Annotated in this window: 53 protein-coding genes and 1 other annotated feature (2 of these 54 only partly in view); of the genes, 14 read left to right on the top strand and 39 right to left on the bottom strand. The window is 60.1% G+C overall.

The window, feature by feature from the left end; genetic code table 11:
• The 4 genes in view from fkpB to ribF are tightly spaced (at most 32 nt apart) and all read right to left on the bottom strand, a layout consistent with a single transcriptional unit that may run on beyond the window.
• Positions 1–60 carry the 5' portion of an FKBP-type peptidyl-prolyl cis-trans isomerase gene (gene fkpB, locus ACMGGW_RS01895; protein WP_197832144.1) on the bottom strand. Its footprint begins 411 nt before the window's first position, so the window shows 60 of its 471 coding nt (coding positions 1–60); its start codon is at positions 58–60; its stop codon lies off the left edge, out of view.
• A 1-nt stretch (position 61) separates the two neighbouring features.
• Positions 62–571 carry a signal peptidase II gene (gene lspA / locus ACMGGW_RS01890; protein ID WP_025301524.1) on the bottom strand — a complete coding sequence of 170 codons (510 nt, stop codon included), beginning with the start codon at positions 569–571 and terminating at the stop codon, positions 62–64.
• Positions 572–584: 13 nt separating this feature from the next.
• Positions 585–3,401: an isoleucine--tRNA ligase gene (gene ileS, locus ACMGGW_RS01885; protein WP_197833519.1), complete on the bottom strand. Its 2,817-nt coding sequence runs from the start codon at positions 3,399–3,401 to the stop codon at positions 585–587.
• Between the two features lie 32 nt (positions 3,402–3,433).
• A complete protein-coding gene (ribF, locus tag ACMGGW_RS01880; RefSeq protein WP_025301522.1) occupies positions 3,434–4,372 on the bottom strand; it encodes a bifunctional riboflavin kinase/FAD synthetase in 939 nt (312 codons plus the stop codon).
• Positions 4,373–4,762: 390 nt separating this feature from the next.
• Between ribF and rpsT the strand changes: the two genes are divergently transcribed.
• Positions 4,763–5,026 carry a 30S ribosomal protein S20 gene (rpsT, locus tag ACMGGW_RS01875; RefSeq protein WP_004932960.1) on the top strand — a complete coding sequence of 88 codons (264 nt, stop codon included), beginning with the start codon at positions 4,763–4,765 and terminating at the stop codon, positions 5,024–5,026.
• Positions 5,027–5,097: 71 nt separating this feature from the next.
• Here rpsT and nhaR read toward each other — a convergent pair whose 3' ends face one another.
• From nhaR to dnaK, 4 genes are all read right to left on the bottom strand, one after another.
• Entirely contained in the window at positions 5,098–5,997 is a 900-nt protein-coding gene (gene nhaR / locus ACMGGW_RS01870) for a transcriptional activator NhaR (RefSeq protein WP_004932962.1), read from the bottom strand.
• 192 nt (positions 5,998–6,189) lie between these two features.
• Positions 6,190–7,356, bottom strand: coding sequence for a Na+/H+ antiporter NhaA (gene nhaA, locus ACMGGW_RS01865; protein ID WP_025301521.1), 1,167 nt, complete (start codon positions 7,354–7,356; stop codon positions 6,190–6,192).
• 235 nt (positions 7,357–7,591) lie between these two features.
• Positions 7,592–8,716, bottom strand: coding sequence for a molecular chaperone DnaJ (gene dnaJ / locus ACMGGW_RS01860; RefSeq protein WP_004932969.1), 1,125 nt, complete (start codon positions 8,714–8,716; stop codon positions 7,592–7,594).
• A gap of 106 nt (positions 8,717–8,822) precedes the next feature.
• Complete coding sequence (gene dnaK, locus ACMGGW_RS01855) at positions 8,823–10,736, bottom strand: molecular chaperone DnaK (RefSeq protein ID WP_004932972.1); 1,914 nt, start codon at positions 10,734–10,736, stop codon at positions 8,823–8,825.
• Positions 10,737–11,060: 324 nt separating this feature from the next.
• Between dnaK and satP the strand changes: the two genes are divergently transcribed.
• Positions 11,061–11,660, top strand: a complete 600-nt coding sequence (gene satP, locus ACMGGW_RS01850; protein WP_025301520.1) for an acetate uptake transporter — start codon at positions 11,061–11,063, stop codon at positions 11,658–11,660.
• A gap of 44 nt (positions 11,661–11,704) precedes the next feature.
• On the opposite strand, the gene ACMGGW_RS01845 is transcribed toward satP, so the two are convergent.
• The 3 genes from ACMGGW_RS01845 to tal all read right to left on the bottom strand — a co-directional run bounded on the left by ACMGGW_RS01845 (position 11,705) and on the right by tal (position 14,829).
• Positions 11,705–13,012: an MFS transporter gene (locus ACMGGW_RS01845; RefSeq protein WP_049207242.1), complete on the bottom strand. Its 1,308-nt coding sequence runs from the start codon at positions 13,010–13,012 to the stop codon at positions 11,705–11,707.
• Positions 13,013–13,136: 124 nt separating this feature from the next.
• Positions 13,137–13,724 (bottom strand): molybdopterin adenylyltransferase, encoded by a 588-nt coding sequence (gene mog, locus ACMGGW_RS01840; protein ID WP_015376607.1) that lies wholly within the window; start codon positions 13,722–13,724, stop codon positions 13,137–13,139.
• 151 nt (positions 13,725–13,875) lie between these two features.
• Positions 13,876–14,829 (bottom strand): transaldolase, encoded by a 954-nt coding sequence (gene tal / locus ACMGGW_RS01835; protein WP_004932982.1) that lies wholly within the window; start codon positions 14,827–14,829, stop codon positions 13,876–13,878.
• Between the two features lie 383 nt (positions 14,830–15,212).
• Here tal and ACMGGW_RS01830 point away from each other — a divergent pair, with 383 nt between their 5' ends.
• Positions 15,213–16,649: an alanine/glycine:cation symporter family protein gene (locus tag ACMGGW_RS01830; RefSeq protein ID WP_033641226.1), complete on the top strand. Its 1,437-nt coding sequence runs from the start codon at positions 15,213–15,215 to the stop codon at positions 16,647–16,649.
• Positions 16,650–16,755: 106 nt separating this feature from the next.
• Complete coding sequence (gene yaaA, locus ACMGGW_RS01825; protein ID WP_025301517.1) at positions 16,756–17,532, top strand: peroxide stress protein YaaA; 777 nt, start codon at positions 16,756–16,758, stop codon at positions 17,530–17,532.
• Positions 17,533–17,578: 46 nt separating this feature from the next.
• Here the strand turns inward: yaaA and thrC are convergent, their stop codons facing one another.
• The 5 genes from thrC to ACMGGW_RS01800 all read right to left on the bottom strand — a co-directional run bounded on the left by thrC (position 17,579) and on the right by ACMGGW_RS01800 (position 23,310).
• Positions 17,579–18,868, bottom strand: coding sequence for a threonine synthase (gene thrC, locus ACMGGW_RS01820; RefSeq protein WP_043136010.1), 1,290 nt, complete (start codon positions 18,866–18,868; stop codon positions 17,579–17,581).
• A gap of 3 nt (positions 18,869–18,871) precedes the next feature.
• Complete coding sequence (thrB, locus tag ACMGGW_RS01815) at positions 18,872–19,801, bottom strand: homoserine kinase (RefSeq protein ID WP_025301515.1); 930 nt, start codon at positions 19,799–19,801, stop codon at positions 18,872–18,874.
• Position 19,802: 1 nt separating this feature from the next.
• Entirely contained in the window at positions 19,803–22,262 is a 2,460-nt protein-coding gene (gene thrA / locus ACMGGW_RS01810; RefSeq protein ID WP_043136016.1) for a bifunctional aspartate kinase/homoserine dehydrogenase I, read from the bottom strand.
• A gap of 24 nt (positions 22,263–22,286) precedes the next feature.
• Positions 22,287–22,404: a sequence feature (Thr leader region), on the bottom strand.
• A complete protein-coding gene (gene thrL / locus ACMGGW_RS01805) occupies positions 22,343–22,411 on the bottom strand; it encodes a thr operon leader peptide (protein ID WP_086581142.1) in 69 nt (22 codons plus the stop codon). It overlaps the preceding feature by 62 nt.
• A 212-nt stretch (positions 22,412–22,623) precedes the next feature.
• The gene (locus ACMGGW_RS01800) at positions 22,624–23,310 is read right to left on the bottom strand and encodes a tRNA/rRNA methyltransferase (protein ID WP_025305230.1); all 687 of its coding nucleotides are present in this window, start codon (positions 23,308–23,310) and stop codon (positions 22,624–22,626) included.
• Positions 23,311–23,939: 629 nt separating this feature from the next.
• Between ACMGGW_RS01800 and arcA the strand changes: the two genes are divergently transcribed.
• On the top strand, positions 23,940–24,656 hold the full coding sequence (gene arcA, locus ACMGGW_RS01795) for a two-component system response regulator ArcA (RefSeq protein ID WP_025305229.1): 717 nt from the start codon (positions 23,940–23,942) through the stop codon (positions 24,654–24,656).
• 51 nt (positions 24,657–24,707) lie between these two features.
• Here arcA and creA read toward each other — a convergent pair whose 3' ends face one another.
• Complete coding sequence (gene creA, locus ACMGGW_RS01790; protein ID WP_004933005.1) at positions 24,708–25,187, bottom strand: protein CreA; 480 nt, start codon at positions 25,185–25,187, stop codon at positions 24,708–24,710.
• Positions 25,188–25,529: 342 nt separating this feature from the next.
• Between creA and robA the strand changes: the two genes are divergently transcribed.
• Entirely contained in the window at positions 25,530–26,399 is an 870-nt protein-coding gene (gene robA, locus ACMGGW_RS01785) for an MDR efflux pump AcrAB transcriptional activator RobA (protein ID WP_025305228.1), read from the top strand.
• Here the strand turns inward: robA and gpmB are convergent.
• A complete protein-coding gene (gene gpmB / locus ACMGGW_RS01780; RefSeq protein WP_025305227.1) occupies positions 26,396–27,043 on the bottom strand; it encodes a 2,3-diphosphoglycerate-dependent phosphoglycerate mutase GpmB in 648 nt (215 codons plus the stop codon). The two genes, robA and gpmB, sit on opposite strands and share 4 nt — an antisense overlap.
• A gap of 101 nt (positions 27,044–27,144) precedes the next feature.
• Between gpmB and yjjX the strand changes: the two genes are divergently transcribed.
• Positions 27,145–27,663 carry an inosine/xanthosine triphosphatase gene (gene yjjX / locus ACMGGW_RS01775; RefSeq protein ID WP_004933015.1) on the top strand — a complete coding sequence of 173 codons (519 nt, stop codon included), beginning with the start codon at positions 27,145–27,147 and terminating at the stop codon, positions 27,661–27,663.
• An 11-nt stretch (positions 27,664–27,674) separates the two neighbouring features.
• Here yjjX and trpR read toward each other — a convergent pair whose 3' ends face one another.
• Positions 27,675–28,004 (bottom strand): trp operon repressor, encoded by a 330-nt coding sequence (trpR, locus tag ACMGGW_RS01770; protein WP_016929152.1) that lies wholly within the window; start codon positions 28,002–28,004, stop codon positions 27,675–27,677.
• A 54-nt stretch (positions 28,005–28,058) separates the two neighbouring features.
• Positions 28,059–29,987, bottom strand: a complete 1,929-nt coding sequence (gene sltY, locus ACMGGW_RS01765; protein ID WP_038630194.1) for a murein transglycosylase — start codon at positions 29,985–29,987, stop codon at positions 28,059–28,061.
• Between the two features lie 633 nt (positions 29,988–30,620).
• Between sltY and ACMGGW_RS01760 the strand changes: the two genes are divergently transcribed.
• From ACMGGW_RS01760 to ettA, 4 genes are all read left to right on the top strand, one after another.
• The gene (locus ACMGGW_RS01760) at positions 30,621–31,232 is read left to right on the top strand and encodes a YfiR family protein (protein WP_025305224.1); all 612 of its coding nucleotides are present in this window, start codon (positions 30,621–30,623) and stop codon (positions 31,230–31,232) included.
• Positions 31,229–32,476 (top strand): diguanylate cyclase domain-containing protein, encoded by a 1,248-nt coding sequence (locus ACMGGW_RS01755; protein WP_025305223.1) that lies wholly within the window; start codon positions 31,229–31,231, stop codon positions 32,474–32,476. Before ACMGGW_RS01760 ends, ACMGGW_RS01755 begins: the two co-directional genes overlap by 4 nt.
• 38 nt (positions 32,477–32,514) lie before the next feature.
• Positions 32,515–33,012 (top strand): OmpA family protein, encoded by a 498-nt coding sequence (locus ACMGGW_RS01750; protein WP_016929155.1) that lies wholly within the window; start codon positions 32,515–32,517, stop codon positions 33,010–33,012.
• A gap of 142 nt (positions 33,013–33,154) precedes the next feature.
• Entirely contained in the window at positions 33,155–34,822 is a 1,668-nt protein-coding gene (ettA, locus tag ACMGGW_RS01745; RefSeq protein WP_025159620.1) for an energy-dependent translational throttle protein EttA, read from the top strand.
• A 30-nt stretch (positions 34,823–34,852) separates the two neighbouring features.
• Here ettA and ACMGGW_RS01740 read toward each other — a convergent pair whose 3' ends face one another.
• Positions 34,853–35,764 (bottom strand): LysR family transcriptional regulator, encoded by a 912-nt coding sequence (locus ACMGGW_RS01740; protein ID WP_025305222.1) that lies wholly within the window; start codon positions 35,762–35,764, stop codon positions 34,853–34,855.
• A gap of 97 nt (positions 35,765–35,861) precedes the next feature.
• Here ACMGGW_RS01740 and ACMGGW_RS01735 point away from each other — a divergent pair, with 97 nt between their 5' ends.
• Positions 35,862–36,863, top strand: coding sequence for a zinc-binding alcohol dehydrogenase family protein (locus ACMGGW_RS01735; protein ID WP_049205434.1), 1,002 nt, complete (start codon positions 35,862–35,864; stop codon positions 36,861–36,863).
• A gap of 31 nt (positions 36,864–36,894) precedes the next feature.
• Here ACMGGW_RS01735 and ACMGGW_RS01730 read toward each other — a convergent pair whose 3' ends face one another.
• The 4 genes from ACMGGW_RS01730 to serB all read right to left on the bottom strand — a co-directional run bounded on the left by ACMGGW_RS01730 (position 36,895) and on the right by serB (position 42,178).
• Entirely contained in the window at positions 36,895–38,328 is a 1,434-nt protein-coding gene (locus ACMGGW_RS01730; RefSeq protein ID WP_049205436.1) for a glycosyltransferase family 39 protein, read from the bottom strand.
• A gap of 134 nt (positions 38,329–38,462) precedes the next feature.
• A complete protein-coding gene (gene nadR, locus ACMGGW_RS01725) occupies positions 38,463–39,737 on the bottom strand; it encodes a multifunctional transcriptional regulator/nicotinamide-nucleotide adenylyltransferase/ribosylnicotinamide kinase NadR (protein WP_025305219.1) in 1,275 nt (424 codons plus the stop codon).
• Positions 39,738–39,795: 58 nt separating this feature from the next.
• Positions 39,796–41,181 (bottom strand): DNA repair protein RadA, encoded by a 1,386-nt coding sequence (radA, locus tag ACMGGW_RS01720; protein WP_025159617.1) that lies wholly within the window; start codon positions 41,179–41,181, stop codon positions 39,796–39,798.
• Positions 41,182–41,200: 19 nt separating this feature from the next.
• Positions 41,201–42,178, bottom strand: coding sequence for a phosphoserine phosphatase (serB, locus tag ACMGGW_RS01715; protein ID WP_025305218.1), 978 nt, complete (start codon positions 42,176–42,178; stop codon positions 41,201–41,203).
• A gap of 110 nt (positions 42,179–42,288) precedes the next feature.
• Between serB and ACMGGW_RS01710 the strand changes: the two genes are divergently transcribed.
• A complete protein-coding gene (locus ACMGGW_RS01710; protein ID WP_025305217.1) occupies positions 42,289–42,972 on the top strand; it encodes a YtjB family periplasmic protein in 684 nt (227 codons plus the stop codon).
• A gap of 169 nt (positions 42,973–43,141) precedes the next feature.
• Here ACMGGW_RS01710 and deoD read toward each other — a convergent pair whose 3' ends face one another.
• The 13 genes from deoD to ACMGGW_RS01645 all read right to left on the bottom strand — a co-directional run bounded on the left by deoD (position 43,142) and on the right by ACMGGW_RS01645 (position 55,518).
• Positions 43,142–43,873 (bottom strand): purine-nucleoside phosphorylase, encoded by a 732-nt coding sequence (gene deoD / locus ACMGGW_RS01705; protein WP_004933059.1) that lies wholly within the window; start codon positions 43,871–43,873, stop codon positions 43,142–43,144.
• Positions 43,874–44,039: 166 nt separating this feature from the next.
• Positions 44,040–45,263, bottom strand: a complete 1,224-nt coding sequence (gene deoB / locus ACMGGW_RS01700; RefSeq protein ID WP_043136044.1) for a phosphopentomutase — start codon at positions 45,261–45,263, stop codon at positions 44,040–44,042.
• Between the two features lie 70 nt (positions 45,264–45,333).
• The gene (gene deoA, locus ACMGGW_RS01695; RefSeq protein ID WP_043136047.1) at positions 45,334–46,656 is read right to left on the bottom strand and encodes a thymidine phosphorylase; all 1,323 of its coding nucleotides are present in this window, start codon (positions 46,654–46,656) and stop codon (positions 45,334–45,336) included.
• Positions 46,657–46,722: 66 nt separating this feature from the next.
• The gene (gene deoC / locus ACMGGW_RS01690; protein ID WP_025305214.1) at positions 46,723–47,502 is read right to left on the bottom strand and encodes a deoxyribose-phosphate aldolase; all 780 of its coding nucleotides are present in this window, start codon (positions 47,500–47,502) and stop codon (positions 46,723–46,725) included.
• Positions 47,503–47,872: 370 nt separating this feature from the next.
• Positions 47,873–49,150 carry a NupC/NupG family nucleoside CNT transporter gene (locus tag ACMGGW_RS01685; RefSeq protein ID WP_004933076.1) on the bottom strand — a complete coding sequence of 426 codons (1,278 nt, stop codon included), beginning with the start codon at positions 49,148–49,150 and terminating at the stop codon, positions 47,873–47,875.
• 184 nt (positions 49,151–49,334) lie between these two features.
• On the bottom strand, positions 49,335–50,117 hold the full coding sequence (locus ACMGGW_RS01680; RefSeq protein ID WP_072626698.1) for a TatD family hydrolase: 783 nt from the start codon (positions 50,115–50,117) through the stop codon (positions 49,335–49,337).
• Positions 50,114–51,232, bottom strand: a complete 1,119-nt coding sequence (locus ACMGGW_RS01675) for a patatin-like phospholipase family protein (protein WP_033651706.1) — start codon at positions 51,230–51,232, stop codon at positions 50,114–50,116. The genes ACMGGW_RS01680 and ACMGGW_RS01675 overlap by 4 nt, the downstream gene beginning before the upstream one ends.
• Before the next feature lie 10 nt (positions 51,233–51,242).
• The gene (locus ACMGGW_RS01670) at positions 51,243–51,428 is read right to left on the bottom strand and encodes a CsbD family protein (protein WP_025305210.1); all 186 of its coding nucleotides are present in this window, start codon (positions 51,426–51,428) and stop codon (positions 51,243–51,245) included.
• Between the two features lie 68 nt (positions 51,429–51,496).
• On the bottom strand, positions 51,497–51,658 hold the full coding sequence (locus ACMGGW_RS01665) for a DUF1328 domain-containing protein (protein ID WP_004857650.1): 162 nt from the start codon (positions 51,656–51,658) through the stop codon (positions 51,497–51,499).
• Between the two features lie 161 nt (positions 51,659–51,819).
• Complete coding sequence (gene osmY, locus ACMGGW_RS01660; RefSeq protein WP_025305209.1) at positions 51,820–52,434, bottom strand: molecular chaperone OsmY; 615 nt, start codon at positions 52,432–52,434, stop codon at positions 51,820–51,822.
• Positions 52,435–52,951: 517 nt separating this feature from the next.
• Positions 52,952–54,541 carry a peptide chain release factor 3 gene (gene prfC / locus ACMGGW_RS01655; protein ID WP_025305208.1) on the bottom strand — a complete coding sequence of 530 codons (1,590 nt, stop codon included), beginning with the start codon at positions 54,539–54,541 and terminating at the stop codon, positions 52,952–52,954.
• 151 nt (positions 54,542–54,692) lie between these two features.
• Positions 54,693–55,136: a ribosomal protein S18-alanine N-acetyltransferase gene (gene rimI, locus ACMGGW_RS01650; protein WP_049294806.1), complete on the bottom strand. Its 444-nt coding sequence runs from the start codon at positions 55,134–55,136 to the stop codon at positions 54,693–54,695.
• A complete protein-coding gene (locus ACMGGW_RS01645; RefSeq protein WP_060558527.1) occupies positions 55,081–55,518 on the bottom strand; it encodes a DNA polymerase III subunit psi in 438 nt (145 codons plus the stop codon). The genes rimI and ACMGGW_RS01645 overlap by 56 nt, the downstream gene beginning before the upstream one ends.
• A gap of 146 nt (positions 55,519–55,664) precedes the next feature.
• Here ACMGGW_RS01645 and rsmC point away from each other — a divergent pair, with 146 nt between their 5' ends.
• Positions 55,665–56,705: a 16S rRNA (guanine(1207)-N(2))-methyltransferase RsmC gene (gene rsmC / locus ACMGGW_RS01640; protein WP_025305205.1), complete on the top strand. Its 1,041-nt coding sequence runs from the start codon at positions 55,665–55,667 to the stop codon at positions 56,703–56,705.
• 50 nt (positions 56,706–56,755) lie between these two features.
• Here rsmC and ACMGGW_RS01635 read toward each other — a convergent pair whose 3' ends face one another.
• A protein-coding gene (locus ACMGGW_RS01635) for an aldo/keto reductase (RefSeq protein ID WP_197832142.1) crosses the window boundary here: on the bottom strand, positions 56,756–57,092 show its 3' portion. The gene runs 656 nt beyond the window's last position; the window shows 337 of its 993 coding nt (coding positions 657–993); the start codon falls outside the window, past its right edge; its stop codon occupies positions 56,756–56,758.

The following is a 57,092-nucleotide window of genomic DNA, read 5'->3' as shown; positions in this document are numbered from 1 at the left end:
TTCCAGTTTCAGCGTAAAGTGAACCAGCACCGCGCTGTCACTGATAATCTGAGCCGTCATGTTACTCACCTTTACTCTTTGCGCCTTTGTTCGCCGGCGACAGGAAACCTTCCAGCACGATCATCGCCGCACCCACGCAGATAAAGCTGTCCGCCAGATTGAAGGTCGGGTAGTGCCAGTCACCGACGTAGAAGTCGATGAAATCGACTACGAAACCGTGCCACAGGCGATCGAACAGATTGCCCAACGCCCCGCCGATGATGAAGGCGTAGGCGATGTTGTTCAACTTCTGCTGCGCCGCACTGCGGTACATCATCACCAGCAGCACCGCGACGATGGCGATGGCGATGCCGGCGAAGAACCAGCGCTGCCAACCGCCGTGATCGGCCAGGAAGCTGAACGCAGCGCCGTAATTGCGCGCGTAAAACAGGTTGAACGACGGGATCAACGGCTGGGACTGGCCCAGCGTAAAGTTAGCGAGGATCCACTGCTTGCTGCCGAAATCCAGCGCCAGCACCGCCACCACAACCCACAGCCAACGCAGGCCGGTCGAACAAATTGGTTTACTCATCAGGCGCGAATTCTCAGGCAAAGTTACGCTTCTCGCCGTCACCGGCGACGTTGCTTACACAGCGGCCGCAGATGTCTGCATGCTCCGCCACCAGGCCGATATCGGTGGTGTAATGCCAGCAGCGCGGGCACTTCTCACCCGGCGCCGTGCTGAAGGCGATCTTCAGCCCTTTCAGCAGCTCGGAAGCCTGCGCGTCGGCCGGCGCATCCGCCAATGGCGCAACGCTTGCCGCAGAGGTCAGCAGCACGAAGCGCAGCTCATCCTGCAGGCTGTTCAGGCGAGCCGCTAGCTCGCTGTCGGCATACAGCGTCACCGCCGCTTCCAGCGAACCGCCGAGGCGTTTGTCGGCACGCGCCTGCTCCAGCACCTTGTTCACTTCGCCGCGCACTTTCAGCAGCTCAGCCCAGAAAGCGTCGTTCATCGGCTCGCCTTCCGCCAGCCCGAACAGGCCGTCGTACCACTCTTCGGTGAACACGTACTGCGCGCGTTTGCCCGGCATGAAGCCCCAGATCTCGTCTGCGGTGAACGACATGATCGGCGCCATCCAGCGCACCAGCGCTTCCACGATGTGATACAGCGCGGTCTGGCAGCTGCGGCGGGCGACGCTGTCGCTCTTGGCGGTGTACTGACGATCCTTGATGATATCCAGGTAGAAGGAGCCCATCTCGACCGAACAGAACTGCATAAGGCGCTGCACCACTTCGTGGAAATCGTAGTTGGCATAAGCCTGCTCGATATCCTGCTGCGCCGCCAGCGCGCGGCCGACCGCCCAGCGATCCAGCACCACCATGTCTTCAGGCGCCACGCAGTCGGTGCTCGGCTCGAACCCGTTCAGGTTGGCCAGCAGGAAGCGCGCGGTGTTGCGGATGCGGCGGTAAGAGTCGGCGGAACGCTTGAGGATCTCGTCGGATACCGCGATCTCGCCGGTGTAATCGGTCGACGCCACCCACAGACGCAGAATGTCGCCGCCGAGCTTGTTCATCACGTCCTGCGGGCTGACGGTGTTGCCGATCGACTTGGACATCTTGCGGCCCTGGCCGTCGACGGTGAAGCCGTGAGTCAACACTTCCTTGTAAGGCGCCTTGCCCTTCATCGCGGTGGAGATCATCAGCGATGACATGAACCAGCCGCGGTGTTGGTCGGAGCCTTCCAGATACATGTCGGCGCCGTGGCCGTTGAATTCAGGGCGCACATCGACAACAGAGGCGTGGGTAGAACCGGAATCGAACCACACGTCCAGCGTATCCGGCACTTTCACGTAGTCGGCGGCTTCCGCGCCGAGGATGTTGGCCGCGTCCAGATCCCACCAGGCCTGAATGCCGTCTTGCTCGACGCGCTTGGCCACTTCTTCCATCAGCTCAACGGTGCGTGGGTGCAGTTGCTCGGTCTCTTTGTGCACGAACAGCGACATCGGTACGCCCCAGGTGCGCTGACGCGAGATGCACCAGTCAGGGCGGTTGGCGACCATCATTTCGATGCGCGCCTGGCCCCAATCCGGGATCCACTGCACGCCCTTGATCTCTTCCAGCGACTGCTGACGCAGGCCTTTCTGATCCATGCTGATGAACCATTGCGGCGTGGCGCGGAAGATGATTGGCGTCTTGTGGCGCCAACAGCACGGATAGCTGTGCAGGAACTTCTCGACGTGCAGCAACGCGCCTTTGTCACGCAGCAGATCGACGATCAGATCGTTAGCCTTGAAAACAAACTTGCCGTCCAGTAGCGGGTAGGTGCCGGTCAGGTAGCAGCCGTTCGGCCCTACCGGGTTGGCCACTTCCAGGCCGTATTTCTGGCCGATCACGAAGTCGTCCGGGCCGTGGCCTGGCGCGGTGTGCACCGCACCGGTACCGGCGTCCAGCGTCACGTGCTCGCCGAGGATCGCCGGCACGTCGAAGTCCATGAACGGGTGTTTGAAGCGCAGCAGCTCCAGATCGGCGCCTTTGCAGCTGCCCAGCACCGTCCACTCGGTGATGCCGGCGCGTTTCATCACGCTTTCCACCAGTTCGGCCGCCAGGATCAGGCACTGGCCGTCAACCTGCACCAGTTGATAGGTGAAGTCCGGATGCAGCGAGATCGCACGGTTGGCTGGCAGGGTCCACGGGGTGGTGGTCCAGATAACCAGCGAGATGGCGCCGTTGAAGTGGCTCACGCCAAACTTGGCCGCCACGGCAGCCGCGTCGGCCGCGTGGAAGGTCACGTCGATAGACGGCGAAGTCTTGTCGTAGTACTCCACTTCCGCTTCCGCCAGCGATGAGCCGCAGTCGGTGCACCAGTGAACCGGCTTGGCGCCTTTCAGCAGGTGGCCGTTGCTGATGATCTTGCCCAGCGCGCGGATAATGTTGGCTTCGGTTTTGAAATCCATGGTCAGGTAGGGACGATCCCAGTCGCCCAGCACGCCCAGGCGGATGAAGTCCTTCTTCTGACCTTCAACCTGCTCGGCCGCGTACTCGCGGCACTTCTGGCGGAACTCGGCCGCCGTCAGCTTCTCGCCCGGTTTGCCGTACAGCTGTTCCACCTTCAGTTCGATCGGCAGGCCGTGGCAATCCCAACCCGGCACATAAGGCGAGTCGAAGCCGGCCATCCCTTTCGACTTGATGATAATGTCTTTGAGAATCTTGTTAACCGAGTGACCAATGTGAATGCTGCCGTTCGCATACGGAGGGCCGTCATGCAAAATGAAGGTTTTTTTGCCCTTTTTGGCAGTACGAATAATCCCGTACAGATCCTGTTCATACCAACGTTGCAGCATGCCAGGTTCGCGCTTGGCGAGATCGCCGCGCATCGGGAACCCTGTTTCCGGCAAGTTCAGGGTATTCTTGTAGTCACTCATTAGATTCTCGGTTCCGTTTTCGGCTATAGAGATTAAACCGGTGTCTGTAGCCCGAAGAACTTCCGGGCCGTCACCACATCATTGGCGATTTGCTGCTTCAGGGCATCGAGCGAAGCAAACCGTTGTTCATTGCGCAATTTTGCGCGGAGCACCACCTCAATATGGCGCCCGTAAAGATCCATTGTGACATCCAGCAGATGCACTTCCAGCTGCTGGCGCACGCCGGCGACGGTCGGACGCGTGCCGATGTTGGCCACGCCCGGCAGCGGCTGCGGCCCCAGGCCGTACACCTCCACCGCATACACCCCTTTCACCGGCGCCACCAGGCGCTTGAGCGGCAGGTTGGCGGTCGGGAAGCCGATGGTGCGGCCCAGCTCATCGCCGTGCACCACGCGCCCGGAGATGCTGTACGGGTGGCCCAGCAGGGTCTCTGCCAGCGGCAGATCGTCCTCGCTCAGCGCGGTGCGGATCGCGGTGCTGCTGATGCGCCGCTCGCCTTCGCGGAAGGTCGGGGTGCTGACCACGTCGAAGCCGTACTCTTTTCCGGCCTGCTGCAATAGCGGAAAATCGCCCTGACGCCCGGCGCCAAAGCGAAAATCATCCCCCACCATCAGGAATTTGACGCCCAGTTTTTCCACCAGCAGCTCGGCGACGAACGCCTGCGCGGTGTTGGCGGCGAAACGCGGATCGAACTTGACGCACAGCAGGTAATCGACGCCCGCCTGCGCCAGGTAGTTGGCCTTGTCGCGCAGGCGCGTCAAACGGGCCGGCGCCTTGTCTGCGGCGAACATCTCCAGCGGCTGCGGCTCAAAGATCATGACCATCACCGGCAGCCCGAGGCGTTGCCCTTGTTGCTTCAACTGCTCCAGCAACGCCTGATGACCGCGATGCACGCCGTCGAAGTTGCCGATGGTGAGCACGCAACCATGGTGGCGCGCCCGGATATTGTGAATGCCGCGAATTAGCTCCATAGCTGGCTCAAAACAGTGGAAATCGGCGGATTATACCTTGTACAGCCGGTAAGGTTAACCCGCGATTGGTGCCTTTATGTAATAGACATACCATACCGGAGATAATCTGCGCGTGAAACGGCTTCGCCGCAGTTTATCCGGCGCCACCGGGCCGATTCTCGACCGCGGCCAACGGCTTGCGTCCGCCGCGGCAAATCATTGGCGAATTTTCTCGCGAAACACTGTATTCCCAAGAGCGAAGCTGGTAAAATCCTGCGCCATCACAACGTAGCGAGTGCCGCCTGTACAAACGGCGCTTATTTGCACAAATCCATTGACAAACGAAGGCTAAAAGGGCATATTCCTCGGCCTTTGAATTGTCCTCAATAGAATATATTTGGGAGTTGGACCTTGGCTAATATCAAATCAGCTAAGAAACGCGCCGTACAGTCTGAGAAACGCCGCAAGCATAACGCAAGCCGTCGCTCAATGGTGCGTACCTTCATCAAGAAGGTAGACGCAGCTATCGCAGCTGGCGACAAAGAAGCAGCACAAAATGCATTCCTGGTAATGCAGCCACTGGTGGACCGTCAGGCAGCTAAAGGCCTGATCCACAAAAACAAAGCAGCGCGTCATAAGTCAAACCTGACTGCACGCATCAACGCAATGCAGTAAGCATTTCGTTATCTGCTTGATAAAAAAACCGGCTCAGGCCGGTTTTTTTACGCCCTGCGTTCAGTGAACCGCTAGCAGGAAAACAGCGCCGAGAAGTCTTTGTTGCAGACGCGCTGCACCGCCGGATGCTGGATCATGCGCTCGGCGAAGATGATGTAATACTCCTCCTGCACGCTGTCTATACGTCCAATCTCCACCACGTTATCATCGTTGTAGGTATCCTGCGCATACAGCGTCGGCGCCACGAAGATCGCGTTGTGGTACATGCCGAAAGCCTTCATCAGCGCCGCATCGTCGAACTCGCCCAGAATCTCCACCTGGATGCCCTGCGTATTGAACCAGTTGAGCAGTTTGCGCCCCAGCATCGAACGGCGGCCGGGGATCAGCAACTTGCGCTGCTCCAGGCAGGCCGGGAACGGCAACTCCGGCGCCGGCTGGCGACAGAAGAAGCTGATGCCGCACTCGCCCAGCTTCAGCGAGAACAGCCCTTCCTGCTGGCTGGAGTCCACCGGGCAATCCGACAGGATCATATCCAGCTTGTGCTGGCTGAGCTGCTCCAGCAGCATCTCGTGCGTCGATTCAAAACAACGCAGGTGGATCTGTTCGTTGTCCACCACCACCGCCGTTTCCAACACCTGGCTGACCAGGCGCTTCGACAGCGCGTCCGCCACGCCGACGTCGAACAGCAGATTCGACTCTTTGCGATAGTTGACGATATCCAGCATTTCCTGGCTGAGCATAAACATCTTGTCAGCATAGCGGAACACCAACTGCCCCAGCTCCGAAGGCACCAACCCGCGCCCCTGGCGTTTGAACAGCTTGCCGTCCAACCGCTCTTCCAGCGCCTTGATCTGGCCGGTGATGGTCTGCGGCGTCAGAAACAACGCTTCAGCGGCGCCGACCACGGAACCGGCCTTGCAGACCTGCCAGAAATAGTAAAGGTGATTAAAGTTGATATGCGACATCCTCACGAGCGGCTCTCCTTAACAACGTTTCGCAGCGGCAAACGGTGTGCCGTGACGAGCGACAAACTTCCTTTCCCTGCTTCAGACAACGTATAGCCCCATTAGTCCCAACGAAGAACGGCCGAAGCTGCACATATTTTATACCGTACAGCTCCGACCAGCCATTTTATTATGTGCCCTTACCGGGCACATTCAGGATTAACGTACGCGCGGCAACGCCAGACGCAGCAATCCATACCCTACCACCGCCGCAGCCGTCGAGCCCAACAGGATCCCCAGACGGGAATAGGTGCTGAGCGCCATATCCGCCTCGCCGAACGCCAGCGAGGCGATAAAAATCGACATGGTGAAACCAATACCGCAAAGCACCGAAACGGCAAATACCTGTTTGAAGCCGATGCCTTCAGGCAAACGGGCGATGCCCATTTTCACCGCCAGCAGGCTGAAGAGGAAAATCCCCAGCGGCTTACCGATAAACAAGCCAGCCGCAATCCCGACCGGCAGCAGCGACGTCAATCCTTCCAGCGATACGCCCTGTAAAGAGACCCCGGCGTTAGCGAAAGCGAACAGCGGCAGGATCATAAACGCGACCCACGGGTGCAGCTCATGCTCCAGCGTTTCCGATGGCGATGGCCCCTTCTTGACGTTCAGCGGGATCATAAAGCCGACGATCACCCCGGCCAACGTCGCGTGCACCCCGGACTTGAGGATCGCCACCCACAACACCAGGCCAACCATCATATACAGCGAGGTTTTTCCCACGCCACGCCAGTTCATCACCGCCAGCAGCACCGTCGCCGCCGCTGCCACGCCCAGCGCCACCATCGACACTTCGTGGGTGTAGAACAGCGCGATGATGATAATCACGCCCAGGTCATCGATGATCGCCAACGCCAGCAGGAATACTTTCAGGCTGGTCGGCACGCGGTTGCCCAGCAGCGCCATTACGCCCAGCGCGAAGGCGATATCGGTCGCCGCCGGGATTGCCCAACCCTGGCGAGTGACTTCATCCGCGCCGTTGAAAAGCAGGTAAATCAGCGCCGGCGCCAGCATGCCGCCCAGTGCGGCGATCGCCGGAAACACCGCCTTGTCACGCCCGGACAGCGAGCCTTGCATCAGCTCGCGCTTGACCTCGAGCCCCACCACCAGGAAGAAGATGGCCATCAGGCCGTCGTTGATCCACAGCAGCAGCGGCTTGGCGATCTCCAGCGAAGCAATTTTCACCATCACCGGCAGGTTAAGAAATGCCTGATAGATCCCCTGCGCCGGGCTGTTGGCCATGATCAGGGCGACGATCGCCGCCGCGATCAGAATGATGCCGCCCGCGGCTTCCTGACGTAAAAATTGACGAATGATGTTGGTCACAGTACGTCTCTCCAAATCTGTGCAGGACGTAGCGCCCTGCGAACCACAGTCATGAAGTGAGTATAGAGGGCGTTTTAGTTCGAAAAAATAAGTTTATAAATGCTAAATAACTCGAAAAAACCGATCAAAAGCACGAGTAAATCACATTATTCTTAGGGAATGAGCGTTGTAGCACGCAAATAAAAACCCCGGGCAAATGCCCGGGGTTCTAACATAAACCAACAGAAACAGAAGGTTAGCGAGTCAGATCGTCAAAGAACTTTTTCACCCCGTCGAAGAAGCTTTTCGAGCGCGGGCTGTTCTTGTCGCCGGATGGGCCGCCCAGGCTCTCTTCCAGCTCACGCAGCAGTTGCTTCTGCTTGTCGTTCAGATTGACCGGTGTTTCCACCACTACGCGGCACAGCAGATCGCCCTGGCTGCCCCCACGCACCGATTTCACACCCTTGCCGCGCATGCGGAACAGCTTGCCGGTTTGGGTCTCCGAAGGCACCTTCAGTTTCACCCGGCCATCCAGCGTCGGCACTTCAATCTCGCCGCCCAGCGCCGCCATGGCGAAGTTGATCGGCACTTCACAGTACAGGTTGTTGCCTTCACGCTCGAAGATCGGGTGCGCCTTCACCTGCACCTGAACGTACAGATCGCCCGCCGGTGCGCCGTGCTCACCGGCTTCGCCTTCACCCGCCAGGCGGATGCGGTCGCCAGTATCGACGCCGGCCGGAATTTTCACCGACAGCGTTTTGGATTTCTCAACCCGGCCGTGACCGTGGCACTTGTTGCACGGATCTTTGATGATCTGGCCGCGGCCATGGCAGTGTGGACACGCCTGCTGCACGGTGAAGAAACCCTGACGCATTTGCACCTGGCCTTGACCGTGACAGGTTGGGCAGGTGACCGGTGAACTGCCCGGCTTGGCGCCGCTGCCGTGGCAGACGTCGCACTCTTCCAGCGTCGGGATGCGGATCTCTTTGGTGACGCCACGTACCGCTTCCTCGAGGGTCAGCTCCATGTTATAGCGCAGATCAGAACCGCGGCTGGCGCGCTGACGGCGGCCTCCGCCGAAGATATCGCCAAACACGTCGCCAAAGATATCGCTGAAGTCGGCACCGCCGCCAAAGCCGCCGCCGCCCATGCCGCCCTGTTCAAAGGCCGCGTGGCCATACTGGTCGTAGGCCGCGCGTTTCTGGTCGTCGGTCAGGACTTCGTAAGCTTCTTTAACTTCTTTAAACTTGGTTTCGGCGTCTTGTTCCTGGTTGCGGTCAGGATGGTATTTCATCGCCAGGCGTTTATACGCCTTCTTGATCTCACGTTCATCCGCCGTCTTGCTGACGCCGAGAATCTCGTAATAGTCTTTCTTCGCCATTCTTTCGCTTACCCTTAACATGCGTGCACGGGCGCAGAGTTGCCTCGACGCCCGTGCTGGTTTTCGGTAGCGGCATCTCGGCCGCCCCGTGCCCGCTTAAGGGCGATTATTTTTTGTCTTTAACTTCTTCGAACTCAGCGTCAACCACGTCGTCGTCTTTCTGCGCCGCGTTGTCCGCGCCGGCGTCAGCACCCTGCTGAGCCTGCTGCGCCTGAGCCATTTCCAGCAGCTTGCCGGAAACCTGCACCAGCGCCTGAGTCTTCGCTTCGATCTCGGCTTTATCTTCGCCTTTCACCGCCGCTTCCAGATCTTTCAGCGCCGCTTCGATCGCCGTTTTATCTTCCGCCGGCAGTTTGTCACCCGCTTCTTCCAGCTGCTTGCGAGTACCGTGGATCAGGTGATCCGCCTGGTTACGCGTCTGTACCAGCTCTTCGAACTTGCGGTCAGCTTCAGCGTTCAGCTCGGCATCGCGCACCATTTTCTGGATTTCGTCTTCGTTCAGGCCAGAAGATGCCTTGATGGTGATCTTCTGCTCACGACCGGTGTTCTTGTCTTTGGCAGACACGTGCAGGATGCCGTCGGCATCGATATCGAAGGTCACTTCGATCTGCGCCATGCCGCGCGGTGCCGCCTGGATGCCGTCCAGGTTGAACTGGCCCAGAGATTTGTTATCGCTGGCGCGCTTACGCTCACCCTGCAGCACGTGGATGGTTACTGCAGACTGGTTGTCTTCCGCAGTAGAGAACACCTGGCTGTGCTTGGTCGGGATCGTGGTGTTTTTGGTGATCAGCGGCGTCATCACGCTGCCCATGGTTTCGATACCCAGCGACAGCGGGGTCACGTCCAGCAGCAGAACGTCCTTCACATCACCGGCCAACACGCCGCCCTGTACCGCAGCGCCTACGGCAACCGCTTCGTCCGGGTTCACGTCTTTACGCGGTTCTTTGCCGAAGAAGTCTGCGACTTTCTTCTGCACCATTGGCATACGGGTCTGGCCGCCCACCAGGATCACGTCCTGGATGTCGGAAACCGACAGGCCTGCGTCTTTCAGCGCCACTTTCAGCGGTTCGATAGAACGCGCAACCAGATCTTCAACCAGAGACTCGAGTTTGGCGCGAGTCACTTTGATGTTCATGTGTTTTGGACCGGTCGCGTCTGCAGTGATGTACGGCAGGTTAACGTCGGTCTGCTGAGCGGAAGACAGTTCAATCTTCGCTTTCTCAGCGGCTTCTTTCAGGCGCTGCATCGCCAGCGGATCGTTGCGCAGATCGATACCCTGATCTTTCTTGAACTCTTCCACCAGGTAGTTGATCAGACGGCTGTCGAAGTCTTCGCCACCCAGGTGGGTGTCACCGTTGGTCGCCAGCACTTCAAAGGTTTTTTCGCCGTCAACGTCGTCGATTTCGATGATAGAGATATCGAAAGTACCGCCGCCCAGGTCATAAACCGCGATGGTGCGGTTGCCGACTTCTTTGTCCAGGCCGTAGGCCAGGGCCGCAGCGGTCGGTTCGTTGATGATGCGTTTGACTTCCAGACCCGCGATGCGGCCGGCGTCTTTGGTCGCCTGACGCTGGGCGTCGTTGAAGTAAGCCGGTACGGTGATAACCGCTTCAGTTACCGGTTCGCCCAGGTAATCTTCCGCCGTTTTCTTCATTTTTTTCAGCACTTCCGCAGAGATCTGCGGCGGAGCCATTTTCTGGCCTTTCACTTCCAGCCAGGCGTCGCCGTTGTCGGCTTCGACGATTTTGTACGGCATGATCGCTTTGTCGCGCTGCGCTTCTTCATCCTGGAAGCGGCGACCGATCAGGCGCTTGATGGCGAACAGGGTGTTTTCAGGGTTGGTCACTGCCTGACGCTTAGCCGGCTGGCCAACCAGAGTTTCACCGTCCTGGGTATATGCGATAATAGAAGGAGTGGTGCGGTCGCCCTCGGCGTTTTCCAGCACGCGTGCCTTGGCACCATCCATAATTGCTACGCAAGAGTTGGTAGTACCCAGGTCGATACCAATAATTTTGCCCATCTAAACGTCTCCACTAAAAAATTCATAATCAGTCAGGTTGCTAACCTATATGCGGGCGATTTTTTGCTTTTCAACTGCCCGATATCTCAGTGCGACCCGCGGTTAGCAGCTGCGGTTGCAAATAAGATGGGGCCATCCCGTCCGGCATCAAGGGGCAAGGCGAAAAAAATTTCTTTTTTTATCGTCATTCAGATCATTGTTTCCGGCTGCGGGGATCATTATGATGCGCGCGCTCTGGTGGAAAACTTCGATTTTTTGGCCATTCAGACCATTTATGATTTTACTTCGCTGTTTCCGTTAATTTTCTGTTATCGCAGAGGACTTATGCACACCAACAAGTTGGCGAATCCCGGCCCTCTCGGCCTGATGGGCTTCGGGATGACCACCGTCTTGCTGAACCTGCACAACGCGGGCTTTTTCCCACTGAACTCCGCCATCATCAGCATGGGGATTTTCTTCGGTGGCCTGGCCCAGATCCTGGCCGGTCTGCTGGAGTACAAGAAGGGCAACACCTTCGGCATGACGGCGTTCACCGCCTACGGCAGCTTCTGGCTGAGCCTGGTCGGCCTGCTGCTGCTGCCGCGTCTGGGCCTGGCTGAAGCCACCGAGGCGCACGTGCTGGGCATCTACCTGGCGCTGTGGGGCGTCTTCACCCTGTTCATGTTCTTCGGCACCCTGGCCGCCAACCGCGTGCTGCAGTTCGTGTTCGCCAGCCTCACGCTGCTGTTCGCCCTGCTGGCCGTCGGCAACATCACCGGCAATCACGCGCTGCTGACCTTCGCCGGTTATGAGGGCATCATCTGCGGTGCCAGCGCCATTTACCTGGCGATGGCCGAAGTGCTCAACGAGCAATACGGCCGCACCGTGCTGCCAATTGGCGAGCCGGCTCCGGCCCGCGTCGCGGCCTCGCCGGTCACGGCGTAATCGCCCTTCCCTGACGAAAAAGCCCTGCAGTGCAGGGCTTTTTTTTAGCTGTAGGAATCGGCTCGCCGCTCGCCGGCTTCGCTGTTCAGGTCGCGATGCAGGTAGACGCCGAGCAGCAGCCCGATGAGCGACAGCGCCAGCACATAGTAAGCGGGCGCTAACGGGGTCAATTTCATGATCAACGTCACAAAAATAGGGGTTAAACCGCCAAAAATAGCGTATGAGACGTTATATGAGAACGAGATGCCGGTAAACCGCACTTCCGCCGGGAAGGCCCGCACCATCACATACGGCACGGCCCCCACCACGCCTACGCTGAAGCCCACCAGCGCATAGCAGGCGAACAACATTTCCGGGCGCACGCCCACCGTTTGATAGAACAGCCAGCTGCAGCCGGCCAGCAGCACACTGCCGACCACCAGCGTTTTGCTGGCGCCGAAGCGATCGGCCGACAAACCGGCGACAATGCAGCCGGCGATCAGCATGATGGTGGCGATACTGTTGGCCTGCAGCGTCAAAGCCGGCGCAATGGCGAACTGTTTTTGCAGATAGGTTGGGGTCATCAGGATCACCACCACGATACCCGCAGAGAGCAGCCAGGTCAGCAGCATCGACACCACCACTTCCCGTTTGTGATTGAGCACCACCGATTTCAGCGGCAGCTCTTCGGCCAGCGCTTTACGCGCCTGCATCTCGATAAAGATTGGCGTTTCCTGCAGCCAGCGGCGCAGGTACATCGCCACCAAGCCGAACATGCCACCCAACAGGAAAGGAATACGCCAGCCGCCGCCGGCGATGCTCTGCGGGCTAAGCGTGGTGTTGATCACCGTCGCCACCACCGAACCCAGCAAGATGCCTACCGTCAACCCGGCGGTCAGCGTGCCGCAGGCGAAGCCGATGCGCCGGCGCGGCACGTGTTCGGCGACGAAGACCCAGGCGCCCGGCACCTCACCGCCGATCGCCGCGCCTTGCAGCACGCGCATCAACAGCAGCAGCAGCGGCGCGGCGATGCCGATGCTGGCGTAGGTCGGCAGCAGACCCATCGCCAGCGTCGGCAACGCCATCAGCAGAATGCTCAGGGTAAACATCTTTTTGCGGCCGACCAGATCGCCGAAGTGCGCCATCACGATGCCGCCCAGCGGGCGGGCAAGATAGCCGGCGGCGAAGATGCCGAAGGTTTGCACCAGCCGCAGCCACTCCGGCATGTCCGCCGGGAAGAACAGATCGCCGACCACGGCGGCGAAGAACACGAAGATGATGAAGTCGTAAAACTCCAGCGCACCGCCCAACGCGGCCAACGTCAGCGTTTTGTAGTCTTGCCGGTTCAGCCGGCGATTAGTGTCGTGAGGCATAGGGCACCGTCGGTAAAGGCTGTAAAAATAAAAGCCGCAGGCTTTCTGTAAAAGAATCCTTACTATAACGGCAAATTATTTTCACACCAGACGGGCTGAAGCCGATCTCGCAGAACGCTGAAATTTAGAGGTTTATCTCGCGACGCGCGCTCTTTGGCCGAAATGCTGCTACCACCGCGGCGTGCGTTTCGACGTAAGGCCCGTCGAGCAGTTGAATGCAATAAGGCACGCTGGCGAAGATGCCGTGCACCACCGCATTGCCCTGCTCATCCTTTACCCCTTCCAGCGTTTCTTTGATCGACTTCGGTTGGCCGGGCAAGTTGATGATCAGCGCCTGCTTGCGGATCGCTCCCACCTGGCGAGAAAGAATAGCCGTTGGCACATAGTGTAGGCTGATCTGACGCATTTGCTCGCCGAAGCCGGGCATCACGCGATCGGCGATCGCCAGCGTGGCGTCGGGGGTGACGTCGCGGCGCGCCGGCCCGGTGCCGCCGGTGGTCAGCACCAGATGGCAGCCCATTTCGTCCACCAGCTCGCACAGCGTTTGTTCAATTTGCGTCTGCTCATCGGGGATCAGCCGGGTTTCCAGCTTGAACGGCGTCGCCAGCGCGCCGGCCAGCCACTCCTCCAGCGCCGGAATGCCTTTATCCTGGTAAACGCCGCCGGAAGCGCGGTCAGAAACGGAAACCAAACCAATACGTAAAATATCCATGCGTAACCTCTACAGCCTGATGGGGTTCGAACGGGTTCGTCTCCCGTTCTGTTGTCATTGCCGAGAGTATAAGGGCTTCCCCCGCCGACGGGAGCGCCGGGCATAAAAAAAGGTGGCCTGAGCCACCTTTTTACTGCGCGATCTGCGGGAATTACAGCAGGTCGGCGATCATTTTTTCCAGTTTACCCTGGTCTACGGCGAACTTGCGGATGCCGTCGGTCAGTTTTTCAACCGCCATCGGATCCTGGTTGTGCTGCCAGTAGAACTCAGGTTCGGTCAGTGCGGCAGGACGTGCCTTCACTTCACCGGTGTAAGACAGTTTGCGCTCCAGCGCGCCTTCGCTCTCCGCCAGCTCTTTCAGCAGCGCAGGCGCGATGGTCAGGCGGTCACAGCCGGCCAGTTCGATGATTTCGCCGACGTTACGGAAGCTGGCGCCCATCACCACGGTGTTGTAACCGTGCTGTTTGTAGTACTGGTAAATTTCGGTCACGGAGATCACGCCCGGATCTTCATGCGGGGCGAACTCTTTCTTGTCGCCGTTGGCTTTGTACCAGTCGAGGATACGGCCAACGAACGGCGAGATCAGGTAAACGCCGGCTTCGGCACAGGCGCGAGCCTGAGCGAAGGAGAACAGCAGCGTCAGGTTACAGTTGATGCCTTCTTTCTCCAGCTGCTCCGCCGCGCGGATGCCCTGCCAGGTCGAGGCCAGTTTGATCAGAATGCGATCGTTGCTGATGCCGGCTTCGTTGTACAGCTTGATCAGGCGCTTGGCCTTGGCCACGCTGGCAACGGTGTCGTAAGACAGACGCGCGTCAACCTCGGTGGAGATGCGGCCCGGAACCAGTTTGAGGATCTCCAGACCGATGTTGACTGCCAGCTTGTCGGCGGCGTCGGCGATCTGCTGCTCGCGATCGCTGCTCTGGCCGCGCGCCCAGGCGATGGCTTCGTCAATCAGTTTGCGGTATTCAGGAATTTGGGCTGCATTGAGGATCAGCGAAGGGTTGGTTGTGGCGTCCTGCGGTTGATACAGCTTCATTGCCGCGATATCACCCGTATCTGCAACCACTGTAGTCAGCTGGCGCAGGGAAGTTAATTTGTCGGTCATGTTGGCATTATCTCATCGTTTGTGCATGAACTTTTGGCATTGTTCAACCATGCCCTGCCCTGATAATAACATGCGCCAAGCCCGGCGCAAGGCTGGAAAACCGCGGCGCGCAAGCATCTGTTTTATCCTTGGGCGAGCAACCGTTTACGCCGATATCTTTCGCCATAACCGAGCGGATGGAAAGGCAATAACGTGCTATCGCCCGAATAAATTATGTTAAATTCGAAAAAATTGATGCAATTCGTCCGCTAATCTGCGAAAAATCTTAATCGACTGACGCCGGACCGATTCCAGCTAAGCTCTTGTAAAAAATAGGCCAATGTTTTTCACCTGCGGTGGATGCTGCCAGGTGCGCATGACATTTCGATAAGAGGAGGGATCCCTTGACGGACCTGATGAATTTTATAAACAACATTTTGTGGGGGTCAGTGCTGATTTATCTGTTGCTCGGCACCGGCATCTACTTCACGTTGCGTACCCGCTTTATCCAGCTTCGCCACTTCAGCCACATGTTCTCGGTGTTGAAAAACAGCAATAAAAGCGACAGCGCCGGCATCTCCTCTTTTCAGGCGCTCTGCACCACGCTGGCGGCGCGCGTCGGCACCGGTAACCTGACCGGCGTCGCCATTGCCCTCACCGCCGGCGGCCCCGGCGCCATCTTCTGGATGTGGGTGGTGGCGTTTATCGGCATGGCCACCTCCTTTGTGGAAAGCTCGCTGGCTCAGCTCTACAAAACCAAAGACGATAACGGCAACTACCGCGGCGGCCCGGCCTATTACATGGAAAAGGGCCTCGGCATGCGCTGGATGGGCGTGCTGTTCTCCATCTTCCTGATCATCGCGTTCGGCCTGGTATTCAACGCCGTGCAGGCCAACTCCATCGCCCAGGCCTCCGCCGTCGCCTTCCATTTGCAGCCGCTGCACGTCGGCATCGGCCTGGTGTTGCTGAGCGGCGTGGTGATCTTCGGCGGCATCCGTTCCATCGCCAAAGTGGCCGAACTGGTGGTGCCGCTGATGGCCGGCGCCTACCTGCTGTTGGCTCTCTGGGTGATTGGCCATAACATCGAACACATGCCGGCGATCTTGGCGCTGATCTTCAAAAGCGCCTTCGGCCTGCAGGAAGCCGCGGCCGGCGCCGTCGGTTACGGTATTTCCCAGGCGATGACTCAGGGCGTGCAGCGTGGCCTGTTCTCCAACGAAGCCGGCATGGGCTCGGCGCCCAACGCGGCGGCGTCCGCCTCGCCTTATCCGCCGCATCCGGCTTCGCAAGGCTATGTGCAAATGCTCGGGGTGTTTATCGATACCATCGTCATCTGCAGCGCCACCGCGGCGATCATCCTCTCTTCCGGCATACTCGATCAGCCGACCGACAGCATCAGCGGCATCGATCTGACCCAGCGCGCGCTGTCAACCGCCGTCGGCAGTTGGGGGGCACCGTTCGTCGCCATCGCCATCTTCTTCTTCGCCTTCACCTCGATCATCGCCAACTATGCCTATGCCGAGAGCAACCTGGTGTTCCTCGAGCACAACCACCCGGGCGGCCTGCTGATTTTCCGCTGCGTGGCGCTGGGCATGGTGATGTTCGGCGCGCTGGCGGAGCTGCCGCTGGTGTGGAAAATGGCAGATACCTCCATGGCCCTGATGGCGATCACCAACCTGACGGCGATCCTGCTGCTGTCGCGGGTGGCGCTGAAACTGGCCGACGACTACCATCGCCAACGCCGCCTGGGCAAGCTGCCAACCTTCGACGCCACCCGATTCCCGGAGCTGAAATCGCAGCTGGAGCCGGGCGTGTGGGACGACCAAAAGCCACCGCGCTGAGTTTTCCGGGGCGCCTGCGATACGCGCCCCGGCCTATTGGACCGATTGCCCCTTTTTCCCGCGCTTTTTGCTACAGTATCCGCACTTGGATAAACAGGATCTGGCCATGCTCGTTATTATTTCCCCTGCAAAAACGCTCGATTACGAAAGCCCGCTGGCGACAGAACGCTTCACGCAGCCCGAACTGCTGGACAAGTCGAAACAGCTGATCAAAATTTGCCGCGAGCTGACGCCGGCGCAAATCGCCAGCCTGATGAGCATCAGCGACAAGCTGGCCGGGCTGAACGCCGCGCGCTTTAGCGAGTGGCAACCGACATTTACCCCGGACAATGCCCGTCAGGCGCTGCTGGCGTTCAAGGGAGACGTTTACACCGGCCTGCAGGCGCAGGATTTCAACGAAGCCGATTTCGACTTCGCCCAGCAGCATCTGCGCATGCTGTCCGGCCTGTATGGCGTGCTGCGCCCGCTCGATCTGATGATGCCGTACCGGCTGGAGATGGGCATCAAGCTGGAAAACCCGAAAGGCAAAGACCTGTACAGCTTCTGGGGCGATAAAATCACCCAGAAACTCAACGAAGCGCTGGAGCAGCAGGGCGACGACGTGGTAGTCAACCTGGCGTCCGACGAGTATTTCAAAGCGGTGAAGCCGGCCAAACTGCACGGCGCACTGATCAAACCGGTGTTCCTCGACGAGAAGAACGGCAAGTACAAGGTCATCAGCTTCTACGCCAAGAAAGCGCGCGGGTTAATGAGCCGCTTTATCATCAAAAATCGCCTGACGCGTAGCGAACAGCTGGTGGACTTCAACCTGGAAGGCTACGCCTTCGACGAAGCCGCCTCGCAGGGTAATGAACTGGTGTTCAAACGCCCGGAGCAGGCATAAAAAAAGCCGTCGCAAGACGGCTTTTCGCATTTTAGCCTGCTGAACTTCAGGCCGGCAGTCCCATCAGGAACTTGCGCAGCTCGCCGAAATTGGCCGGCAGCGAGTGCGACAGCAGCGGCAGATCGGCCCGCAGCGCCAGCGCTTTCGGCAACGGCAGTTCCTGGCCGAGGATCGCTTCTACGCTCTCTTTAAACTTGGCCGGATGCGCGGTACCGAGGAACAGGCCAAACTCTCCTTCCTGCAGCTGATCGCGCAGCGCGCGATAGGCAATGGCCGCGTGTGGTTCTGAGATATAGCCCAGCTCGGCCAGTTCACGCATCGTTTCCCTGGTGGTCTCATCGCTGACCGCCGCGTGACCCAGCTCTTTCAGCTGCCAGACCTTACGACGGAACAGCTCTTCCACGCGCGGCCAGTTGTTTGGCTGGCTGACGTCCATGGCGTTGGACAGCGTCGCGACCGTAGCGTGCGGCTGCCACTGGCCGCTGGTCAGGAAGCGCGGCACGGTGTCGTTGGCGTTGGTGGCGGCGATGAAGCGCTTCACCGGCAGACCCAGCGACTTGGCCAGCAGCCCGGCGGTCAGATCGCCGAAGTTGCCGCTCGGCACCGAAATGACCAGCTGATTGCGCGCTTCCTGCGGCAGCTGCGCCACCGCTTCGAAGTAGTAACAGATCTGCGCCAGCAAGCGGCTGATGTTGATCGAGTTGGCCGAGTTCAGGTGCAGCGCATCTTTCAACTCCTGATCGTCGAACGCCTGCTTCACCAGCGCCTGACAGGCGTCGAAGTCGCCGTCGATCGCCACGGTATGAATGTTGCCGCCCAGGGTGCAGAACAGCTTTTCCTGCAGCGGGCTGATTTTGCCCTGCGGATAGAGGATCACCACCCGGACGTTTTTCAGGCCGTAGAAGGCGTGTGCCACGGCGGCGCCGGTGTCGCCGGAGGTGGCGGTCAAAATGGTCACCGGCTGATCGCCGGCCACTTCCGCCAGCATCTGCGCCATAAAGCGGCCGCCAAAGTCTTTGAACGCCAGCGTCGGGCCGTGGAACAGCTCCAGGCAGGAGACGTCTTCCGTCACTTTCGCCACCGGCGCCGGGAACTCAAAGGCGGCCTGTACGCGTTTCTTCAGCGCCGCTTCCGGCACCTCTTCGCCGATAAAGGCCGACAGAATGCGGCTGCTGCGGGTGACAAAATCCTGCTCCAGCAGCTGGTCAATCTCGGTCAGTTCGAACGCCGGCAGCTCCAGCGGGAAGAACAGCCCCTGCTGCTTGCCCAGACCTTGTTTGATCGCCTGCGCGAAGCTGACCTGCTCGTTGTGATCCTTAAGGTTGTACAGTTTCATGCGTTATCCCAGTAGTCGAGCGCCTGCGGTATCCAGACGGCAAATATGAACAAAACCTTCGTCGTTTTGCAGATAGTGTTGTTGCAGCCAGGCGGCCATGCGCTGCGCGGTAGCGCCGTCGTTGCAGACGGCGAACAGCGTCGGGCCGGAGCCGGAGATGCCGCAGGCCAGCGCGCCGATGTCCTGCGCCGCCTTGCGCGCTTCGGCAAAGCCCGGCAACAGCCGGGTGCGGTACGGTTCGGCGATCACATCCTGCATCAATTTGGCGGCCAGCTGCGGCTGCCGGGTATGGCAGGCGTGAATAAAGCCGGCCAGGTAGCGGCCGTGGCTGATACAATCCTGACGACGGTATTGTGCGGGTAAAATGGCGCGCGCTTCGGCGGTGGACACCTTGATGCCGGGATAGGCCATGACCCACAGCCAATCGTCGAAGCACGGCACCTCCTGGCTGATGATGCCTTCTTCTTCCAGCATCAGCTGCAGGCCGCCCAAATAGCATGGCGCCACGTTGTCGTAATGCACGCTGCCGGAAATGCGGCCTTCCAGCTCGCCCATCAGGCCAAGCAGCGTCATTTTATCCAGCGGCCGATCGCAGAATTCGTTCATCGCCATCAGCCCAGCCACCACCGAACAGGCGCTGGAACCCAGCCCCGATCCGATCGGCATGTTCTTTTCCAACCGCATCGCCACCGGCACTTCGCGGCCGATCTCCTGGCAGAAACGCTCCCAGCATTGATAAACGATGTTCTCTTTCGGCTCGGCCGGCAGCTTGCTGACGAAGCGCCCGGCATTCTGCAAAGTGAACGTTTCGGCGGCTTCGACGCTGACGCAGTCGCCCAGCAGCGTGCCGTCGATCGGCGAAACCGCCGCGCCCAGCACATCGAAACCGACGCTGACGTTACCGATCGAGGCCGGTGCATACACCTTAACCATATTAAACTCCCAACTTCCATGACAGTGTGCGCAGCAGATCGGCAAACACGCCCGCTGCGGTCACATCGTTACCGGCGCCGTAGCCGCGCAGCACCAGCGGCAGCGGCTGATAATAGCGGCTGTAGAAGGCCAGCGCGTTCTCGCCGTTCTTCACTTTATACAACGGATCGTTGCCGTCCACCGCCTCGATGCGCACCTTGCAGCGCCCTTCGTCGATCAGGCCGACATAGCGCAGCACCTTGCCTTGCTCGGCGGCGTTGGCCACGTTGCGCGCGAATTCTTTATCCAGCTCCGGCAGCCGCGCCAGGAACTGATCCACATCGCCCGACGCGTCGAAGGACGGCGGCAGCACCGCCTCAACCTCGATATCGCTCAGTTCCAGTTTGTAACCGGCCTCGCGCGCCAGGATCAGCAGCTTGCGCGCCACGTCCATACCGGACAGGTCGTCGCGCGGATCCGGTTCGGTGTAGCCGTTGGCCCTGGCCTGCAGGGTCGCAGCCGACAGCGACATCCCTTCGTCCAGCTTGCCGAAGATAAAGGACAGCGACCCGGACAGGATGCCGGAGAAGCGCACCAGCTCATCGCCGGCGTTCAGCAGGTTTTGCAGGTTCTCAATCACCGGCAGACCGGCGCCGACGTTGGTGTCATAGAGGAACTTGCGGTGCGAACCGGCAGCGGCCGCGCGCAGTTGCTGATAATAGTTCATCGACGAGGTGTTGGCCTTTTTGTTCGGCGTCACCACGTGGAAACCGTCCGCCAGGAAGTCCACGTATTGATCGGCCACCGCCTGGCTGGAGGTACAGTCGACGATCACCGGGTTCAGCAGATGATACTCCTTCACCAGCCGGATCAGGCGGCCGAGATTGAACGGCTCCTGCGCGCCGGCCAGCTCGTCGCGCCAGCTGTCCAGCGCGATGCCGTGCACGTTGGTCAGCATCACGCGCGAGTTGGCGATGCCGCACACCCGCAGGTCGATATGTTTTTGCTTCAGCCACGGCTGCTGGCGGTAGACTTGCTCGATCAGCGCCCCGCCGACGCCGCCGACGCCGATGACGAACACTTCGATCACCTGATCGGTGTTGAACAGCATCTGGTGGCTAACGCGCACGCCGGTGGTGGCGGAATCATTGCTGACCACCACCGAAATTGAACGCTCGGAAGAGCCCTGGGCGATAGCGACGATATTGATGTTGGCGCGCGCCAGCGCGGAGAAGAAGCGCGCGGAGATGCCACGCAGGGTGCGCATGCCGTCACCGACCACCGAGATGATCGCCAGGCGTTCCATGACGTCCAGCGGATCCAGCACGCCGTCTTTCAACTCCAGATAGAACTCCTCTTCCAGCGCCCGGCGGGCGCGCTGCAGTTCACCCTGCGGCACGCAGAAGCTGATGCTGTATTCGGAAGAGGATTGGGTGATCAGCACCACCGAAATGCCGGCGCGCGACATCACGGCGAACACCCGTGCGGCCATGCCGACCATGCCTTTCATGCCCGGGCCGGAGACGTTGATCATCGCCATGTTGTTCAGGTTGGTGATGCCTTTGACCGGCATCGCGTCATCGGTGCTGTCTTTACCGATCAGCGTGCCGGGGGCTTGCGGGTTAGAGGTGTTTTTAATCAGGCAAGGGATTTGGAACTGGGCAATCGGCGTGATGGTGCGAGGGTGCAGCACTTTGGCGCCGAAATAGGAGAGCTCCATCGCCTCCTGGTACGACATCGATTTCAGCAGCCTGGCGTCCGGTACGGTGCGCGGATCGCAGGTATACACGCCGTCGACGTCGGTCCAGATTTCGCAACAGTCGGCGCGTAGGCAGGCGGCCAGCACCGCGGCGGAATAGTCGGAGCCGTTGCGGCCCAACACCACCAGCTCGCCCTTGTCGTTACCGGCGGTGAAACCGGCCATCAGCACGATGTGGTCGGCCGGGATCGCCGCTGCGGCGATGCGCAGCGTGGACTCGGCGATGTCCACGGTAGACTCCAGGTAGTGGCCCTGCGCCAGCAGCTTCTCCACCGGGTTGATCACCGTGACCGGATAGCCCTTGGCGCGGAACACCCCTTCCATGATGGCGATGGAGAGTTTTTCGCCGCGGCAGATGATCGCCGCGTTCACGCTGTCCGGGCACTGCCCCAACAGCGAGACGCCGTGCAGCACCTGCTTGAGTTGCGCGAACTCCTGATCGACCACGCCTTTCAGGCGATCGTATTCAAAGCCCGGCAGCGCCTGCGCCAGGCCGCTCAGCAGATCGGCAAAGATCCGCTCGGCGTCGCTGATATTCGGCAGAATGTCCTGACCCGCCACCGTCTTGTCGATCATCGCCACCAGATGGTTGGTGATCTTTGCGGGGGCGGACAAGACCGTGGCTACCTGTCCCTGACGCGCGTTACTCTCCATGATGTCGGCGACGCGCAGAAAACGTTCCGCATTCGCTACCGAGGTTCCGCCAAATTTCAGCACTCGCATGTGTCATCTCTCCGAATTTAAGCCGAAAAAAAAGCCCGCACTGATTAGGTGCGGGCTTTTTTCTGTGTTTCCTGTGCGCGTCAGCCCGCCCCGTTACCTGTGGTATCGGTGGTGGTAATAATTGTGGTTTTCAGGCTGATGTTGCGCATGTTGTCTGTCTGTCTCATGAAATACTCTGTCCCCTCTATTGGTTAAAGCAATCGCTATCCCAAGTCAAACTATTTCTTTTTTTTGCTTATTTTCCGTTCAGCGGCGACATTGCGCGATATCGGAGGTGAAAAGCAAAACGACAGAACAAAAAAACAAATTAAAGCCGATTTACTAGTGGATCACGCTGGATAACCGTCTGATGGAGCCGCTATCACTTGGCGAGTTTTTTTTCGATGTCGTGCAGCAGCGTATGCAACATCGCCGTGTCTCGCTGTTGCAACGCCCCGAGGCGCTGATGCAGCCAATCGCGCAATTTCTGGTCATCGCCGACATCCAAAGCGTTCAACAAGGCATCGGCGCGGTGGCGCAGCGCTTTGAGTTGCCCTTCCGACGCCACCTTTTCCTGCGGCGTGCTGACGCCCATCAGGCTCGCCAACTGGTAGCAGTACACCATCACCGCCTGGCCCAGGTTAAGCGACGGGTAGTCCGCCTGCATCGGCACGCCGGTCAGCAAATCTGCCAGCGCCAGCTCTTCGTTGGTCAGGCCGGAATCTTCGCGGCCGAACACCAGCGCGGCCTGGCCGACCCACTGCTTACGCTCACTCAGCTGTTCCAGCAGCTCAGGCGGCGTGCAGTAGTAGTGAAAACGCGCGCGGCTGCGGGCGGTGGTGGCGACCGTGAAGTCTACATCCGCCAGCGCCTGTTCCAACGTGGCGAACGTTTGCACGCCGTCGAGGATCTCGCCGGCCCCGTGTGCCACCCAGCGTGCAGCCGGCTGCAGGTGCGCCTCGCTGTCGACGATGCGCAACGAAGCGAAGCCCATGGTTTTCATCGCGCGCGCCGCCGCGCCGACGTTTTCCGGCCGCGCCGGAGCCACTAAAACAATATGAAGCTGCATCACTCTTCCACCGAAGGCGGGCCTGCGCTTTTGACGGTATCGCAGCGCCCGCTTATATTTACAATTGCGTAACAATAAACGCGTTAATAGCAACAAACAAGATTAAACGGCTCGTTGAGCTAATAAATCCGCCGTAACAGTCATTATTCATGCTTATGTTTTACTGTATTTATTTATCAATGAGTTAAAACAAGACGATGATCAATAAGCGAATAATTGTATCCTATCGGGCCCGATAATGCTGAATCGTTCACAGAATTTGAGGTTCTGTGACTTAAACTGGCATTTCTGTAAGTGTTTTTCACAAATCTGTTAACGTGCTACAATTGAATTTGATATATGTCAACAAAGCGTAGTTTTGTTGGGTGATGAATTCGGCACGCGCTGTTATATTGCTGTTAATGGGGTTAGGATATGCGCCGATTTGGCACCCCAGGGGTTGTAGGGAACAGCATCCCCACCAGGCTAGCGATCTTGTTGACATGAGATGGAAAGTGCATCAAGAACGAGTTTACGTACTTTAGTCATTTGCTGAGAGGGAACGTGGCGCTATCTCTGCCCTCCTCTAAGAAAACAGAGACTTCTGTACTTCCTATTTTCTATTTTGTTGGCAATTTTAGGTAGCAAATATGCAGACCCCGCACATTCTGATTGTCGAAGACGAGTTAGTCACTCGTAACACCCTGAAGAGCATTTTCGAGGCGGAAGGCTACATTGTTCATGAAGCCAATGATGGTGCAGAGATGCACAATATCCTGTCTGAAAATGATATCAATCTGGTCATCATGGACATCAACCTGCCAGGCAAAAACGGCCTGCTGTTGGCGCGCGAACTGCGTGAACAGGCCAGCGTCGCCTTGATGTTCCTGACCGGCCGCGATAACGAAGTGGATAAGATCCTCGGCCTGGAAATCGGCGCCGACGATTACATCACCAAGCCGTTCAACCCGCGTGAGCTGACTATCCGCGCACGTAACCTGCTGTCGCGCACCATGAATCTGGGCAGCCTGGGCGAAGAGCGCCGCCTGGTCGAGAGCTACAAGTTCAACGGGTGGGAACTGGACATCAACAGCCGCTCGCTGATCAGCCCGGCCGGCGAACAGTACAAACTGCCGCGCAGTGAATTCCGCGCCATGCTGCACTTCTGCGAAAACCCGGGCAAGATCCAATCCCGCGGCGAACTGCTGAAGAAGATGACCGGTCGCGAACTGAAGCCACATGACCGCACCGTGGACGTCACCATCCGTCGCATTCGCAAACACTTCGAATCGACGCCGGACACGCCGGAAATCATCGCCACCATTCACGGCGAAGGCTACCGCTTCTGCGGCGAGCTGGAAGAGTAACTCCCGCCTGCCGTCATGAAAACGGGGTTCAGCATGCTGAACCCCGTTTTTTTATTTCGTCTCAGCCCACGGCATGATCGGCACCGCGCTCAGCGCATTTTTCGGCGAGCCATCGATCACCTTGTCTGAATAGCTCAGGTAGATCAGTGAATTGCGCTTGGCGTCGTAGAAGCGCACCACCTGCAGTTTCTTGAACACCAGCGAAGTGCGTTTCTGGAACACCACATCGCCTTCCGCCTTGCCGTTTTTGATCTTGTCGCTCAGCTCTATAGGCCCGACCTGCTGGCAGGAAATGGCCGCGTCGGCGGTGTCTTCCGCCAGCCCCAGGCCGCCTTTGATGCCGCCGGTTTTGGCGCGGCTGATATAACAAGTTACATTTTTAACATCCGGATCGTCGAACGCTTCGACCACGATTTTGTGGTCCGGTCCCAACAATTTAAACACCGTATCAACGGAACCCACTTGCTCCGCCTGTGCGCTTCCCACGGTTGCGCAAACCAAACCGAATAAAAATATCCAGCTTTTTTTCATTTACTTAACTCCGATATAACCTTGCCGCAAAAATAGGTTCGGCGATCGCCATTATTTATGTCTAAGCTCACGGAATCGGTTTTATACGGGTCCGCACCGTCCGTTTTAGCACAGAGCGTGACAAAAATCTTTGAGAGTCGCGGAGTAAAAAAGTTGCTATGATGCGGCGTCGTTATTTCTTTGCGCCCACTACGGTGTACCCCAATCCAACTCTGGCGCGGCATGCGCAGCAGAGGCAAAGAGTGCAACGCATAATGGCTCATGGATCGGTCTGATAGCGCAGCACCAGCGTGACGAATCAACAGTTCGGGTTCCTACCCCCAAGCTTTACGAGGAAGATCTATGGATCAAGCCGGTATCATTCGTGATCTGCTTAGCTGGCTGGAAAGCCATTTGGACCAACCCTTGTCGCTGGATAACGTGGCGGCCAAGGCCGGCTACTCCAAATGGCATCTGCAACGGATGTTCAAAGATATTACCGGTAATGCCATCGGTGCTTACATCCGGGCAAGGAGACTGTCCAAAGCCGCCGTCGCGCTGCGTCTGACCAGCCGGCCGATTTTGGATATCGCCCTGCAATATCGTTTCGACTCGCAGCAGACCTTCACCCGCGCCTTCAAAAAACAGTTTGCGCAAACGCCGGCGCTGTACCGCCGCGCCGAGGACTGGAATGCGTTCGGCATCTGTCCGCCGATCCGTCTGGGGGCCTTCACTCTGCCGCAGCCGGAATTCGTCTCGCTGCCAGACAAACACCTGGTCGGCCTGACCCAAAGCTACTCCTGTACGCTGGAACAGATCACCACCGTGCGCACTGAACTGCGCTCGCAGTTCTGGCGTCAGTTCCTCGGTGACGTCGAAACCCTGCCGCCAGTGCTGTACGGGCTGCACCACTCGCGCCCAAGCCAGGAGAAGGACGACGAACAGGAAGTGCTGTATACCACGGCGCTGGAGCCGGATCAGGTGCCTGACAAGGTACAGGAAGGCCAGCCGCTGGTGTTGCCGGGCGGTGAGTTTGCGATGTTCAGCTACGAAGGGCCAACCGAGAACCTGCAAGACTTTATTCTGACGGTGTACGGCACCTGCCTGCCGGCGCTCCAGCTGACGCGCCGCAAAGGGCACGACATCGAACGCTTCTACCCGAAAGGCGAGCGCCGTCCGCATCAGGCGCCTATCGAGATCAAGTGCGATTACCTGATCCCGATTCGGCGTTAACGCTGCAGTTCGTCCAACGCGGGCATGTCCAGGTGCGTGACATCGCCCGCCGTTTCCACGATCCAGCCGGAAGCCAGCCACGGGCTCTGCTGATGATCGACGCGCGACAGTGAGCAGTTGCGCAAGCGCAAGCGGCGTTCCGCATAGGCCGGCAGCCCCAGCACCGTACTGATCAAACACCCCAAAGCGATGCCATGACTGACGAGCAGCGGCTTGCTGCCTTCCGGCAGCATCAGGCAGCTCTCCAGCGCGGCGCGCATGCGCTCGCCGAGTTCCTCCATGGATTCGCCTTGAGGGATACGGCCGTCAGGAGTACCATCGACCATCTGTTTGCGCCACTGCTCTTCCTGCGGCGTCAAACTGTCGATCAGGCGTTCTTCCAGAACCCCCATGTGCAGCTCACGCAAACGCGGATCGCCAATCACTTCGCAGCCACAGGCTTCGGCGATGATTTGCGCGGTGCGGCGCGTGCGCCCCAGATCGCTGGTAATGATGTGCGTAATGCCTTCTTTGCTGACCCGCCTGGCGACCAGACGGGCCTGGTGTTCACCCATGGCGGTTAACGGGCTGTCGGACTGACCCTGGATGCGGCGAGCCGCGTTCCATTCCGTTTCGCCATGGCGAACGAGGTATACCTGTAACATTTTTGTTTTCCGTTATACTGCGTGAAATTTGCGTTTATCCCCGGCCCGGCGGCGCTTTTGCCGCTGCCCGGCGTATCGGCCAGAAGGATATCAAACCCGTTATGTACCATGTTGTCGCTGCAACTACCAACCCGGCAAAGATCAAGGCTATTCAACTCGCCTTCGATGACGTCTTTGGCGCGGGCCAATACCGCATTGAATCCGTTGACGTCGCCAGCGGCGTCTCGCTGCAGCCGATAGGCAACCACGAAACCCGCACCGGTTCGCGTCAACGCGTGATGGAAGCGCGCCAGGTCAGGCCCGAGGCCGATTTTTGGGTCGGCGTGGAAGCCGGGATTGAAGAGAATATGACCTTCGCCTGGATGACCATCGAGAACCCGCACATCCGTGGCGAATCCCGCTCGGCGAGCCTGATGCTGCCGGAAGTCATCTTACAAGGTATTCGCGCCGGTCGCGAATTGGGCAGCGAAATGGCGGCGATCACCGGCAACGCCGAGGTGAAACGTCAGGGCGGCGCCATCGGCGTCTTCACTGACGGCCGGCTGAGCCGCACCAGCGTTTACCACCAGGCGCTGCTGCTGGCGCTGGTGCCGTTCCACAACGCCATCTATCAGCAATAACGCTGAGTCTACTAGGGCGCGTCGTGCAGCAACTGCTGCTCAAGCCACTGTTTCAGCGCGGGTGAAGCCGCTTTCAAGCTGTTAGAACCGCGGGTGATGGTGGCGATCCCCGCGCCCAGTTCATTTTTCAGCTCGCGCTGGCTCATCTCGCCACGCATCAATTCCTGAATGATCCGCACCCGGGTGCCCAGCGCGGTGCGCTCGTCCGGCGTCAACATCAGCTGCAACAGCGGTTGATGAAGTTCTTGCGCAAACGAATTCTGCAGCAGCGCGACGAAGCGCAGCCAATCCTCATTGCCTTGTTCTGAAAGAGCGGGGTCGTTTAACGATAATTGCGTCATGGCAGCCACCATACTATTTAACTAGTACAGCAGCATACCATAGGGCCGTCAAAATCAATAACGTCTCTGCCACTCGGCGTCGGTCAGCACCTTGGCCGGCCGGTGCGTCAGATAACGGTAAAACGCATCATAAGCCAGCACGTTCTTGACGTAGCCGCGGGTTTCAGAGAACGGAATGCTTTCGATGAACGCCACCGGATCGATCCGCCCCGCGCTGTTGCCCAGCCAGGTATTCACCCGCGACGGGCCGGCATTATAGGCGGCGCTCGACAGAATGCGGTTGCGGCCGAACTGCTGATAGACCGACTCCAGATAGCTGGTGCCGATGGTGATATTGGTCTGCGGATCGAACAGTTGGCTCGGGCCGACATAGCCGGGAATATTGAACATCTGCACCGTATGCTGCGCGGTGCGCGGCATCACCTGCATCAGGCCGGCGGCACCGACCGGCGACTGCGCCTTCGGATTCCAGGCGCTCTCCTGGCGCGCGATCGCCATCGCATAGCTGCTGGTGATCCCCTTGTCATCGGTGGCGCGGCGGAACTCCTGTGGCCAAGCGACCGGGAAGCGTTCCTCCAGATGATCCCACAGCTTGCCGACGATGGTCGCCTGCACGCTCAGATCGGCCCATTTTTGCTCAAAGGCGTAGCGCGCCAGTGCCTCTTGTTCCGGCCGGCTGCGGCTGGCGACGTAGGAGCCCCATTCGCTGCGGGCCAGGTTGTCCATATTCCAGTACATCAGCTCGCGTACCCGGGCGACCTCCGGCCCGTCGACCAGCGACGTGCGCGGCTTGGCCGCCACCGCCACCATCACCGGATAAGTGGCGTTCAGCTTCTGCGCCGCCACCATCGGATAGAAACCGCGTTCGGTCATCAGGTTGCGCAACATCTCCTCGCCTTCGGCGCGTTTGCCTTCGTCCATCAGCTGACTGGCGCGCCAGTAGCGCCACTCATCCTTGTTGCGCGACGCTTCCGGCAGACGGGCCAGCCAGGTCGCGACGCCCTGCCGATCGCCGTTACCCAGCGCCATGCGCACCCGGCGCTCCAGCAGCGAAGGCGAACGGCTGCGCAGAATCACCTGATCGCGCCACTGCGCCTGTTCATAGGTAGCGTCGCTGCCCATCAGGCGCCAGGCCACCGACTCTTCCAGCCCCAGCCGCTCGTCGTCGCTCATTTTCTGCAGCCGCGCGAGCGTCGGGATCATCGCCCGCGCGTTTTCCACATCCTGCCGCGCCAGGCGTTCAAAGGCGATGCCGGTGGCGGCACGGGTAAAGTCGGTCGGCCCTACGCTGCGGGCGAAGGCTTCCACGGTGGTCGGATCGTTTTGCAAGCGCACCAGGGCGTTGCCCATGGTTTGATAGTCGGCCGGCAGTTGGCTGTAAAGGTTGCTGACCAGCGAGCTGTTGCCCTCTTTCAGCGCCAGCTTCATACGCGCCAGAATATCCAGCGGCGTTTGCTTGCCTGCGCCGCGCCAGACGCTGAACAGCCGATCGCAGGCGCTCGGCAACGTTTTGCCGTTCAACCACAGTTCATCGGCGCCGCTCCAGGCCGCCTGCTGGTCGCCGGTAGCCCATTTGGCGTAGTAATAGTTGCAGCGCGCCGCCACCGGTTTGGGCGGCTGTGGGCTGAAGGCCAGCAGGGTGCGCCAGTCTTCGCGCCGCGCCAGCTCATTGACGAAGCGCGGCGCCAGCGATTTCGCCGGCGGCAGCGTCGGGTTGCGCTTGATAAAGTCGTTCACCTCGGAGAACCCCGCCTGGCTAAGATCCTGTGTCAGCTCGCGGTATTCCAGGTAAGGATAAAGCGGATAATCACGCAGCGTCGGCATCAGCTGCGCCACCACGTCCATCTGATTGCCGTCCCACGCCTGTTTGATCTGCTGGTAGCGCTGACGTTGCGCATCCAGAGAATCCGCCAGCGCCGCGCCTGAAAACGCCGTCAGGCACAGCCCCATTGCCAACAGCCGTCGCTTGTCCACCTTGACCATCCTCGCTCTTTCCTCACTGGTTGTACCGCAGGAGCCGCCCAGCCCCCCCGGTGACCGCCGCGCACGGCGCCGCGGGACAAAATAAAGCCGGGCGCACGGCCCGGACGCAGATATCTACCATAGACAGCGCAATCGCTTATCCATTCAATACTGTAGAAGAAGAAGTGTATCGCCATGACGGGAGCCAGGTAAAAAACGTTTACTTTGACTGACAAATCAGGTCGCCGGGATATTTCCAGTCACCGGATTTTTATTAACCGGCCCGGTGTTTATGAAAGAAGTAAAATGCTTTTTAATTATTAGCTATCACATTATTTCATTTGAGATATGAGCCCGCCGTTGCGCAAATCGCCTGACAGCTGGCCAAACGCGCCAACTTTGCAGAAAAGCGGTGGCAAACCCGGGTAGGCATTTTTATACTATCAAAAATAAGTAGGATAATTCCGAGAAAACAGCACATAAAGCGCCCAACGAAGACATCTTATAATACAATCCGCGCCAATTATGGGTTAGATAGTGTTCATTAGGCAGTGCGACTGACAGCTTTCAGCAAAACGATAGTCCCTTCAAGCGGGCCGGATTTTTCCTTGTCAGGCCACGGCCTGCGGGCGGTGGATCAGGCCGGAATGGCGGGTGAAGATGGCGAATAAGACCGCGATAGCAATGCGTTGCGCAAAAAGCCCCGAGCCGGGCTTCCTTGGCGCACGCCTGAATATCGGTCGCCTGCTGCTGATCGTTTTGTTAGCGCTGCTGACGTTGTCCGGGCCTGCGCACGCCGCCGATGATCCCTATCAAAAGCGCACGCACGCCGTGACGACCGTGGTGGTAGGCATCATCAGCTACGCCCGCTGGTCGCGTGAACCCAATCCGATCCGCTTGTGCGTGACCGCGCCCACCCAGTATGCCGAAGGGCTGTTCGATCCGATCCTGCTGAGCGCGCCGCGCCCGATTAAAGCCGAGCGCGTGCCGTTCGACAGCCCAACGCTGAGTACCGGCTGCGATGTCATCTACTTAGGGAACATCACCGCCGCGCAGAGACAAAATTTCATGCAGCGCATTTCCGGCAACTCCATTCTCAGCATCAGCGAAAACGATAGCGAATGCTCCGCCGGCAGCGCTTTTTGCCTGCAGATCGATGGGGACCAGGCCAGTTTCAAGGTCAACCTGGACGCTCTGGCGCGCAGCGGCGTGCGCGTTCACCCCAACGTGCTGCAGCTGGCACGCAAACAGGCGCCGCCGCTATGAGGCTGTTGCGTAGAAACCGCTCCGGCAATGCGCGCCCGACGCTGGGCCGAGTGCTGCAGCGGGTGCATCTTGGGCTGGCGCTGATCGCCGTCGGCACCGCCGGCATCTTTTTGACGCTGGTGGCGCTGTTTGCGCTGCGCGCCTATGCCAATCACAACCTGCACCTGATCGCGCGCTCCATCAGCTATACCGTCGAAGCCGCCGTGGTGTTTGAAGATCGCACTGCCGCGCGCGAAGCGCTGATGCTGATCGCCTCCAACGAAGAGGTATCGGACGTGCGGATCCTCGACAACAACGGCAAGATGCTGGCCAACTGGCGCCATCCCACCGATGGGCCGCTGCATGGCCTTGAGCAGATCGTCGCGCACTGGGCGCTGCCCGAGCCGGTCATTCTGCCTATCACCCACGAGGGCAAGCAGGTCGGCCAGGTCTGGCTGAGCGGCAACGGCGGCAGCCTGCTGCGTTTCCTGTTGCGCGGCATGGTCGGCATGATCGCCTGCCTGGTGCTCAGCACCCTGTGCGCCCTGGTGTTGTCGCGCCGCATGCTGGTCGGCATCGTCAGTTCGCTGGACGATATCGCCAATGTGGCACATGCGGTGCGCCGCGATCGCACCTTCGGCCTGCGGGTGCCGTCGGCGCCTATCGCCGAGTTGCATGAACTCAGCAACGATTTCAACGGCTTGCTCGACGAGCTGGAGGCCTGGCAGGCTCATCTGAAGCAGGAGAACGACTCGCTGGCGCACCGGGCGACGCACGACAGCCTGACCGGTTTGCCGAACCGCGCCTTCTTCGAAGGACGGCTGAGCCGGGCGCTGGGCGATATCGAATCGCCGGCGAAATTGGCGGTGCTGTTTATCGACGGCGATCGTTTCAAGGAGGTGAACGACAGTTACGGCCACGCCGCAGGCGATGCGGTGCTGACCACCATTGCCGGACGCATTCGCGCGCAGCTGCGCGAAACCGATCTGGTCGCACGCCTGGGAGGGGATGAATTCGCCGTGCTGCTGGCGCCGGTACACGGCACGGAAGATGTCTTGCAGATCGCTGACAACATCATCGACTGCATGACGCAACCGGTCATTTTGCCGAACGACGAGACGGTCATTACCTCTCTGAGTATCGGTATTGCGCTGTACCCTGATCACGCGTCGACGCCTCAGGGTCTTTTGCACGAAGCTGACGATGCGATGTATCAGGCAAAGCATCGTTATAACGGAGGCTGGCGGCTGGCTATACATAAATAAGAGCCCCGGCTATAACACTTGAACTAGGGATTTTGACTATGATACAGCAACTGTTTAAAGGTCGTTTTTCACTGCTGGCGATGGCGTTCGTCGCCCTGCTGGCGCTCGCCGGCTGCCAGAGCAAGCCGCAGGGCCTGACGCCCGAGCAGGTTGCGCTGCTGCAATCGCAGGGCTTCAAGCTGACCGATAACGGCTGGGAGTTCGGCCTGTCGGATAAAGTGCTGTTCGGTAACAACATCGGCAAGCTGAACCCGGAAAGCACCGAGACGGTGCAGAAAATGGGCCGTGCGCTGCTGAGCGTCGGCATCACCAAGTTCCGCCTGGACGGCCATACCGACAACTACGGTGAAGACAGCTACAACGACCAGCTATCCCTGCGCCGCGCCGATGCGGTGGCCGATCTGCTGGCCAGCGTCGGCATTCCGCGCGCCAATATCGAAACTCGCGGCATGGGCAAACGCGACCCCGTTGCCGATAACCGCACCTCCAGCGGCCGCGCGGAAAACCGCCGCGTCGCGATCGTCGTCACGCCATAAGCCACCAATATGCGCCTTTATCGGCGCATAAACGGTTATACTTAGCGATCGCTGAGCGATGTCTGGGATCCGAGATCGAAACGGGCTACACTCATGCCGCCAGACATCCTATAAATACTGATATAGAGAGGCTTAGAGCAACGTGGCTCAATACGTCTATACCATGCACCGCGTCGGCAAGGTAGTACCGCCGAAGCGTCATATTTTGAAAAACATCTCCCTGAGCTTCTTCCCTGGGGCAAAAATCGGCGTACTGGGCCTGAACGGCGCCGGTAAGTCCACCCTGCTGCGCATCATGGCCGGCATCGATACCGATATCGAAGGGGAAGCGCGCCCGCAGCCGGGCATCAAGATCGGTTATCTGCCGCAGGAGCCGCAGCTTAACCTCGAACACACCGTGCGTGAATCGGTGGAAGAAGCGCTGGCGGAAGTGGTCGGCGCGCTGAAACGCCTGGACGAAGTGTACGCACTGTACGCGGAAGAAGGCGCAGACTTCGACAAGCTGGCCGCCGAACAGGGCCGCCTGGAAGAGATCATTCAGGCGCACGACGGTCACAACCTCAACGCCCAACTGGAACGCGCCGCCGATGCGCTGCGCCTGCCGGACTGGGACGCCAAAATCGCCCACCTGTCCGGGGGTGAACGCCGCCGCGTCGCGCTGTGCCGCCTGCTGCTGGAAAAACCGGACATGCTGCTGCTGGACGAACCAACCAACCACCTGGACGCCGAGTCCGTGGCCTGGCTGGAACGCTTCCTGCACGACTTCGAAGGCACCGTGGTGGCGATCACCCACGACCGTTACTTCCTGGATAACGTGGCCGGCTGGATCCTCGAACTGGACCGCGGCGAAGGCATCCCGTGGGAAGGCAACTACTCGTCCTGGCTGGAGCAGAAAGACGCGCGTCTGGCGCAGGAAGCGTCCGCCGAAGCCGCTCGTCGCAAGTCGATCGAGAAAGAGCTGGAGTGGGTGCGTCAGGGTGCCAAAGGCCGTCAGTCCAAAGGCAAGGCCCGTTTGGCCCGCTTCGAAGAGCTGAACAACACCGAATACCAGAAACGTAACGAAACCAACGAACTGTTCATCCCACCTGGCGCTCGCCTGGGCGATAAAGTGGTCGAAGTCAGCAACCTGCGCAAGTCCTACGGCGACCGCCTGCTGATCGATGACCTGTCGTTCTCGGTGCCGAAAGGGGCAATCGTCGGCATCATCGGCCCGAACGGCGCGGGTAAATCCACGCTGTTCCGCATGATGTCCGGTCAGGAGCAGCCTGATTCCGGCAGCATCGTATTGGGCGATACCGTCAAGCTGGCGTCCGTCGATCAGTTCCGCGACAGCATGGACGGTTCGAAAACCGTGTGGGAAGAAGTCTCCGGCGGGCAGGACATCATGCGCATCGGCAACACCGAGATGCCGAGCCGTGCCTATGTCGGCCGCTTCAACTTCAAGGGCGTCGATCAGGGCAAACGCGTGGGCGAGCTGTCCGGCGGTGAGCGTGGCCGTCTGCACCTGGCCAAGCTGCTGCAGGTTGGCGGCAACGTGCTGCTGCTCGATGAACCGACCAACGACCTGGATATCGAAACCTTGCGCGCACTGGAAAACGCCCTGCTGGAATTCCCTGGCTGCGCCATGGTGATCTCGCACGACCGTTGGTTCCTCGACCGTATCGCCACCCACATCCTGGACTACCAGGACGAGGGCAAGGTGGAATTCTTCGAAGGCAACTTCACCGAGTACGAAGAGTACAAGAAGCGTACGCTGGGCGCCGACGCGCTCGAGCCGCACCGCATCAAGTACAAGAAGATCGCCAAGTAATACCCAAGGCGCCGCATGCGGCGCCTTTTTTTACTCCCGCGCCAACTCGCGCGCGTAGTCGTCGAACGCCGGATGCTGCAGCACCACATCGATGAAACAGGCCAGCGCCGGGGAATTCAGCTTGCGGCTCGGGTAGACCAGATACAGCTCGTTCCCTTCCGCACGCCACGCCGGCAACACCTCCACCAACAGCTTCTGCGCCACCACCTCGCGGCTGAGAAACGCCGGCAGCAGCGTGATGCCGGCACCGGCAATGGCACATTCGCGTGCATACAGCAGGTTGTCGGTGGTGTGCGCCAGCGGCAGCTGCCAGCGGTAATAATCGTCGCCGCAGCGCAGGTTCCAGGCCGTCCAAGCCCGATGGGCGATGCAACGATGCTGCTGCAGTTGCTGTGGGTGTTCGATCGGCGGATGCTGCGCCAGATAGGATGGCGCAGCCAACAGATAGCGCGGCGCGTACCCGAGGCGGCGGCCGATCAGTGAAGAATCCTGCGGCTTGCCGGTACGCAGTGCGGCGTCGTAACCTTCCTGCACCAGATCCACCATGGCGTCGGACACCGACACCTCCAGCGAAACGTCCGGGTACTGGCGCTGAAAATCCGCCGCCAGCCGCGCCACCAGGGTTGCCCCTAGCCCGGCAGGCGTCGAGATGCGCAGGCGGCCGCTCGGGTTATCGCGCAGCCGCTGCAGCGCCAGATCGGCGCGTTCGGCGGCGGACATCATCGCCTGACAATGCTCCAGATAACGCTCACCGGCGAAGGTCAGGTTCAGCTGGCGCGTGGTGCGATTGAGCAATCGCAGCCCCAGCGTTTGTTCGAGCTGGCTGATACGCTGGCTGACGCTGGACTTCGGCAGCCCGACGCGCTGCGCGGCTGCGGTAAAACTGCCGCACTCCGCCACCAGCGCGAACAGCGCCATGTCCTGCAGCTGTTTGAATTCCATTGTTCACCTTAAACGAACACTCCGTTAGATATTGTCCATCTTATCACCCCACTGCTGCGGGTCTACACTGGAGGCATCATTTGAAAGGAGTACAATCATGTCGATAAAAGCCATTGCCGTAGACCCGCAGAACCCCGCCGGTTTCATCGAAATCTCACCGGAGATGCCGGTACCCGGTCAGTACGATCTGTTGGTGGAAGTGAAAGCGGCGTCGGTCAATCCGGTGGACACCAAAGTGCACGCCGGTCTGCAGAAAAGCGGCCTGCAGCAGCCACGCGTCCTTGGCTGGGACGCCAGCGGCATCGTGGTGGGCGTGGGCAGCAGCGTCAGCGGCTTCAAGCCCGGCGATGAAGTGTGGTACGCCGGCGACATCACCCGGCCCGGCAGCAACAGCAGCCACCAGCTGATCGACTCACGCATCGCCGCTCACAAACCGCGCAGCCTGAACTGGGCCGAGTCCGCCGCCATGCCGCTCACCGCCCTCACCGCCTGGGAAGCGCTGTTCGAACACCTGAACATTCAGGACGCGCCGGAGCACAAGACGCTGCTGATCATCGGCGGCGCCGGCGGTGTCGGCTCGCTGGCCATTCCGCTGGCCGCATTGCGCAGCAAGGTGAAAGTAATCGCTACCGCATCAAGACCGGAATCCGCCGCCTGGTGCCGTGAGCGCGGCGCCGATCTGGTGGTGGATTACCGCGATCTGAAGGGCAACCTGGCGCAGCAGGGCATCGAGCAGGTGGATTACATCCTGTGTCTGAACGACACCGACGGCCACTGGCCGGCGATGGCCGAGCTGGTCGCGCCGCTCGGCCATATCTGCACCATCGTCGAGAACGCGCAGCCGTTGGATCAAAACGCGCTGAAGCTGAAAAGCGCCGCGCTGCACTGGGAGTTCATGTTCACCCGCAGCATGTTCACCACCCCGGACATCGCGCAACAGGGCAAGATCCTGCAGCAAGTGGCGCAGCTGCTGGACGAGGGCAAGCTGAGCACCACGCTGAGCGAAACCCTGCACGGGCTGTCGGTAGACACGCTGACCGCCGCACATCAACAGCTACTCGGCGGCCACATGCAAGGCAAGCTGGTTATCGCTTACTAAGTTCGCATCGCGGCGGCGTTCTGCGCCGCCGTTATTGCGGACGAACGAAACCGACGCACAGCGTTTGCTCATCGGCCTGCGGATCGGCGCGGAAGGTCAGCGTCTGCTGCCAGTCGAGGCGCAGTTTCGGCCAGTGGGCCAGCTCCCCGCCGAAATCGCTATGCGCGCAGTCTTCACCCAACCGCCCGAACAGGGCGACGCCGTGCTGCGCAATCTGCGGATAGCTGATGTTGACGTTGTAGATATTCGGCCGCGTATGATTGGACCAGCGCGTAATGGTCTGCGGCCGGGAACCGGCGTACACCGTCATCCACTGCGACAGGTATTCGCCGCCGACGTAGCGTAGGTCGACGCCATACCGCTCCTGCCACAGCCGCTCCACCCCTGCGCTGAACGCCTTGATACCCACCATTTTCTGGCCGGCGTTGCGCACGTTGCCCAGCATCACCGCGGCATACCCCAGATAGACCGCCAGCGCTGCGCACATCAGCCCAATGGTCGCCGCGCGCAGCGAACGCACCGGCGGCTGACGCACGCAACCGACCAGCAGCGCGGGCGCCAGCATGAAGAACGGCTGCAGCCATTCGGTCAGCCGGCCGCCGACGTTGAAAGAGAACCAGAAGGTAATGATGCCGAGCGGCAACAGGTAGACCCACAGCAACACCCGCATCGGCAAGGCCGATGGCCAGGCCAGCACCGCCCCGCTGCGCCGCAGGATCCCCCACAGCACCAGCGACGGATAAAACACCAGCAGCAGCGACTGCAGCATGTCGAGATTGAGCTGCATCTTGATCTGCGAATCCACCCACTTAAAGGCGGCAAAGTCGTGGTTCCACAGCCAGAACACGTTCGGCAGCACCAGCGCCAACCAGATCGCCACCGCCAGATAGAACTGCGGCTGGCGGTAGCAGCGGCGGATCTGCGGTACGAACAGCGTCGACAGCGCCGCGAAATAGACGAAGGCGAAGGTCGAGTACTTCGCCATCATCGCCAGCCCGGCGGCCAATGCGAAGGCCGGCCACCAGTTGGCCGAACGCGAGATCGCCAGGTGGAAGAACAGCGCCATCCACGGCCACAGCATCACCAACAGGTAGTTGTCGTTGTAGGGAATGATGTCGAAATTGATGATGCCGGACAGGTTGAGCGTCAGCAGCGCCATCCAGGCCAGCGAGGTGCTGCCGCTCAGGCGGCGCGCCAATAGCCAGACGCCCAACATGCCGATGGCGATGGCGATGAAGTGGCCGCCGTACCAGTAAACGTTCAGCGGCAGCCACGAGAGCCAGATCGCAGGCTGCATCGCCGCACCGACCAACCAAGGATTTTTCGGTGAGCCCCACTCGCCGTTGAGGCCCCAATTGAGCGCCTCAACGGCGTCGTAAGGCAGGGTAGGATCGAGATGAACGGTCAGCAGCGTCCAGGCTGCGGCATAGCAGACCAACCAGAGAGCGAGTAAGCGATAAGACATGACTTCTTCTGAGCGTTATTGTAAAGAAAATCTCAACTTAGTCGCTGTCGAATGAACCATGTTTAAACAAGCCGTTAAATGTGCGCCCGGGCGGCCGTTTCTGCCGCCGCGATCGCACATTACGCTAATTTCCCTCAGCCTGCGGCGTGGCGATGGGCGGGTGCATTCGCCAGCCGGCCGGCGTCCGCCGCCAGCAGCTGTTGCACCAGCTCGACGCAGCGCAGGAAGCGCTCTTCGTAATCGCTGGACTCAACGTGCACGTACTCGATGTTGTTGGCGCGCAGCATCTCCTCCAGCAGGCGCTGGAACGCCAGGCGATCGGCGCTGCTGCCGAGGCTGCGCAGGCCGTCCGCCACCCACGGCGTGTTGTTTTCCAGCAGGATCACCAGATCGAAACGGTATTCGTCGATCAGCGCCTGCACGAAGGGGTGTTCACGCCCTTCGTATTTTTTGCAAAACGCCTGCGTAGTCACGAAATCGGTATCGATAAACGCCACCTTGTTGGCATATTTGACTGCGAAGTCCACGTATTGCGCCTGCCCGAGGGCAATTTTGTCGTAGTCGGAGTACTGCAGCGCCATCTCGTCGCCGCCCAGGTGCGAAAACACGTAATCGCGGCCATATTCCCAGGCGCTGGTGGTGTTGAAGATGTTGGCCAGCTTGTTGACCAGCGTCGACTTGCCGCTCGACTCACCGCCGAGGATCGCCACGGTGCGCACAAAGAACGGCTTCACCTCGGTCGGGATGTAATCCCAATAGCGGAACGGATCCTGACGGATCTGATTGCCGCTGATGTTCATGAACGACCGCTCGGGATCGACCAAAATGGTTTCGATGCCCAGATGCTCGCGGTAGCGCGGCGCATCCTGCGCTTCGCTGGAATAGATGAAGCTCGGCACGATGCCCTTCTGTTCCATAAAGGCCTTCATGCCGTCGCTCCACACGTTCCAGCCGTGCGGGTACGGTTCGATGCCCTGCTCGTCGAACGAGTGGATATGGATGTTTTTCTGGTACTTGAAGGTCTGCAGCAGCCAGCGCAGGCGATCGCTGACCGTCGGCTGTTGCGACATCGAACTGTTCTCGAACAGCTCGCGGTCGCGCGGTTCGTCGTGGCACAAAATAACGTGCAACTCGTCCACCTGGCTGCAGGCGCGCTGGATCAGATAGATGTGGCCGGTGTGCAGCGGGTAAAATTTACCAAACACTACGCCGACTTTAACCTCTTTGCGCGGGAACTCCAGCCCGAGAAAACGGTGCAGCGCCTCGAGCTTTTGCGCGCTCGGGCTTTTGATTTTGTCGTTCAACAGCTGGCTCAGATAGCCCTTGGTCATGCCGCTGGCATCCGCCACCTGCTGCAGAGTACAACCCTTTTGCTTGATGGACGTCTTCAGGTAATCAAATTGCGGCATGGCCACCTCCGTTTAATATGCTAAACAAAATAGCATATCTTGCTCGCCGTCAGCGACATTAATAAAACTCTTCCAGCACGTCCAGCGCGTCCGCCAGCTTCTTGACCCCGAACACCTGCATGTTGGCCGGCGGCTTCTTCGGCATATTGCCGTGCGGCACGATGGCGCGCTTGAAGCCGTGCTTGGCCGCTTCGGAGATGCGCTCCTGGCCGCTCGGCACCGGGCGGATCTCCCCCGCCAGCCCCACTTCGCCGAACACCACCAGATCGTTCGGCAGCGGCCGATCGCGCAGGCTCGAGACCAGCGACATCAGCAGCGCCAGATCGGCGCTGGTCTCGCTGACCTTCACCCCGCCGACCACGTTGACGAACACGTCCTGATCCGACATCTGCAGCCCGCCGTGCCGGTGCAGCACCGCCAGCAGGATCGCCAACCGGTTCTGCTCCAGGCCCACCGCCACGCGGCGCGGGTTGGACATCATCGAGTGATCCACCAGCGCCTGGATCTCCACCAGCAGCGGCCGGGTGCCTTCCCACACCACCATCACCGAGCTGCCGGAAGTGACTTCATCGCCGCGGCTAAGGAAGATCGCCGAAGGGTTGCTGACTTCGCGCAGCCCCTGTTCGGTCATGGCGAACACGCCCAGCTCGTTGACCGCGCCGAAGCGGTTCTTGTGGCTGCGCAGGGTACGGAAGCGGGAATCGGCGTCGCCGTCCAGCAGCACCGAACAGTCAATGCAGTGTTCCAGCACTTTTGGCCCGGCCAGCGAGCCATCTTTAGTGACGTGCCCGACCATCACGATCGCCACGCCGCGCGTCTTGGCGAAGCGCGTCAGATAGGCGGCGGTTTCCCGCACCTGCGCCACGCTGCCCGGCGAAGACTGAATGTCCGCCATGTGCATCACCTGAATTGAGTCGATCACCATCAGCTTCGGCTGCTCCTGCTCAGCGATCAGGCAGATCTGCTCGATGCTGGTTTCCGACAGCATGTTCAGGCCGCCGGTCGGCAGCCCCAGACGGTGAGCACGCATCGCCACCTGCTGCAGCGATTCCTCGCCGGTGACGTACAGGGTTTTCATCTGTTCGGACAGTTTGCACAACACCTGCAGCAACAGGGTACTTTTGCCGGCGCCGGGGTTGCCGCCGATCAGAATGGCGCTGCCGGGCACCACGCCGCCGCCCAGCACGCGGTCGAACTCGAGAAAGCCGGTGGTGAAGCGAGGCAGTGCCTCCAGGCTGATTTCCGACAGCTTCTGCACCTTGCTGACGCCGGCGTCGCCGGCATAGCCGCTGAGGCGATCGTTGCGCGCCGCTGCGGGCGACGCGGCCAAACGCACTTCCGTGATGGTGTTCCAGGCATGGCAGGCGCTGCACTGCCCCTGCCAACGCGGATAGTCCGCCCCGCACTCATTGCACACAAATGCCCGTTTTGCCGCTTTTGCCACGTCTTACCTCAATCTTTCGTTATCGCACTTCGTGTTTCAGGCTGCCGGTGAGAATACACAGCACGCCCATCAGATCCGCATGCCGGATCGCCACCTGCGCTTTTTCATACACTTTCGGCTTGGCGTGGTAGGCGATGCCCAACCCCGCCGCCTGCATCATTTTCAAATCGTTGGCGCCGTCGCCGATGGCCACGGTCTGCGTCAGCGGGATCTCCAGCTTTTCCGCCAGCCGCAGCAGCGTATCGGCTTTGAACTGTGCGTCCACCACTGGCCCCAGCACTTCGCCGGTCAGCTTGCCGTCGCGGATCTCCAGCTCGTTGGCCGCCGCCGCCACCAGCCGCAGCCGGTTGCGCAGGTATTCGGCGTAGTAGGTGAAACCGCCGGAGGCGATCGCCACATGCCAGCCCATCGCCTGCAGCTTACCCACCAGGCTGGTCAGCCCCGGCATCAACGGCAGTTCGTCGCGCACCTGCTTGAGGATATTGGCGTCAGCCCCTTTCAGCGTGCCGACGCGCTGGCGCAGGCTGGCGGTAAAATCCAGTTCGCCGCGCATCGCGCGTTCGGTGACTTCCGCCACCTGCTCGCCGACGCCCGCCAGCTTGGCGATCTCATCGATGCACTCGATCTCGATCGCCGTCGAATCCATATCCATCACCAGCAGCCCCGGCGTGCGCAGGTGCGGGATTTTGCCGAGCGGCGCCACATCCAGCCCGCTCTCCGCCGCCAGCAGCTTGGCGCGCGGCGTCAAGGTTCCCGCCAGCCGCACCACCTGATAATCGTCCACGCCCCAGGCGGTGACGATCACCATCGCCGCGCCCAGCTTGCGTTGGAATTGGGTAATGCGCGCCTTGTCCAGCTTTCTGCCATATAACAGCCACCCGGTATTACCCGCCCGGTAGTCCAGCGGCATCACTTCGTCGCCGCTGAGCGAAAGGGGAAGACCCGGCCATTGAGAGATCTCCGCCGGAAGATCGCAATAGGTCAGACTGTTTGACATCATTGACTCCTGAATGGACAAAAACGCTGCATGATAAAACGACGCATCAAGCTATCCTATCGCCAGCGGTTCTGGCAACATAAAGTGTCCCCGATGCCCAAGGAACCTGCATGGCTCGCGCTAAACTGAAATTTCGCCTGCACCGCACCGCTATTATCCTGATTTGCCTGGCTTTGCTGGTGCTGCTGATGCAGGGCGCCTCTTATTTTAGCCTGAGTCACCAAATGGCGCGATCCGAGCAGGTGGAAGAGCTGGCGCAGACGCTGACCAAACAGGTCGCCTACAGCCTGGCGCCGCTGCTGGACGACGACGGCAACACCCCGCGCATCGACGCCATCCTCAAGCAGCTCACCGATCACAGCCGCATTCTCGACGTCAGCGTGTATCAGCAGGATGGCACGCTGGTCTCCCACGCCGGGGAACAGATAAGTATACGCGATCGCCTGTCGCTCGACGGCAAGCGCGCCGGCAGCTATTTCAACCACCAGTTGGTCGAATCCATTCAGGGCAAAGACGGCCCGATCGGCTTTATCCGCATCACCCTCGACACCCACGTGCTGGCGACCGAATCCAAGCAGGTGGACAACACCACCAACCTGCTGCGCCTGATGATCCTGCTGGCGCTGGCGATCGGCATCATTCTGGCGCGCACCCTGCTGCAACACCGCCGCAGCCGCTGGCAGCAGTCGCCGTACCTGTTGACCGCCAACACGCCGTTGGCAGAAGGCAATACGGTGGAAGACGACGAAGAGGATGCGCCGGAGACAAAGCAGGAAGCGCCGAAGAAGGAATAACTCAGGCCAGGCGTTGAATGCGTTCGTGCCGTTTTCTTGTCCTTTCGGTGAATAGATTGTCCGTAACAACGGGATCCACAACCAATTGAAAGGTAAAGCGTTAGCCAAAAATGGCCGTGCGGAATGAATAGATTGACAGGCGGGCGCCATGACGACGCCCGCCGCGGTATTACGCTTTGTCGCCCAGCAGCACGGATTCCAGCGCGATAACGATCATTTCGTTAAAGGTGGTCTGGCGTTCCGCCGCCGTGGTCGCTTCGTGACGCAGGATGTGGTCGGACACGGTGCAAATGGTCAGTGCCTTACAGCCGAACTCTTCGTACAGCTCCGCCGCCACGCCGTAGATGCCGGCCGCTTCCATTTCCACGCCCAGGATGCCGTACTTCTTCATCACCTGGAACATGTCCGGATCCGGGGTGTAGAACAGGTCGGCGGAGAAGATGTTGCCCACGCGCGCCGGGATGCCCTGCGCCGCCGCCGCGTCGACCGCGTTGCGCACCATGTCGAAGTCGGCGATCGCCGCGTAGTCGTTGTCCTTGAAGCGCAGACGGTTCACCTTGGAGTCGGTGCACGCGCCCATGCCGATCACCACGTCGCGCAGTTTGATATCGTCACGCACCGCGCCGCAGGAACCGACGCGAATGATCTTCTTCACGCCGAATTCGGCGATCAGCTCGCGCGCATAGATGGAGCAGGACGGGATGCCCATACCGTGGCCCATCACGGAGATGCGGCGGCCTTTGTAGGTGCCGGTGAAGCCCAACATGCCGCGCACGTTGTTCACTTCCACCGCGCCTTCCAGGAAGGTTTCGGCGATGTATTTTGCGCGCAGCGGGTCGCCCGGCATCAGTACTACGTCAGCGAAATCACCCATCTCAGCATTAATGTGCGGCGTAGCCATAATTTTCTTCCTTTAGAAATCTTATTTAATAAAAACGTCAAACATCTAAGCCTTGAATGTCGAGTTGCAGCCAGGCAGCTAGCGGGTGAATCCCCAGGAGCTTACTTGAGTAAGCGACTGGGGTTCACGCGTGAAGCTAACAACGCTACGGCTTGAAAGACAGGGCTTAGAACAGGGTCTTACCGTAATCCATCGGCGACAGGCCAAAGTAATTGGCGACGGTCTGGCCGATGTCGGCGAAGGTCTCGCGGTGGCCCAGCGAGCCCGGTTTCACTTTCGGGCCGTAAACCAGCACCGGGATGTGCTCGCGGGTGTGGTCGGTGCCCGGCCAGGTTGGGTCGCAGCCGTGGTCGGCGGTGAAGATGATGATGTCTTCGTCTTTCACCAGCTTCAGCAGCTCCGGCAGGCGGCGGTCGAACAGCTCCAGCGCGGCGGCGTAGCCCGCCACGTCGCGGCGGTGGCCGTAAGAGGAGTCGAAGTCCACGAAGTTGGTGAACACAATGGTGTTATCGCCGGCCTTTTCCATTTCAATCAGGGTCGCGTCAAACAGCGCATCGATGCCGGTCGCCTTCACCTTCTTGGTGATGCCAACGTTGGCGTAGATGTCGGCGATTTTACCGATCGACACCACTTCGCCGCCCTTCTCGTCCACCAGCTTTTTCAGCACGGTCGGCGCCGGCGGCTCTACCGCCAGATCGTGACGGTTGCCGGTGCGCTGGAAGTGGCCCGGCTTATCGCCGACGAACGGACGCGCGATCACGCGACCGATGTTGTAACCGCCTTCGGTCAGCTCTTCACGCGCAATTTCGCACAGCTCATACAGACGATCCAGGCCGAAGGTTTCTTCATGGCAGGCGATCTGGAACACCGAGTCAGCGGAGGTGTAGAAAATCGGCTTGCCGGTTTTCATGTGCTCTTCGCCCAGTTGATCGAGGATCACGGTGCCGGATGAGTGGCAGTTGCCCAGGTAGCCCGGCAGCTTGGCGCGTTCGACCAGTTTGTCCAGCAGCGCCTGCGGGAAGCTGTTGTGCTCGTCCTTGAAGTAACCCCAGTCGAACAGCACCGGCACGCCGGCGATTTCCCAGTGGCCCGACGGCGTGTCTTTACCGGAAGAGAGTTCGCTGGCGTAAGCGTAAGCACCGATGATATCGGCGTTGCGATCCAGCCCCTGCGGGAAGTTGCCGGTGGACTCTTCCGCCGCTTTGCCAAGGCCCAGACGGCTCAGGTTAGGCAGCGTCAGAGGGCCCTGGCGGCCCACGTTGGCCTCACCACGCGCGCAAACTTCGGCAATATGGCCCAGGGTGTCAGAACCCCGATCGCCAAAACGTTCGGCGTCTTCGCTGGCACCGATACCGAAGGAGTCCAATACCATAATAAATGTACGTTTCATCTGTGCTCTCCTGCGTGTTCTCACGCTTTGGACGGCCGCGAAAAAGCCGCGGTCGTTCCTGATTCTTGGGTTATTCCGTGATGCGCTTATACACCACCGGCGTCGCTTCCGGCGCCTTGTCGCTCAGCGTCATTGCGCTGCGCACCGCATCGGCCGCCAGCTGCCAGCTCTCTTCATCGTTGGCGTGGATCATCGCCAGCGGTTGCTGGGTATCCACCTTATCGCCCAGGCGCGCCACCTCGGTCAGGCCAACGCTGTAGTCGATGGCGTCGCTTGCCCGGCGACGGCCGCCGCCCAGCGACACCACCGCCATACCCAGCGCACGGGTATCCATGGCGCTGATGATGCCCGGCTTTTCAGCATACACCGGCTTGCTCAGCGTTGCCGCCGGCAGATAGCTATCATAACGTTCGACGAAGTCTATCGGCCCTTGCTGCGCCGCCACCATGCGGCCAAACACCTCAGCCGCTTTGCCGTTGTCCAGCACCGCCTGCAGTTTGGCGCGCGCATCGGCCTCGTCTTGCGCCAGGCCGCCGGACAGCAGCATCTCCACGCACAGCGCCAGCGTCACTTCCAGCAGGCGCGGGTTGCGGTATTCGCCGGTCAGGAAGCGCACCGCTTCGCGCACTTCCACCGCGTTGCCGGCGCTGGAAGCCAGCACCTGGTTCATGTCGGTCAGCAGCGCGGTGGTCTTGCAGCCCGCGCCGTTGGCCACGCCGACGATCGCCTGCGCCAAATCTTGCGACAGGGCATAGGTCGGCATAAAGGCGCCCGAGCCCACCTTCACGTCCATCACCAGCGCATCCAGCCCTTCCGCCAGCTTCTTGGCCAGAATGGAGGCGGTGATCAGCGGGATCGAATCCACGGTGGCGGTGATATCGCGGGTGGCGTAGAAACGTTTGTCCGCCGGCGCCAGCGAGCTGGTCTGGCCGATGATCGCCACGCCGACGTCCTGAATAATTTTGCGAAAGGCGTTATCGTCCGGGAAAATATTGAAGCCCGGAATGGCTTCCAGCTTGTCCAGCGTGCCGCCGGTATGCCCCAGGCCGCGGCCGGAGATCATCGGCACATAGCCGCCGCAGGCCGCCACCATCGGGCCGAGCATCAGCGAGGTCACGTCGCCCACGCCGCCGGTCGAATGCTTGTCGACGATAGGGCCGTTCAGCGCCAGGCTCTTCCAGTCCAGCACGGTGCCGGAATCGCGCATCGCCATGGTGAGCGCCACGCGCTCCGGCATGCTCATGTCATGGAAATAAATGGTCATCGCCAGCGCGGCGATCTGCCCTTCCGACACCACGTTGTCGCGAATGCCGTTGATGAAGAAGCGGATTTCCGCTTCGCTTAACGGCTGGCCGTCGCGTTTCTTACGAATAATTTCTTGAGCCAGGAACAAGGCATCCCCCTGTGTCGCCGAGAGTCGGTGCAGACGGGCGCGCCTGGCGCCCGCCAACGAAATCGATCAGTAACCGCCGCCGGCGGTCTGGGTCTGGTGGCCCAGCGCAGTCAGCAAGCTGGCCAGCAGGCTGGAAGCGCCAAAGCGGAAATGCCGCGCGTCGGCCCACCCCTCGCCCAGAATACGATCGGCAAGTTGCAGATAATGCAGCGCGTCTTCCGCGGTGCGCACGCCGCCGGCCGGCTTGAAGCCCACGGTCTTCGCCACGCCCATATCGCGGATCACCGACATCATCAGCTCGGCGCTCTCCAGGGTGGCGTTGACCGGCACCTTGCCGGTGGAGGTCTTGATAAAGTCAGCCCCGGCCTTGATGGCGATCTCGGACGCCTTGCGGATCAGATCGGCCTGCTTCAGCTCACCGGTTTCGACGATCACTTTCAGCAGCACGTTGGCCGCCTGGCATGCCTGCTTGCACTGTTTCACCAGCTCGAAGCCGACCTGTTCGTTGCCGGCGATCAGCGCGCGGTAAGGGAACACCACGTCCACTTCATCCGCGCCATAGGCGATGGCCGCGCGGGTTTCCGCCAGCGCGATGTCGATATCGTCGTTGCCATGCGGGAAGTTGGTCACGGTGGCGATACGGATGTCCGGCGTGCCTTGCTCGCGCAGCGCCTTACGCGCCACCGGGATAAAACGCGGGTAGATGCAGATGGCCGCCGTGTGGCCGGCCGGGCTGTTGGCCTGACGACAGAGGGCGATCACTTTCTCGTCGGTGTCATCATCATTCAGCGTGGTTAAATCCATCAAGTTCAGCGCACGTTGCGCTGCTGCGGTTAATTCGGTCATAAAACTCTCCAACTGAGTACCTGGGTGTTGGCGAGCGGACTTGGTTCCATGAAGATAGCGCAGGGGAACGGCGTTCCCGCGGCGGCAACTGAGATCCTTCTCACCGCACATGGCCACCCGCCTTGCGGCCGGCCAGTAATAGCTATTTGAACACGAATGCCGAGGGCGATTCGCGTTCATCGTCACACTATATGAAATAGCACTGTAACAGACCGGAATTATATGTGAAGAACATCACAAAATAACGCGATATCGTTCACAAATTCGCTAAAGAAGCGGCTGAAGATCGCGGGTGCGGCGAACACCCGCGTTGCTTAGAGTATAGGCGGAGTCCCGCGATCGGTCGCGCCGGCGCGGGCTCAGCGAGGGCTTACAGCGCCAGGAAGAAGCCGGCGATGGTGGCGCTCATCAGGTTGGACAGCGTGCCCGCCGCCACGGCCTTCAGACCGAAACGCGCGATGTCATGGCGACGGTTGGGTGCCATGCTGCCCAAACCGCCCAGCAGGATCGCCACCGAGGAGAGGTTGGCGAAACCGCACAGCGCAAAGGAGATGATCGCCTTGGTGTGCGTTGACAGCACCTGCAGGCCTTCCGCCGCCACCACATCGTCCGGGCGCAGATAGGCGCCGAAGTTCATATAGGCGACAAACTCGTTGACGATGATCTTCTGGCCGATAAACGAACCGGCGGTCATCGCTTCACTCCACGGCACGCCAATCAGGAAGGCGATCGGTGAGAACACCCAGCCGAGGATCAGCTCGAGCGACAGCTGCGGGTAATCGAACCAACCGCCGATGCCGCCGAGAATGCCGTTGAGCAAGGCGATCAGCGCGATAAACGCCAGCAGCATCGCGCCGACGTTCAGCGCCAGCTGCATGCCGGAAGCCGCGCCGGAAGCCGCCGCGTCGATCACGTTGGCAGGACGATCCTCTTCGGCGATCAGCTTCATCGCATCGTCTTTATCGTGGGTCTGCTCGGTTTCCGGCACCATCAGCTTGGCAAACAGCAGCCCGCCCGGCGCGGCCATGAAGGACGCGGCGATCAGGTATTCCAGCGGCACGCCCATCTGCGCGTATCCCGCCAGCACCGAACCGGCCACCGAAGCCAGGCCGCCGCACATCACGGCGAACAGTTCTGACTGGCTCATGGTGGCGATATACGGGCGCACCACCAGCGGCGCTTCGGTCTGGCCGACGAAAATGTTGGCGGTCGCCGACAGCGATTCGGTGCGCGAGGTGCCCAGCAGCTTGTGCAGGCCGCCGCCCAGCACGCGGATCACCAACTGCATGATGCCGAGGTAGTACAGCACCGCAATCAGCGAGGAGAAGAACACGATCACCGGCAGGACGCGCAGCGCGAACACGAAGCCGCCGCCGCCGAACACTTCGAACATCTTGTCGGACACCAGCCCGCCGAAGATGAACGAAATGCCCTGATTGCCGTAAGCGATAACGTTTGCCACGCCGTTAGACATACTGCCGAGGATGCTGCGGCCCAGCGGCACGTACAGCACCAGCGCGCCGATACCGACCTGAATGATGAACGCCCACACCACGGTGCGCAGTTTGATGGCCCGACGGTTGCTGGAGAGCAGCACCGCAATGGCGATCAGCACCGCCATCCCGACCAGACTCATGATGAGTTGCATGCAAAGTTTCCCTGTTGCAAAAAATAAAATACATCCCTGCTCATGAAGAGAGGTCTGCTATTGGAGTGTTTCGGGGGGGATTATACTGAGCGAGGTCACCCTCGCACCGATTTATGTCACAAATGTATACAACGAGACGCAAATGAAAATCTTATAACGTGACGCAAGTCACGTTATACAGACCTCAATTCGGCATGGCGAACAGCGCTTGGGTATTGCGTTGCAGGTGGGCGGCTATCTCGTCGGCCGGTTCCGGCCGCAGTTCGCACAGCGCGTGAAACACCTCGGCGGCGCGCTCGGGGCGGTTCGGCTGCCCCTGATAGCCGGCCAGCGGCATGTCCGGCGCATCGGTCTCCAGCAGAAGCGCCTCAAGCGGCAGCTGCGCCATCACGGCGCGCGTTTTCTGCGCCCGCTCATAGGTGATGGTGCCGCCCACGCCAATGTAATAGCCGAGGCGGATAAACGCCTGCGCCTGCGACAGGCTGCCGGCAAAGCCGTGCACCACGCCGCGGCGCGGCAGCTGCATGCGCCGCAGCGCGGCGGCCAGCTGGTCGTGGGTGCGGCGCGAATGCAGGATCACCGGCAGGTCATGCTGTTTCGCCAGCTTCAGTTGGGCCAGCAGCACGCTTTGCTGCCGCTCGAACTGTGGGTTATCCATATACAGATCGAGCCCGATCTCCCCCACCGCCACCAGCTTGTGCGGCCGTTCGGCCAGCAGCGCCGCCAACTGTTCCAACTGCGGCTCATGATGCTGCGCGATATACAGCGGGTGCAGCCCCAGTGCGGCGAACAGCGGCGCATGCTCCTGCGCCAGCCGCAACACCCGCGCGAAGCGATCGGCGGTGACCGTCGGGACGATGATGCGCTTTACGCCGGCGCTTGCCGCCCGCGCCAGGCTCTCGGCCTCATGCCCGGTAAAGGGCGGGAAATCGAAATGGCAGTGGGTGTCAGTAAAGGCGTAACTCACAGCGCGCCCCCTTCACCCGGCGGCAGATCGCCCGGCAGGATGATTTTCGGCGCCGCCACCGCGGCCTCCGGCTGCGCCGCCCGCTCGGTGGGCATGGCGATGTCGGTCACGATCGGCGAAGGCATTCTGACGTTCTCCGGCTGGATCAGGCGGCGCGACAACGCTTTTCGCACCTTCATGCCGTCGGGCTCCTGCTGCGCCATCCACTGGCCGACGGTGGCCAGGAAGTAGCGGCCGCAGCGGCGCCCCAGGTGATAATCCTGATTGAGCGCCCCCAATCGGCTGCCCAGCGCATTGCTGGCCAGCGGCTTCGGCGGGAAGATCTCGAAGATGCGCAGCTTGCCCGGCGGCTTTTCGATAAAGCGCTGGATGCGGTGATAGCTTTGCTCGTGATGCTGCAGGATGCGCACCATCTGCTGCAGGCTGCTGTCGCTCAGCCAATGCTCCATGCGCTTCATCCACTGCGGGGTGTAGTACATTTGCGAAGGCACGGTGCGGATCACCACGATGGTGTCGGCGCCACGGCGATAGGCCTCTTCCACCGGGATCGCATCGCTGATGCCGCCGTCCTGATAGCTGACGCCGTCCAGCTCCACGCCCTGACGGTAGAAGCCGGGAATGGCGCTGGACGCCTTGATGGCCGGCAGCCAGCGTTCGCGCTGCGCCGGCAGATAGGTCGGCTCGAAATCGTCGCTGCGGCAGGCGCACAGCAGGAATTCGCGCCCGTCGGTAAAATGCTGTTCCGCCACGTCCATCGCCAGCGGCATCTGCGCCGCCGCCGTATCAACCAGCCAATCGAGATCGATCAGATGCCCGCCGCGCACGAAGCGCAGCGGATTGAAGAACTGTGCCGAAGTGGTGTAACGGGTGATCACCCGGCGCGCGTAGCCCATCTGCCCGCAGATATAGGCAGACAGATTCTGAGCGCCGGCCGATGTGCCGATCAGCAGATCGAAAGGGTTAAAGCCCGCGCGCTGAAACTCGTCCAGCACGCCGGCGGTGAAAATGCCGCGCTGGCCGCCGCCTTCGCAGACCAGCGCCATTTTGCCTGGCCGAAAGGGTTTAGACGCCAGCGGTTCTATATTGCCGAGCGTGATGGGTATTCTGTATCCCAACTTGGCATCCTCAGTGAGACGTTTTCTCCGAGGATACCGCGTCTCGCTCTCTTCCGTAATCCTCTTGCAGTACGCCGGCGAGGAAATCGTTGCTGCCGGCCAGCCAGGCGCAATCGCTGCCGGACCATTCGGCCCACGCCTGCCATACCTGGCCTTTCAGCTGTTTCCAGCGCCCGACGATGATGTCGCTGTTCATGTCCGGCCCTCCCCGACGTGAGAAAAGGAGTTAAGCTTTGTTACAGTTTACGGGAAAATGCCGGCCGGCTAAGGGCGCCGGCGGCCGGTGAACAGGCTGACCAGGAACAGGATGATGCCGACGACGAACACGATTTTAGCCGCCCAGGCGGCGGTGCCCGCCAGCGAACCGAACCCCAGTGCCGCAGCGATAAGCGCGATAACTAAAAAGATAATGCCCCAACGAAACATAAGCTTCTCCTTACCATTGTGAAAAAATTCGCTGCCGTCTACCGCCCCGACAACGGGACATCGACGGCAAATCAGTTTCTTTTTTTGGTGGTACACGTCGGGCCGCCTTGACGGCCCGACAGATGCGGCTTGTTGTTACTTGTTACGGGCGCCTGGCGGGATTACTGCTTAACCACCAGGTCGTTTTTCACGCTTTTCACGCCATCGATAGCCTTGGCGATGCTTTCGGCACGCTCAGACTGCGCCTGCGTTTTCACTTCACCGGAAAGCTGCACCACGCCATCGGTGGTTTCCACTTTCACATTGCGCGACGGCACGATGTCATCGGCCAGCAGCTTGGCTTTCAGCTCACTGGTGGTGGCGGTGTCGCCGGCATACGATTTGATCGATTGATTGGCTTCATCTTTCACGTGCAGCTTGTCGCTAACGGTTTTGACGCCTTCCACCTTGCCGGCAACCGCAACTGCATGCTCCGCCTGCGCCTGGCTGCCGACAAACCCGCTCAGGATCACGGTGCCTTTTTCGGTTTTCACCGAAATGTCAGTGCTTTTGATGGTCTTATCGTCCACCAACGCACTTTTAACTTTAGCCGTTATCGCGCTGTCATCCATGTAACCGTCAACTTTTTTCATGGAGCTATCGATTTTGGCACCGGCACTGTCCGCGGCGTTAGACGCCTTGTTGAGCAGACTGTCTTCGGCTAGCGCAGTGCCGCTCACCAAAGCAGAACCCAAAACAACAGCCATCAGCGAGTGTGCAAATTTGGTCTTTTTCATCGATCTCTTCCTTTTGTTGGGGGCCCGCAGCGCCAGAGTGCCGGAACCCTTCAGCCACCTTCACGCGGCCTCTCGGTAAATACTTCATCATCGCTATACGATTAAGCGTTCACGATAGGAATATTGCAACAGCCGTGCCAACTCAGTAAACACCTTTAAAATCAAGCAAAAGAAGCGTTGAGCCGGATTTTTAATCAAAAAACTGTCGCCTATTGACGACAGACTAAGTGACACGAAACGGTAAAATAGTCATCTCATTGATATTTAAGGAAACAGACTGTCTCCTATCGGCAACACATCAGAATAACTCACCAAACAATCAGCGTATTGCAGTGATTTACTCTCAAGCAATGTGCGGACATCTCGTTAAAGATAGACCATGCGGCGGAAAACGCAGGCCAATCGCGTCTCGCCTTGGCGATGTCGATTCGCAGGATAAAATATGAGGAAGTTTTATTAATTAGCGGAGTGAGAATACGGGGAGCTGGCAGGGCGCACCGGGCGCCCTGCAGAGTTATCAGTGTTCGCGGGTTTTGCGGAAGGTCACGTCAGGATAGCGTTCCTGCGTCAGGTTGAGGTTCACCATGGTCGGCGCGATGTAGGACAGGTTGTCCCCACCGTCCAGCGCCAGGTTGATCTCGTTCTTGCGCTTGAACTCTTCGAACTTCTTCACGTCGTCGCACTCGACCCAGCGTGCCGTCGACACGTTGACCGACTCATACAGCGCTTCCACGTTGTACTCGCTCTTCAAACGCGCCACGACCACGTCGAACTGCAGCACGCCGACCGCACCGACGATCAGATCGTTGTTGGCGATCGGGCGGAACACCTGCACCGCGCCCTCTTCGGACAGCTGCACCAACCCCTTCAACAGCTGTTTCTGCTTCAGCGGATCGCGCAGGCGAATGCGGCGGAACAGTTCCGGCGCGAAGTTCGGGATGCCGGTGAACTTCATGTCTTCGCCCTGGGTGAAGGTATCGCCGATCTGAATGGTGCCGTGGTTGTGCAGACCGATGATGTCGCCCGGGTAGGCTTCTTCCACGTGCGAACGGTCACCGGCCATAAAGGTCAGCGCGTCGGAGATCACCACGTCTTTGCCGGTGCGCACCTGGCGCAGCTTCATGCCTTTCTCGTAACGGCCGGACACCACGCGCATAAAGGCCACGCGGTCGCGGTGCTTCGGATCCATGTTGGCCTGGATCTTGAACACGAAACCGGTGAATTTCTCTTCCGCCGCCGTTACTTCACGGGTGTCGGTTTTACGCGGCATCGGCGCCGGCGCCCAGGCCACCAGGCCGTCCAGCATATGATCCACGCCGAAGTTGCCGAGTGCGGTACCGAAGAACACCGGCGTCAGCTCGCCGCTCAGGAAGGCCTCCTGATCGAACTCGTGGGAAGCGCCCTGCACCAGTTCCAACTCATCGCGCAGCTGCGCCGCCAGATCTTCGCCCACGGCGATATCCAGTTCCGGGTTGTTCAGGCCTTTGACGATGCGCACTTCCTGAATGGTGTGGCCTTTACCGGTCTGGTACAGGTAGGTTTCATCCTTGTACAGGTGGTAAACGCCTTTGAACAGCTTGCCGCAGCCGATCGGCCAGGTGATAGGCGAACAGGCGATCTTCAGTTCGCGCTCGACTTCGTCCATCACCTCCATCGGATCGCGGATGTCGCGGTCCAGCTTGTTCATGAAGGTCAGGATCGGCGTGTCGCGCAGACGGGTAACTTCCATCAGCTTGCGGGTACGATCCTCAACGCCCTTGGCGGCGTCGATCACCATCAGACAGCAGTCGACGGCGGTCAGGGTGCGATACGTATCTTCGGAGAAGTCTTCGTGCCCCGGGGTATCCAGCAGGTTGACCAGGCTGTCGCGATACGGGAACTGCATCACCGAGGTGGTGATCGAGATCCCACGCTGCTTTTCCATTTCCATCCAGTCGGATTTGGCGTGCTGGCTGGAGCCGCGGCCTTTTACCGTACCGGCGGTCTGGATCGCCTGTCCGAACAGCAGCACTTTTTCGGTAATGGTGGTTTTACCGGCATCGGGGTGCGAGATGATGGCGAAAGTTCTTCTTTTGGAGACTTCGCGGGCAAATTCACTAGGAGACATGGTTTTCAGGTTCTACGGTTAGTCCGCCCTGCGACATCATCAGAACGCGCCGATCGCGGCGCCGGGCAAAGCGGTGAATAAAAGATAACAGCCGGGCATTTTCGCCGATTTGCCAACCGGTGACAATCAATGCTTTTTCCGGCCGGGCTGATTACCCCAGCGGCAGCGCCATCACGATCGCGTCTTCGCGGCCGTGGGCGCTCGGGTAATAATTGCGGCGCACGGTGACCTCGTTGAAACCGAGATCTTCATACAGCGCGATCGCCGCCTGGTTGGAAGCACGCACCTCCAGCCACAGCGTAACCACGCCGCGGCTCTCCAGCTGTTCGATCACCGCGTTGAGCAGCAGGCGGCCAAAGCCCCGGCGCTGATACTGCGGATGGATGGCGATGTTGAACAGCGTGGCTTCGTCCAGCACGATCTGCGTGATGGCGAACCCCGCCATCGCCCCGTCGGCGCTCAGCTTCAGGTTAAGGTAGCGATCGCCCTGATTGCTGGCGAAGGTGGTTTCCGTCCAGGGAAAAGCGTGGCTGGCTTGCTCAATGGTGAAGGCCGTGGCCAGGTCGGCCGCCGTCAGGGTAGAAATCGTGTTCATGATGACAAATCTGCTGCCAGAGGGCGCGTTTGGCCCCCGCGTCTTGGGAAAGCTCGGCCAGCGCCGGGCTGTGTAGCTGCGCGCCGGCGACCGCGAGCGGTTCCGCCACGCCCAGCCGCCAACTGTTGCATGCGGTCTCTTCAGGCAGCATCGCCACCTGTTCCGGCGTCAGGCTGTAGGTTTGCGCCGGCGTCAGCCCCAGGCTGCGCAGCACGTCGCAAAACAGCGGATCGTCGGGCGCCGGCAGCGTCTGCGCCACCACCAGCAGGCGCGTCTCGGGCGGCAGACTGACCGCCACTTCGCCCTGCAACACGCCCGGGCGGCGCAATGTCCACTGCGTAATACCCAGTTGTTGTAACAGCCAGTCGCGTTTTGATGCCATGCCGATTCCTACCCGTTGTGGTGCGCCATGCCTGCCATGCGCCGCGCTATGCTAACAAACCCGCGCAGCCCGCGCCAACAAACCCGTCGAACATATCGCCACAAAGCTCTATAATCCCCGGTCTCATTTCCAGGAGCCAATATCTGATGTCTGCATTAACCCCCGCCAGTGAAGTCATGCTGCGCCACAGTGATGAATTTATCGAACGCCGCGTGCTGTTTGCCGGCGACCTGCAGGACAGCCTGCCGGCCCAATTCGAGGCCGCGGACGTGCGCGTCCACACTCAGCAATACCATCACTGGCAGTTACTGAACCGGACGATGGGCGATAACGTGCAGTTCGGTTTGACCGTCGATCCCGCTTTCGTCGCCGACTGCGACACGCTGGTTTACTACTGGCCGAAGAGCAAGCAGGAAGCGCAATTCCAGCTGTGCAACCTCCTGGCGCTGCTGCCGGTGGGCGCGGACGTGTTCGTGGTCGGTGAAAACCGCAGCGGCGTGCGCAGCGCCGAGCCAACGCTGGAAGGCCACGTCACGCTGGTGAAAATCGACAGTGCGCGCCGCTGCGGCCTGTATCATGGCCGCCTGGACGCGCAGACCGAGTTCGACCTGAACGACTGGTGGGACAGCTATCAGCTGCACGATCTGGAAGTGAAAACGCTGCCGGGCGTGTTCAGCCGCGACGGTCTGGACGTCGGCAGCTCGCTGCTGCTGTCGACGCTGGAAAAACACATGAAAGGCAAGGTGCTGGACATCGGCTGCGGCGCCGGCGTCATGGCCTCGGTAATGTCCAAGCTGTCGCCGAAGGTGAAACTGACCCTCAGCGACGTCAACGCCGCTGCGGTGGAATCCAGCCGCGCAACGCTGGCCGCCAACGGCATCGAAGGCGAAGTGATCGTCAGCAACGTTTACTCCGACATCACCGGCCGTTTCGACATGATCATCTCCAACCCGCCGTTCCACGACGGGCTGCAGACCAGCCTGACCGCTGCTGAAACCCTGATCCGCGGCGCGGTGAAGCACCTGCCGATCGGCGGCAGGCTGCGCATCGTCGCCAACGCCTTCCTGCCGTACCCGGACATTCTGGACGCCACCTTCGGCAGCCACGAAGTGCTGGCGCAGAACGGCCGCTTCAAGGTGTATCAGGCCACCGTCGGCCGCCCGCCGCGCGCGCCGAAGAAGAAATAATTCGCCGTTGGCGGAAAACGACAGAGCGCGGCCTGAGGCCGCGCTTTTTTTTAGCCGTTGATATAGGTCATCGACTCGGCGCCGTAGCGTTCGCCGGCCGCCGCACTCAGTGGGAACACCGCGTCGATCGCCGCCAGCTCAGCCGCGCTCAGCGTTATCTCCGCCGCCGCGACGTTCTCTTCCAGGTAGCGACAGCGTTTGGTGCCGGGGATCGGCACGATGTGCTCGCCCTGCGCCAACACCCAGGCCAGCGCCAGCTGCGAAGGTTTGACGCCCTTCTGCGCCGCCAGCTCGCCCACCTTCTCCACCAGCGCCAGGTTGCGGGCGAAGTTTTCCCCCTGGAAACGCGGGTTGCCTCGGCGGAAATCGTCCTCGGCCAGATCCTCC

The organism is Serratia sp. BNK-4, assembly GCF_048685115.1.
Classification (GTDB): Bacteria; Pseudomonadota; Gammaproteobacteria; order Enterobacterales; family Enterobacteriaceae; genus Serratia; species Serratia bockelmannii.
This window is presented reverse-complemented; position numbering and strand designations above follow the sequence as displayed.

Coding starts and splice junctions, on each gene's coding strand:
- lspA (WP_025301524.1), bottom strand. CDS start 571: ATGAGTAAACCAATTTGTTCGACCGGCCTGCGTTGGCTGTGGGTTGTG.
- ileS (WP_197833519.1), bottom strand. CDS start 3,401: ATGAGTGACTACAAGAATACCCTGAACTTGCCGGAAACAGGGTTCCCG.
- ribF (WP_025301522.1), bottom strand. CDS start 4,372: ATGGAGCTAATTCGCGGCATTCACAATATCCGGGCGCGCCACCATGGT.
- dnaJ (WP_004932969.1), bottom strand. CDS start 8,716: ATGGCGAAGAAAGACTATTACGAGATTCTCGGCGTCAGCAAGACGGCG.
- dnaK (WP_004932972.1), bottom strand. CDS start 10,736: ATGGGCAAAATTATTGGTATCGACCTGGGTACTACCAACTCTTGCGTA.
- satP (WP_025301520.1), top strand. CDS start 11,061: ATGCACACCAACAAGTTGGCGAATCCCGGCCCTCTCGGCCTGATGGGC.
- ACMGGW_RS01845 (WP_049207242.1), bottom strand. CDS start 13,012: ATGCCTCACGACACTAATCGCCGGCTGAACCGGCAAGACTACAAAACG.
- mog (WP_015376607.1), bottom strand. CDS start 13,724: ATGGATATTTTACGTATTGGTTTGGTTTCCGTTTCTGACCGCGCTTCC.
- tal (WP_004932982.1), bottom strand. CDS start 14,829: ATGACCGACAAATTAACTTCCCTGCGCCAGCTGACTACAGTGGTTGCA.
- yaaA (WP_025301517.1), top strand. CDS start 16,756: ATGCTCGTTATTATTTCCCCTGCAAAAACGCTCGATTACGAAAGCCCG.
- thrC (WP_043136010.1), bottom strand. CDS start 18,868: ATGAAACTGTACAACCTTAAGGATCACAACGAGCAGGTCAGCTTCGCG.
- thrB (WP_025301515.1), bottom strand. CDS start 19,801: ATGGTTAAGGTGTATGCACCGGCCTCGATCGGTAACGTCAGCGTCGGT.
- thrA (WP_043136016.1), bottom strand. CDS start 22,262: ATGCGAGTGCTGAAATTTGGCGGAACCTCGGTAGCGAATGCGGAACGT.
- ACMGGW_RS01800 (WP_025305230.1), bottom strand. CDS start 23,310: ATGCAGCTTCATATTGTTTTAGTGGCTCCGGCGCGGCCGGAAAACGTC.
- arcA (WP_025305229.1), top strand. CDS start 23,940: ATGCAGACCCCGCACATTCTGATTGTCGAAGACGAGTTAGTCACTCGT.
- creA (WP_004933005.1), bottom strand. CDS start 25,187: ATGAAAAAAAGCTGGATATTTTTATTCGGTTTGGTTTGCGCAACCGTG.
- robA (WP_025305228.1), top strand. CDS start 25,530: ATGGATCAAGCCGGTATCATTCGTGATCTGCTTAGCTGGCTGGAAAGC.
- gpmB (WP_025305227.1), bottom strand. CDS start 27,043: ATGTTACAGGTATACCTCGTTCGCCATGGCGAAACGGAATGGAACGCG.
- yjjX (WP_004933015.1), top strand. CDS start 27,145: ATGTACCATGTTGTCGCTGCAACTACCAACCCGGCAAAGATCAAGGCT.
- trpR (WP_016929152.1), bottom strand. CDS start 28,004: ATGACGCAATTATCGTTAAACGACCCCGCTCTTTCAGAACAAGGCAAT.
- sltY (WP_038630194.1), bottom strand. CDS start 29,987: ATGGTCAAGGTGGACAAGCGACGGCTGTTGGCAATGGGGCTGTGCCTG.
- ACMGGW_RS01755 (WP_025305223.1), top strand. CDS start 31,229: ATGAGGCTGTTGCGTAGAAACCGCTCCGGCAATGCGCGCCCGACGCTG.
- ACMGGW_RS01750 (WP_016929155.1), top strand. CDS start 32,515: ATGATACAGCAACTGTTTAAAGGTCGTTTTTCACTGCTGGCGATGGCG.
- ACMGGW_RS01740 (WP_025305222.1), bottom strand. CDS start 35,764: ATGGAATTCAAACAGCTGCAGGACATGGCGCTGTTCGCGCTGGTGGCG.
- ACMGGW_RS01735 (WP_049205434.1), top strand. CDS start 35,862: ATGTCGATAAAAGCCATTGCCGTAGACCCGCAGAACCCCGCCGGTTTC.
- ACMGGW_RS01730 (WP_049205436.1), bottom strand. CDS start 38,328: ATGTCTTATCGCTTACTCGCTCTCTGGTTGGTCTGCTATGCCGCAGCC.
- nadR (WP_025305219.1), bottom strand. CDS start 39,737: ATGCCGCAATTTGATTACCTGAAGACGTCCATCAAGCAAAAGGGTTGT.
- serB (WP_025305218.1), bottom strand. CDS start 42,178: ATGTCAAACAGTCTGACCTATTGCGATCTTCCGGCGGAGATCTCTCAA.
- ACMGGW_RS01710 (WP_025305217.1), top strand. CDS start 42,289: ATGGCTCGCGCTAAACTGAAATTTCGCCTGCACCGCACCGCTATTATC.
- deoD (WP_004933059.1), bottom strand. CDS start 43,873: ATGGCTACGCCGCACATTAATGCTGAGATGGGTGATTTCGCTGACGTA.
- deoB (WP_043136044.1), bottom strand. CDS start 45,263: ATGAAACGTACATTTATTATGGTATTGGACTCCTTCGGTATCGGTGCC.
- deoC (WP_025305214.1), bottom strand. CDS start 47,502: ATGACCGAATTAACCGCAGCAGCGCAACGTGCGCTGAACTTGATGGAT.
- ACMGGW_RS01685 (WP_004933076.1), bottom strand. CDS start 49,150: ATGCAACTCATCATGAGTCTGGTCGGGATGGCGGTGCTGATCGCCATT.
- ACMGGW_RS01670 (WP_025305210.1), bottom strand. CDS start 51,428: ATGAACAGCGACATCATCGTCGGGCGCTGGAAACAGCTGAAAGGCCAG.
- ACMGGW_RS01665 (WP_004857650.1), bottom strand. CDS start 51,658: ATGTTTCGTTGGGGCATTATCTTTTTAGTTATCGCGCTTATCGCTGCG.
- osmY (WP_025305209.1), bottom strand. CDS start 52,434: ATGAAAAAGACCAAATTTGCACACTCGCTGATGGCTGTTGTTTTGGGT.
- prfC (WP_025305208.1), bottom strand. CDS start 54,541: ATGTCTCCTAGTGAATTTGCCCGCGAAGTCTCCAAAAGAAGAACTTTC.
- rimI (WP_049294806.1), bottom strand. CDS start 55,136: ATGAACACGATTTCTACCCTGACGGCGGCCGACCTGGCCACGGCCTTC.
- ACMGGW_RS01645 (WP_060558527.1), bottom strand. CDS start 55,518: ATGGCATCAAAACGCGACTGGCTGTTACAACAACTGGGTATTACGCAG.
- rsmC (WP_025305205.1), top strand. CDS start 55,665: ATGTCTGCATTAACCCCCGCCAGTGAAGTCATGCTGCGCCACAGTGAT.